This window comes from Variovorax sp. GW821-FHT10D07 (assembly GCF_059415325.1).
The window spans coordinates 1-55,898 of record NZ_JBWKMZ010000028.1 but is presented as its reverse complement, the minus strand read 5'-3'; the positions used below and the strand labels follow the sequence as shown (position 1 = coordinate 55,898).

The following is a 55,898-nucleotide window of genomic DNA, read 5'->3' as shown; positions in this document are numbered from 1 at the left end:
CGAGAGGAACCAGCCGTCGATGCGCGAGCGGATGGCGCCGACGGCGTTCACGGCAGCGGCACCGCCGCGATCATCGCCCGCACCTGCTCGACCGCGCCGCGGCCGGCATCGCCGACCGGCGTGAGGCGGTGCGCCACGGTCTGCGGCAGCACGGCCTGCACGTCGTCGGGCGCGACGTAGTGGCGGTTGGCGAGCAGGGCCTGGGCCTTGGCGGCGCGCAGCACGGCGATGCCGGCGCGCGGCGACAGGCCCTGCAGGAACCAGCGGCCCGAACGGGTGGCGGCGATCAGGTCCTGCACGTAGTTCAAAAGCGGCTCGGCCGCATGCACCTGCTGCACGCGCTGCTGCAGCGCGGTCAGCTCGCCGGGCGTGAGCAGCGCGGGCAGGGTGGCCAGCATCTCGCGGCGGTCGATGCCGGACAGCAGCAGGCGCTCGGCGGCGCGGTCGGGGTAGCCGAGCGAGATGCGCATCAGGAAGCGGTCGAGCTGCGACTCGGGCAGCGCGAAGGTGCCGAGCTGGTCCTGCGGGTTCTGCGTGGCGATCACGAAGAAGGGGGTGGGCAGGGGGCGGGTCTCGCCCTCGATCGTGACCTGCTTCTCCTCCATCGCCTCGAGCAGCGCGCTCTGGGTCTTGGGGCTGGCGCGGTTGATCTCGTCGGCCAGCAGCACCTGCGAGAAGATCGGGCCCGGATGGAACACGAAGGCCTGCTGGCCGCGGTCGTAGATCGCCACGCCCGAGAGGTCGCCCGGCATCAGGTCGGCCGTGAACTGCACGCGCGAGAACTGCAGGCCGAAGGTGTGCGAGAGCGCATGGGCCAGGGTGGTCTTGCCGACCCCGGGCACGTCCTCGATCAACAGGTGGCCGCCGGCCAGCAGGCAGGCCACGCAGTCGCGCACCTGGGCCTCCTTGCCCACGATCACCGTGTTAAGCTGGCTCAGCAAAGTGGCAAGCTTCGCGGCAACGTCCATATTTGTATCCATATGCAAACGATACCGTAAGACCCGGCAGCCCCGCGCCGCGTGAGGTCTAGACGCGACACCGAGACATGGGCAAGACCGGTTACTTCACTCATCGCGACTGCTGGAAGCACGACATGGGCCGGGGTCATCCCGAATGCCCCGAGCGCCTGGATGCCATCGAGGACCGGCTGCTCGCCACCGGCGTCGGCGATGCGCTCGAGCGGCGCGACGTCCCGCTGGCCACGCTGCCGCAGATCACCCGGGCGCACAGCACCGAACACGTCGAATACCTCGAGGCGCTGCACCAGCGGCTGGTGGCCGACGAGCCGGTCGGCGGCCCCGACCATGCGCACATCGACCCCGACACCGCGCTCAACCGCTTCACGCTGCTGGCGGCCCGGCGCGCCGCCGGGGCGGCCATCGCCGCCACCGACGCGGTGATCGCCGGCGAGGTCGAGAACGCCTTCTGCGCCGTGCGTCCGCCCGGCCACCATGCCTGCCGCGAGCAGGCGATGGGCTTCTGCTTCCTCAACAACGTCGCGATCGCGGCGCGCCATGCGCTCGAGGTGCACGGCTTCGACCGCGTGGCCGTGGTCGACTTCGACGTGCACCACGGCAACGGCACCGAGAACATCCTGTCGGACGATCCGCGCGTGCTGATGGTCGGCTTCTTCCAGCACCCGTTCTATCCCTACAGCGGCACCGAGCATCCGGCATCGAACATGCTCAACCTGCCGATCCCGGCCTACACCAAGGGCATGGACGTGCGCGAGATGATCGAGGCGATCTGGATGCCCCGGCTCGAGGCGTTCCGGCCGCAGATGGTGTTCGTGAGCGCCGGTTTCGATGCGCACCGGGAAGACGATCTCGGGCAGCTCGGTCTCAACGAGAACGACTTCGCCTGGATCACCGACCGCATCCGCGACGTGGCGCGCCGCCATTCGCGCGGACGCATCGTCTCGATGCTCGAGGGCGGCTACAACCTCGACGCGCTCGCGCGCAGCGTGGAAGCGCACATCCGGGTGCTGGCCGACCTCTGATCCGAAGGGCGCGGGCGCACCCCGGTGGTGCGCCGAGCGCGCCGTGTGTGGGCCCGGCCCCTTTTGCTGCAAGAGATGAACTTCAACGACTTCACCCAACGACTCGCGCAGGTCGATGCGCGCGGCATCGCCATCGAGCTGGCCGCGCTCGCCGCCTGCATCGCCCTGGCCTGGGGCATCTGCCGCTGGTTCGGGCGCGACCAGCCCAAGGACTCGATCTGGTTCGGCGAGCGCACCTTCGACGGCGTGCTGTTCCCGCTCATGGCGCTGGTGTTCGCCGAGCTCGCGCGGCGGCTGGTGGCCGAGTACCAGACCATCCTGGTGCTGCGCATCGGCGTCTCGGTGTTCCTGTCGCTGGCCGTCATCCGGCTGTTCGCGCGCGTGCTGCGCGCCGTATTCCCGGCCTCCAATCTCGTGCGGCTGCTCGAGCGCACCATCTCGTGGCTGGCCTGGCTCGCGGCCGTGCTCTGGATCATCGGCCTGCTGCCGCCGGTGCTGGCCGAGCTCGACGACATCACGCTGGCCTTCGGCAAGACCAAGGTGAGCCTGCAGACCATCATCCAGGGCGCGCTGTCGGCCGGCCTGGTGCTGGTGATCGCGCTGTGGATCGCCTCGACGATCGAGAAGCGCATCCTGCGCGAGGCCGTCACCGACCTGTCGATGCGCAAGGTGGCGTCGAACGCGGTGCGCGCGCTGCTGCTGCTCGTGGGCCTGCTGTTCGCGCTGTCGGCGGTGGGCGTGGACCTCACGGCGCTGTCGGTGCTCGGCGGCGCGCTCGGCGTCGGCCTGGGTTTCGGCCTGCAGAAGCTGGCGGCCAACTACGTCAGCGGCTTCGTGATCCTGCTCGAGCGCTCGATCCGCATCGGCGACAACGTCAAGGTCGACACCTTCGAGGGCCGCATCACCGACATCAAGACCCGCTACACGCTGATCCGCGCCGGCAACGGCCGCGAGGCGATCGTGCCGAACGAGTCGCTGATCACCTCGCGCGTGGAGAACCTCTCGATCGCGGACCGCAAGTTCAACATCACGACCAGCATCGTGGTCGGCTACGAGAGCGACGTGGCGCAGGTGCAGGCCATCCTCTGCGATGCCGCCAAGGCCCAGTCGCGCGTGATGACCGACCCGGCGCCGGTGGCCTTCCTGATGAACTTCGCGCCCGACGGGCTGGAGTTCACGCTGAACTTCTGGGTCGCCGATCCCGACAAGGGCAAGGACAACCTGCGCTCGGCGATCAACGTCGCGATCCTCGAAGGCCTGCGCGCCGCGAAGATCGACATTCCCTATCCGCAGCGCGTGCTGCGTGTGGAGTCGCTGCCACCCGGGATTTCGCCGCCGGCGGACGCTGCTCTATAATCGAGGAAAAGCACGACCGTTCTTTTTTCGCCCCGCGGCGTGAATCGGAATCAGATCAGAGACGGCAAAGGTCGCGTCCTAGAATGACCGGTTGCTCTCGAAGCCCCCTTTTTGCAATCCCAATGGAGTCAAGTCAATGAAGGTTCTTGTGCCTGTCAAACGGGTCGTCGACTACAACGTGAAGGTGCGCGTCAAGAGCGACGGCACGGGCGTGGACATCGCCAACGTCAAGATGAGCATGAACCCCTTCGACGAGATCGCCGTCGAAGAGGCCGTGCGCCTGAAGGAGAAGGGCGTGGTGACCGAGGTCATCGCCGTCTCGTGCGGCGATGCCAAGTCGCAGGAAACCCTGCGCACCGCGATGGCCATCGGCGCCGACCGCGGCATCCTGGTCGAGACCTCGGAAGAGCTGCAGCCCCTGGCCGTGGCCAAGCTGCTCAAGGCGCTGGTCGACAAGGAGCAGCCGCAGCTGATCATTCTCGGCAAGCAGGCCATCGACGACGATGCCAACCAGACTGGCCAGATGCTGGCTGCCTTGGCCGACCTGCCGCAAGCCACTTTCGCTTCGAAGGTCGAAGTCGCCGGTGACAAAGCCAACGTGACCCGTGAAGTCGACGGTGGCCTCGAGACCGTCTCGCTCACGCTGCCGGCCGTCATCACGACCGACCTGCGCCTCAACGAGCCGCGCTACGTCACGCTGCCCAACATCATGAAGGCCAAGAAGAAGCAGCTCGATACCTTCAAGCCCGAGGACCTCGGCGTGGACGTCAAGCCGCGCCTGAAGACCCTGAAGGTCTCGGAACCGCCGAAGCGCGGCGCCGGCATCAAGGTGCCCGATGTGGCGACCCTGGTGGACAAGCTGAAGAACGAAGCCAAAGTGATCTGAGGAAGACAACGAACATGACCGCACTCGTCATTGCCGAACACGACCAGGCCAGCATCAAGCCGGCCACCCTCAACACCGTGACCGCTGCACTCGCCTGCGGTGGCGACGTCCACGTGCTCGTGGCCGGCGCCAACGCGGCAGAAGCCGCCAAGGCCGCTGCCCAGATCGCCGGTGTCACCAAGGTCATCGCAGCCGACAGCCCGAGCCTCGCCGAGAACCTGGCCGAGAACGTCGCGGCGCAAGTCCTCGCGATCGCTTCCAACTACAGCCACATCCTGTTCCCCTCGACCGCCAACGGCAAGAACGTCGCGCCGCGCGTGGCGGCCAAGCTCGACGTCGCGCAGATCAGCGACATCACCAAGGTCGACAGCCCCGACACCTTCGAGCGTCCGATCTACGCCGGCAACGCCATCGCCACCGTGCAGAGCAGCGATGCGACCAAGGTCATCACCGTTCGCACCACCGGCTTCGATGCGGCCGCCGCCACCGGTGGCAGCGCAACGGTCGAAACGGCCGAAGGCGTGACCGACAGCGGCAAGAGCAGCTTCGTCGGCCGTGAAGTCACGAAGAGCGAGCGCCCCGAACTGACGGCCGCCAAGATCATCGTCTCGGGCGGCCGCGCCTTGGGCAGCGCCGAGAAGTTCACCGAAGTGATGGCGCCGCTGGCCGACAAGCTCAACGCGGGCCTGGGTGCCAGCCGCGCCGCCGTCGACGCGGGCTACGCGCCGAACGACTGGCAAGTGGGCCAGACCGGCAAGATCGTCGCGCCGCAGCTGTACATCGCAGCGGGCATCTCGGGTGCGATCCAGCATCTGGCCGGCATGAAGGACTCCAAGGTGATCGTGGCGATCAACAAGGACGAGGAAGCGCCGATCTTCTCGGTGGCCGACTACGGCCTCGTGGCCGACCTGTTCACGGCCGTGCCGGAACTGGTCAAGGCGCTCTGATCGCGCCATTGCATTGAGCCAGAGGGCATCGTTCGCGATGCCCTTTTCACATCCGCAGTATCGGGAGACATGAGATGAGCTACACCGCCCCCCTCAAGGACATGCTGTTCGACATCGAGCACCTGGCCAACATCGGCGAGATCGCCAAGCTGCCCGGCTTCGAGGACGCCGGCCTCGAGACCGCGCAGGCCGTGCTCGAGGAATGCGCGCGCTTCAACCAGGACGTGATCGCGCCGCTCAACGTCGCGGGCGACCGCAATCCCTCGTCGTTCAAGGACGGCGAGGTCACGACCACGGCCGGCTTCAAGGAAGCCTTCGCGCAGTACGTGTCGGGCGGCTGGCAGGGCCTGCAGCATCCGGCCGACTTCGGCGGCCAGGGCCTGCCCAAGACCATCGGCGCCGCCTGCGGCGAGATGCTGAACTCGGCCAACATGAGCTTCGCGTTGTGCCCGCTGCTCAGCGACGGTGCCATCGAGGCGCTGCTGACCGCGGGCTCCGACGAGCTCAAGGCCACCTACCTCGAGAAGCTCGTGAGCGGCCAGTGGACCGGCACGATGAACCTCACCGAGCCGCAGGCCGGCAGCGACCTCGCGCTGGTGCGCAGCCGCGCCGAGCCGCAGCCCGACGGCAGCTACAAGGTCTTCGGCACCAAGATCTTCATCACCTACGGCGAGCACGACATGGCCGAGAACATCGTGCACCTCGTGCTGGCGCGCGTGAGCGGCGCGCCCGAGGGCGTGAAGGGCATCAGCCTGTTCGTGGTGCCGAAGTTCCTGCTGAACGCCGACGGTTCGCCGGGCGCGCGCAACGACGTGCACTGCGTGAGCATCGAGCACAAGATGGGCATCAAGGCCTCGCCGACCGCGGTGCTGCAGTACGGCGACCATGGCGGTGCCGTCGGCTATCTCGTGGGCCAGGAGAACCGCGGCCTCGAGTACATGTTCATCATGATGAACTCGGCCCGCTACGCGGTGGGCATGCAGGGCATCGCGATCGCCGAGCGCGCCTACCAGCATGCCGTGGCCTATGCCAGGGAGCGCGTGCAGAGCCGTCCGGTCGACGGCTCGATCAACGCCAGCGCGGCGATCATCCATCACCCCGACGTGAAGCGCATGCTGATGACCATGCGTGCCTACACCGAAGGCTGCCGCGCGATGGCCAGCGTGGCCGCCGCGGCCTACGACGCCGCGCACCACCATCCCGATGCCGACGCGCGCAAGCAGAACCAGGCCTTCTACGAATTCATGGTGCCGCTGGTCAAGGGCTACAGCACCGAGATGAGCCTCGAGGTGACCTCGCTGGGCGTGCAGGTGCATGGCGGCATGGGCTTCATCGAGGAGACCGGCGCGGCGCAGTACTACCGCGACGCGAAGATCCTCACGATCTACGAAGGCACGACCGCGATCCAGGCCAACGACCTCGTGGGCCGCAAGACCGCGCGCGACGGCGGCCAGACCGCCAAGGCCATCGCCGCGCAGATCGAGAAGACCGAGGCCGAGCTCGCGAAGAACGACAGCGCCGCCGCCAAGGCCGTGCTCAAGCGCCTGAAAGCCGCGCGCGAGGCCTTCGTCGAGGTGGTGGATTTCGTCGCGGGCCATACCAAGGCTTCGCCCAACGCGGTGTTCGCGGGCAGCGTGCCCTACCTGATGCTCGCGGGCAACCTGGTGGCCGGCTGGCAGCTCGCGCGTTCGTTGATCGTGGCGCAGGACCAGGCCTCGCACAACGTCGACGTCGACTTCATGCAGGCCAAGATCACGACCGCGCGCTTCTATGCCGAGCACATCCTCGCGAAGGCGCCGGGCCTGCGCGACAGCATCGTCGACGGCGCCGAGAGCGTGAACGCGCTGGCGCTCGAGGCCTTCTGACATCCGGACTTCCGTACGCGAAGGTCGCAAAGGTTACGCAAAGGACGCGAAAGAGAAATCAAAATTTGGTTTTGCTTTTGCACACTTCGCGGAATCTTCGCGTCCTCCGCGTCCGGCTGTCCGCTTCCGAATTCAACAACCCCTGAGACAACGACCATGTCGAAACTGCCCCCCGTGCTCGCGAACCTGCCGCTGCCGATCATCGGCTCGCCGCTGTTCATCATCAGCAACCCCAAGCTCGTGATCGCGCAATGCAAGGCCGGCGTGGTCGGCTCGATGCCGGCGCTCAACGCGCGGCCCGCGGCGCAGCTCGAGGAGTGGCTGATCGAGATCACCGAGGAGCTCGCGGCCTACAACAAGGCCAACCCCGACAAACCCGCCGCGCCCTTCGCCATCAACCAGATCGTGCACAAGAGCAACGACCGCCTCGAGCACGACATGGAGATGGTCGTGAAGTACAAGGTGCCGATCGTCATCACCTCGCTGGGCGCGCGCACCGACGTCAACGACGCGGTCCACAGCTACGGCGGCGTGACCTTGCACGACGTGATCAACAACAAGTTCGCGCAGAAGGCGATCGAGAAGGGCGCCGACGGCATCGTCGCGGTGGCGGCCGGTGCCGGCGGCCATGCGGGCATCAAGAGCCCGTTCGCGCTGATCCAGGAAATCCGCCAGTGGTTCGACGGCCCGATCGCGCTGTCGGGCGCTATCGCCACCGGCGGCGCGGTGCTCGCGGCGCAGGCCATGGGCGCGGACTTCGCCTACATCGGCACCGCCTTCATCGCGACCGAGGAAGCGCGCGCGAGCGACGCCTACAAGCAGGCCATCGTCGAGGGCACTTCGGACGACATCGTCTACTCGAGCCTGTTCACCGGCGTGCACGGCAACTACCTCGCGCCCAGCATCGTCAACGCCGGCATGGACCCGGCGAACCTGCCCGAGGGCGACGTGAAGACCATGAGCTTCTCGGGCGGCGATGGCAGCAAGGCCAAGGCCTGGAAGGACATCTGGGGCTCGGGCCAGGGCATCGGCGCGATCAGCGAGGTGTCGAGCGCCGGCGTCTTCATCGAGAAGCTCAAGCGCGAATACCAGGAGGCTCGCCAGCGGCTCGCGCTTTGAGAACGCGTTCCTAGCGTGAACGACCTGCCGGCCCCGGCGGCGAGTGCCGCGCCTGCTCCCGCCGCGCGGCGGGAGCGCATGCCGCTGCTCGACGCGGCCAAGGGCCTCGCCTGCGCGGTGATCGTCGGGCATCACTTGTCGCGCTACGGACCGATGCCCGCGGGCGCGTTGTCGCTCGCGCCCGATTTCCTCGGCTGGCTGGCCAGCGACGGGCGGCTCGCGGTCCAGATCTTCCTGGTGATCGCCGGCTTCCTCGCCGCGGCCAGCCTCGCGCCCGACGGGCTGCTGCGCATCGATCGCCCGCTGGTGCGCATCGTGCAGCGCTACGGCCGGCTGGTGATGCCCTACCTCGCCGCGCTCACCGTCTGCGTGCTGGTGGCGGCCGCGGTGCGGCCCTGGCTCGACGCCGACCTCGTACCGGCCTCGCCGAGCATCGGCCAGTTGCTCGCGCACGGGCTGCTGCTGCAGGACCTGCTGGGCTACGAGGCGCTGTCCACCGGCGTCTGGTACGTGGCGATCGACTTCCAGCTGTTCGCGCTGGCGCTCACGTTGATCGGCCTGCCGGCGCTGCTCGCGCCCTCGGCCGACCAGGCACGCCGGCCCGGCGAAGCCGCGCGCCGGCGCTGGCTCGCGGTGCTGCTGGTGCTCGGCGTGGCCGTCGCGTCGCTGGCGCTGTTCAACCGCGATGCCGAACTCGACGACACCGCCTTCTATTTCTTCGGCGCCTACGGCCTCGGCATGCTGGTGTTCTGGATCGGACGCGCCACGCGCGCGAGCACCTGGCAGAGCGCGGTCGCCTTGCTGCTGCTGGTGGGCACGGGCGCGCTGGCGCTCGAATGGCGCAGCCGCATCGCGACCGCGCTGGTCACGGCGCTGCTGATCGCGGTGGCGCAGCGGCGGCAGTGGCTGTCACCGCCGCGCTGGCCGCTGGCGGCGGTCGCGCTGCAGCGGCTGGGGCGCATGTCCTATTCGCTGTTCCTGATCCACTTCCCGGTGCTGCTCGCGGTGAATGCCGCCGTGGTGCGGCTCGGGCCGCACGCGCCCTGGGTCGACGGGCTCGGCATGCTCGCGACCTTCGGCCTGTCGATCGCCGCGGCCGCGCTGCTGTACCGCTGGGTCGAGACCCGGCCGGCCTCGTGGCGCGCCGTCGCCGCGCTGTTCGCGGGGCTGCTGATCAGCGGCATCGTCGTCTCGCACTGAGATCCCGCCGGCCATTGCGGCCGCACGCGTTCCTTCGTTGACTTGCGCCCGCCCGGCGAAGCGGGCAGGCTTCGCCGTGCTCGCTGTCCGGTCAGGTTTTCGGTATCATTGTGGAAATTTCAGTAAATACTGAAAATTCACGAAATCAAAAACAGATGAACCCTTCCGCCCACCGTCGACCCCTGCGTGCCCTGGCCCGGCCGGAGATCGGCGGCGTGGTGCAGGGCGCGGCCGCGCTGTTGTGGCTGCCGCAGGCGGCGCTGCTGGCCTGGGCGGTGCAGGCGCTGGCCGATGGCGGCGGGCTGGCCGCGGTGCTGTGGCCCGCGCTCGGCATCCTCTTGTTCGGCTGGCTGCGTGCCGCCTGCGAAGCCTGGGGCGCGCGGCGCACCTTCGGTCGGGCCCGCGCTCGGCTCTCGGACTTGCGCGCCCAGGCCGCGGAGGCACTGGCCGGTGCCTCGCCGCTCGACCGCGGCCGCGTGCCCTCGGGCCTGGCCGCGAGCGCGCTGGCCGAGCAGGCCGAGGCGCTGGTGCCGTACCTGGTGCGCTACCAGCCCGCGCGCTGGCGCGCCACCGTGGTGCCGCTCGCGATCCTCGCCGCGGTCGCGAGCCAGACCTGGGTGGCGGCGCTGGTGCTGCTGTTCGCGGCGCCGCTGATCCCGCTGTTCATGGCCATCGTCGGCTGGCGCGCCAAGGCGGCCAGCGAGGCGCAGATGGTGCAGATGGGCGGCATGAACGCCTTCCTGCTCGATCGCCTGCGCGGCCTCGCGACCCTGCGCGCGCTCGGCGCGGTCGATGCCACCGCGGCGCGGCTCGCCGACTCGGCGCAGTCGCTGCGCGAACGCACCATGGCCGTGCTGCGCATCGCCTTCCTGTCCTCGGCCGTGCTCGAGCTGTTCTCGGCGCTGGGCGTGGCGATGGTGGCGGTCTACGTCGGCTTCCATCTGCTGGGCACGCTGGGCTTCGGCACCTGGAACGGGCCGCTGAGCCTGGGCCAGGGCCTGTTCGTGCTGCTGCTCGCGCCGGCCTTCTTCGAACCGCTGCGCGAACTCTCGGCCGTGTGGCACGACCGCGCGGCGGGCGAGGCCGCGCTCGAGGCGCTCGAGGGCCTGCAGCGCGAGGCGCTGCCGCTGCCGGGCGCCCACGCGCCGGACGTGCACGTGGTCTCGATGCAGCCCTCGAACGCCGCGCCCTCGGTGGTCGTGCACGACCTGCACTTCGCATGGCCCGGCGAATCGCGCCACGTGTTCGAAGGCCGTGAGCTGCGCGTCGCCGCGGGCGAGCACATCGCGCTGGCCGGTGCCAGCGGTGCCGGCAAGACCGCGCTGCTGTCGCTGCTCGCGGGCCTGGTGCCGGCGCAGCAGGGCGAGATCCTGATCGGTGGCGTGCCGATGAACGACCACACCGCCGCCGCGCTGCGCGCGCGCATCGGCTGGATGGGCCAGAAGCCGCACGTGTTCGCGGGCCCTGTCGCCGCCAATGTCGCACTGGGCCGCGCGCTCGACGCGGGCAGCGTCGAGGCCGCGATGCGCTTCGCGCAGCTCGAGCCTGTCGCGCAGGCGCACCCGGGCGCGGCGCTGGGCGAGGGCGGCCTGGGCCTGTCGGGCGGCGAGGCCGTGCGCCTCGCGCTGGCGCGCATCGCGGTCCATCCGCAGGCCGACCTGCTGCTGGTCGACGAGCCCACCGCCCACCTCGACACCGAGACCGCGCGCCGCGTGGCCGATGCGCTGCTCGCGCTCGCGCGCGGCCGTACCCTGATCGTCGCGACGCACGACCCTGCGCTGGCCGCGCGCCTGGACCGCGTCGTGCAGCTCGGCGCCGATGCCGCGGAGAAGGCCGCATGAAGCCGAACACGCATCGTCACGCCGGCGAGCTGCGCCTGGTGCTGCGCCCCTTCTTCGCGGCCCAGTCGCGCGCCTTGCGCTGGGGCGCGCTGCTGGCCGCGGTGACCGTGCTCACGGGCATGGCGTTGCTCGGCCTCTCGGGCTGGTTCATCACCGCCACCGCGCTCGCGGGCCTGCATGCGGCCACGGCCTTCACCTTCGACGTGTTCGCGCCCTCGGCCGGCATCCGGCTGCTGGCGCTGGGCCGCACCGCCTCGCGCTACGGCGAGCGGCTGGTCACGCACGACGCCACCTTCGGCGCGCTGGCCGCGCTGCGCGTGCGGCTGTTCCGCGGCTGGGCGCGGGCCGAGGCGGCGCGCGCGCTGGCGCTGCGACCCGCGCGCCTGCTGTTCCGGCTCACGAGCGACATCGATGCGCTCGAATCGCTCTACCTGCGCCTGCTGGTGCCCGCCGCCGCCGCACTCGGCGCCGCATTGCTGGCCGGCGTGGTGCTCGGCACGATGCATGCCGCGATGGGCGCGGCGCTCGCGGCCTGGCTCGTGGCCGTGGGCTGGGGCCTGGCCTTCGCGGTGTCGCGCCGCGCGCGCCGTCCCGCCCTGCGGCGCGCGCGCGCCATCGAGACGCTGCGCGAGCGCGCGGCCGACCTGGTGGCCGGCCAGACCGAGCTCGCGATGGCCGGCCGCCTCGACGCACAGCGCGAGGCGCTGGCCGCGGCCGACCGCCGGCTGGCGCGCGCCGACCTCGCGCTCAACCGTCTCGAGAGCACGGCCGGCCTGGCCTATGGCGGCGCGGGCACGCTCACGCTGGTGGCCGTGCTGCTCGCGGTGGCGGCGCTGGTGGGCGAGGGCGCGATCGGCGCACCCGCCGCCGCGCTCGCGCTGCTCGTGGCGCTTACCGCGCTCGAACCCTTCGCCGCGCTGCGCCGCGGCGCGCTCGACGCGGGCCGCACCTGGCTCGCGGTGCGTCGCCTGGCACCGCGCATGGCGCAGGACGATGCGCCCGTCGCGCCAAGGCTCCCGGAAGACGCATCGCTCGCGCTGCGCCTCACGGCCATCGAGGCCTTCCATCGCGCCAGCGCCGTGCCCGCGCTCGAAGACCTCTCGCTGGCCATCGCCGAAGGCGAGCGCGTTGCCATCGTCGGCCCCAGCGGCAGCGGCAAGTCCACGCTGCTCTCGGTGATCGCGGGCGAACTCGCGCCGCGCCGGGGCGAGGTGGCCGCGCTGCCCTGCTGCCTGCTGACCCAGCGCACCGAACTGTTCGAGGACACGCTGCGCGACAACCTGCGGCTGGCCGATCCCACCGCCGACGACGAACAGCTGTGGGCCGTGCTGCAGGCCGCGGGCCTGGCCGACGACGTGCGCGACCTGTCGGCCGGCCTGTCCACGCGCCTCGGCGAGGGCGGCCTCGGCCTCTCGGGCGGCCAGTCGCGCCGCCTCGCGCTCGCGCGCCTCATCCTGCGCCCGGTGCCGCTGTGGCTGCTCGACGAGCCCACCGAGGCGCTCGATGCCGCGGTCGCGCACGACGTGCTGCAGCGCCTCGCGCGCCATGCCGAGGGCCGCACGCTCGTGATCGCCACCCACCTGCGCCGCGAGGCCGCGCTCGCCGACCGGCTGCTGCGCATCGAGGACGGCCGCATCGCCGCCGACCTGCGGCGCGGCAGCGAGGCCTTCGAGCACGCGCTGCGGCAACTGCGCGCCGATTGAACGACACCGAAGCAACGCCAACCACCCCACCACGAAGAACACAGGGAACACAAAGGAAGCCATCATGGATCTCGACATCGTCGCCTTGTCGCGACTTCAATTCGCCGTCACGGCGCTCTACCACTTCCTCTTCGTCCCGTTGACGCTGGGCCTCTCGGTCGTCATCGCGATCATGGAGACCGTCTACGTCATGACGGGCCGCGTGATCTGGCGCGACATGACGAAATTCTGGGGCGTGCTGTTCGGCATCAACTTCGCGATGGGCGTCGCCACCGGCGTGGTGATGGAGTTCCAGTTCGGCATGAACTGGAGCTACTACAGCCACTACGTGGGCGATATCTTCGGCGCGCCGCTGGCCATCGAAGGCCTGATGGCCTTCTTCATGGAGGCGACCTTCGTCGGCCTGTTCTTCTTCGGCTGGGACCGGCTCTCCAAGGTCGGCCACCTCGCCACCACCTGGGCCGTGGCCATCGGTTCCAACTTCTCGGCGCTGTGGATCCTGATCGCCAACGGCTGGATGCAGAACCCGGTGGGCGCGGCCTTCAATCCGCAGACCATGCGCATGGAGGTCACCGATTTCGCCGCCGTGCTGACCAACCCGGTGGCGCAGGCCAAGTTCGTGCACACGGTGTCGGCCGGCTATGTCTGCGCGGCGGTGTTCGTGCTGGGCATCTCGGCCTGGTACCTGCTCAAGGGCCGCCACATCGAGCTCGCCAAGCGCTCGATGACGGTGGCCGCCTCCTTCGGCCTCGCGGCCTCGCTGTCGGTGGTGGTGCTGGGCGACGAGAGCGGCTACCTCTCGACCGAGCACCAGAAGATGAAGCTCGCTGCCATCGAGGCCATGTGGGAAACCCAGCCCGCGCCCGCGGCCTTCACCGCCTTCGGCTTCCCCGACCAGGCCGCGCGCGAGACCCACTACGCGATCCACATCCCGGGCGTGATGGGGCTGATCGGCACGCGCTCGCTCACCACCGTGATCCCGGGCATCGACGAGCTCGTGAAGCGCGCCGAGGCGCGCATCCGCGAGGGCATCAAGGCCTACGACGCGCTGCAGAAGATCCGCGAGGCCGGCGGCAAGCCGGTCACGCAGGGCGTGCGCGACGCCTTCGAGAACAACGGCGTCGACATGGGCTATGCGCTGCTGCTCAAGCGCTACGTGGACGATCCGCGCCAGGCCACCGACGAGCAGATCGCGAAGGCGGCCTGGGACACGGTGCCGCAGGTGGCGCCGCTGTTCTGGCTGTTCCGCATCATGGTGGGCATCGGCATGCTGCTGATCCTTTTGACCGGCACTTTCTTCGTGCTGTCGGCGCGCCGTACGCTGGACCGCCATCGCTGGCTGCTCAAGGCCGCGGTGCTCGCGATCCCGCTGCCGTGGATCGCGGCCGAGGCCGGCTGGCTGGTGGCCGAGTTCGGCCGCCAGCCCTGGGTGATCGAGGGCGTGCTGCCGACCGCGGTGGCGGTTTCGAACATCGGCATCAAGTCGGTGCTGTTCACGCTCGCGGGCTTCGTCGCCATCTACACCGTGCTGCTGGTCATCGAGCTCAAGCTGATGGTCAAGGCGATCCGCAAGGGGCCGGTCGCCGAGCACTCGCCCGACGAGGGCGATGCGCGTTCGCACGCTCCGCCCGCCCACGCCGTTTCGACCACCGGGAGCGCCGCATGATCCTCCACACACTCCTCGACTACGACACCCTGCGCTTCATCTGGTGGGCGCTGATCGGCGTGCTGCTGGTCGGCTTCGCCGTCACCGATGGCTTCGATCTCGGCAGCGGCATGCTGCTGCCGTTCGCGGCGCGCAACGACGTCGAGCGCCGGCTCGTCATCAACAGCGTGGGCCCGGTCTGGGAAGGCAACCAGGTCTGGCTGATCCTCGGCGGCGGCGCCGTGTTCGCCGCCTGGCCGCAGCTCTACGCCGTCTCGTTCTCGGGCTTCTACCTCGCGATGTTCGTCGTGCTCTCGGCGCTGATCCTGCGGCCGGTGGCCTTCAAGTTCCGCAGCAAGCGCGAGTCGCCGCAATGGCGCGCGCGCTGGGACGGCGTGCTGTTCTTCAGCGGCCTGGTGCCCGCGCTGATCTTCGGCGTGGCGGTGGGCAACGTGCTGCAGGGCGTGCCGTTCCGCTTCGCGACCGACATGCACATCCACTACGACGGCAGCTTCTTCGGCCTGCTGAATCCGTTCGCGCTGCTGTGCGGGCTGGTGTCGGTGGCGATGATGGCGATGCACGGCGCAGCCTGGCTGCAGCTGAAGACCGCCGGCCCCGTGGCCGAGCGCTCGCGCCGCTACGGCATGGTCGCGGCCGCCGCCACCATCGTGCTCTACGCCGCGGCGGGCTTCTGGATGGCCTCGGCCATCGGCGGCTACCGCATCACCAGCGTGGTCGATACCGTGGGACCATCGAATCCGCTGCTCAAGTCGGTCGAGCTGCAGGCCGGTGCCTGGTTCGCGAACTACGCGGCCCACCCCTGGACCCTGGCCGCGCCGGTGGCCGGCTTCGCGGGCGCGCTGCTGGCGCTGGCCGGGCTCGCGCTGCGGCGCGAACTGCTCGCGCTGCTGGCCGGCGCGCTCGGCATCGCCGGCATCATCCTGAGCGTGGGCGCCTCGATGTTCCCGTTCATCCTGCCGTCCTCGATCGATCCGCGCGCCAGCCTCACCGTGTGGGACTCGTCCTCGAGCCACCTCACGCTGTTCATCATGCTGGTGGTCACGGCCATCTTCATCCCGCTGATCGTGGCCTACACGACCTGGGTCTACCACGTGTTGTGGGGCAAGGTCGACGAGAAGGCGATCCGCGAGGAACGCGGTCACGCGTACTGATTGCAAGGAAGGAAAAGAACGATGTGGTACTTCGCCTGGATCCTCGGCCTGCCGCTGGCGGCCGCCTTCGCGGTGCTCAATGCGATGTGGTTCGAGCTGATGGCCGACGACGCCGTCCGCAAGGAGAAATTCGAGACGCGCGAAACGCCCGAAGGGCAGGAGCGGCTCTAGCCCTTCGCGCGCCGGCGCGCGGCCGCGCCGGCGACGCCGAGCAGCTCGCGCCGGAAGTGCTGGCCGAAGATGTTCGCGAGCTCGTTCTGCGAGGCATGCGGCGGGCGCAGCTCCGCGAACGAGAACTCGATCTTCTGCGCGAGCTTGCGCACCTGGCAGCCCGCGCGCCGCGCGAGCTCGGCCGAGAAGGGCTCCACGATCGCCACGCCCAGCCCCTCGGCCACCAGGCCGCTGACCGAGGCCGACCAGCTCGCATCGAGCACCATCTCGCGCTCGACGTTCTCGTTCTTGAACAGGGCGTCGGTCTTCAGCCGCGTGGTGTTGCCGTTGGCCAATGAGACGAAGCGCTCGCCCTCGAAGTCCTTCGCGCGCACCACGCGCTTGCCGGCCAGCCGGTGGCCTGCGGGCAGCAGGCAGACGCAATCGAGGTGCATCACCTCGCTGGTCACCACCTGGTGGGTGTCGATCGGCGTCATCGCATAGCCGATGTCGAACAGGCCCGTCGCCACCAGGCCCACGACCTCCGCGGAGTTGTAGGTCTCGAGCGAGATGCTGACCTCGGGGCACTGTTCGTTGAAGCAGCGGATCACGCGCGGCAGGAACACCGTCGTGAGCGCGGCCATCGCGACGATGCGCAACTGGCCGTGCCGCCGCGAGCGGATGCGCTCCGCCGTGCGGCTGATGCGGTCGAGTCCCACGAAGGCGCGTTCCACCTCGGCATAGAGGGCCACGGCTTCCGGCGTGGGATTGGCGCCGCCCTTGCCGCGCGTGAACAGCGGGAAGCCCAGTTCGTCCTCGAACTCGCGAACGATCTTGCTCACGGCGGACTGGCTCACGAAGAGCATGTCGGCCGCGCCCGTCATGCTGCGCGTGAGCATCACGGCCCGGAAGACTTCGATGTGACGCATCGAATTCATGTATGAGATCCTGGAATGGATAGGTGAAAAATGGTTCGTTGACCGAATTCTAGGGTTCTCTTGTAATCGTTCGCACCCCTTGGCACTCGAACGAAAGACATGAAATCACTCGTCAGCGGACTGCTGCATGAACCCCTGGCCGACGCCGCGCAGCAGGCCATCTTCCGACCCTGGATCACCGACGCATTCGCGGCCGTGCTGCCGCATCTCACGCAGGTCAACCAGGCGCACCTGGTGATGCTGGTCGACCGCGGCCTGATGGACGCGCCCTCGGCCGCCATGCTGTTGCGCGCGATCGCTCGGCTGCAGGGCGAAGGCCCCGCGGCCTTTGCCATCGACGCGAGTCTGGAGGACGTCTATTTCAATTACGAGGCTGAGCTGATCCGCCGCGTCGGGCAGGGCATCGGCGGGCGTGTGCACATGGCGCGCAGCCGCAACGACCTGCAGTCCACGCTCGACCGCATGCGTGCGCGCCGCAATGCGATGTTGCTGCTCGAAGAGGTCTGCAGCCTGCGGGCCGCGCTGCTCGCGAAGGCCGAGCGTTTCAGCGACTGCGTGATGCCGGGCTATACCCATCTGCAGCATGCGCAGCCGATCACCTTCGGCTTCTACTTGCTGGGCATCGAGCAGTCGCTGCAGCGCGACACGCGGCGCCTGTTCGAGGCCCACGAGACGATCAACCGCTGTCCGCTGGGGGCCGGTGCCCTGGCGGGCACGACCTTCGCGATCGACCGCGAACAGACGGCGCGGTTGCTGGGCTTCGATGGCGCGGTGCCGCATGCGCTCGATGCGATCGCCTCGAAGGATGCGATCCAGCAGTTGCTGGTGGCCGGCATGTTCCTGAGCATCAGCTTCGGGCGCATGGCGCAGGACTTCTACCAGATGTCGACCTACGAGTCCGGCATGCTCGAGCTGCCGGACAGCCTCGCGATCACCTCGAGCATCATGCCGCAGAAGAAGAACCAGGCCGTGCTCGAGTTCGTGAAGGGTCGGCAGTCGCATGTGCTCGGAGCCGTCGTCACCGCATTCGGTGCGTTCCGCGGCACGCCGTTCTCGCATGTGCTCGACGGCAACGCGGACAGCCTGCGATGGGCCTGGCCCACGCTCGATGGCCTGGCGAGCCTGCTGCCCGTGGTGCGGCTCGTGGTCGAAGATGCCGAGCCGCAGCCCGAGCGCATGCGGCACCTGGCCGCAGCCAATTTCTCGACCGCGACCGATCTCGCGGATTTCCTGGTCGGCACGCTGGGCCTGGCCTTCAAGGAAGCGCATCACGTGACCGGCCGCATCGTCCGGCTCGCGCTGGAGCGCGGCCTGCTGCCGGGTCAGGTCGACGCGGCGCTGGTCGCCGAAGCCTCGATGCAGGCGCTGGGCCGCGAGATCGCGATCCCCGATGCGACGCTGGCCACCGTGCTCGATCCCGCGCGCGCGGTCGAGCGCCGCGTCGGTTGCGGCGGGCCGTCCCCATCGGACACGGCCGCGTTGGCGCGGGCCGCTGGCGAATGCCTGTCGTGCGATCGGCGGCGCGTGTCGGAACTCGAGCAGGCCGCGCGCCACGCCACGCGCGAACTCGACGAGCGCGTGCAGGGCCTGATCGCCAGCGCTGCGAACTGAAGCCTTTCCCACCATCGAACAAGGAGACAGACAATGACTTTCCCCCTCTCGCGCCGCGCGCTGCACGCGCTCGCCGCCTGCCTTGCGCTGTGCGCTTCGGCCCCCGCGTTCGCCGACGACACGGTGAAGGTGGTCGTTCCCTTCGCGGCCGGCGGCACGCAGGACCTCGTGGCGCGCGTGATCGCACCGGCCCTGTCGAAGGCGCTCGATGCCAGCGTCATCGTCGAGAACCGCGCCGGTGCCGGCGGCACCATCGGCATGGCCTATGTCGCGAACAGCGCGGGCGACGGCCGCACCATGGCGCTGGTGTCCTCGAGCCATCACATCAATGCAGCGCTCTATCCGAAGGTCTCCTACGACGCCGTCAAGAGCTTCGCGCCGGCCGCGCATATCGGCAAGACCGGCTTCGCGCTGATGGTGTCGGCCGCGGTGCCGGCGCGCAATGTGGCGGAGTTCGTCGCCTATGCCAAGGCCAATCCCGGCAAGCTCAACTACGCCTCGGCGGGCAACGGCAGCGCCACGCACCTGGGCATGGCCTACCTCTGCGCGGTCGCCGGCCTGCAGATGCAGCACATCCCGTTCAAGGCCACGGGCGAGGCGCTCAACGAGGTCCTGTCTGGGCGCGTGCAGGCCATCATGCCGGCCTCGATCGGCGCGCTGGCCTACCTCGACGATCCGCGCATCCGGGTGCTGGGCCTGACATCGCCGGTCGGGCGCGAAGGCGCGCTGGCCAGGCTCAAGACGCTGTCGGAGAGCGGCGTGCCGCAGTTCAACTACGACTCCTGGTACGGGCTGCTGCTGCCGGCCACCACGCCCGCGGCGACGGTCGAGAAGATCAACCAGGCCGTGGCCCGGGTGCTGGCCGATCCCGCGGTGGTCGCGGCGCTCGACAAGGCGGGGATCGTGCCGATGAAGATGAGCACGGCCGAGTTCAAGGCCTTCGCGGCGAAGGACGCGGCCGAGATGCGGCAGCTGGTGCAGGTGTCGGGCGCGAAGGTCGAGTAGGCCCGCCGGGCCGGCCCGGCTACTCGGCAGCCTTCTTCTTCGCGGCCCGTCCGCCCGTGATGCGGTCCTTGAGCGTCAGCACCCGCGTCACCGTCGCGCCCATGCCCATGAGCTGCATCGCGGTCTCGGGCGACAGCCGCTGCACGTCGTCGAACCACTTCATCAGCCGGTCGATCAGGTCGTGCATCTCGCGCATGCGCTCCTGGGCATGGCGCTCGGCCTCGCTGTGGGGCGACTCGAGCAGGGCATTGCGCAGCATCGAGAGCGTGGGCTCGATCTCGCGGCGGCGGCGTTCCTCGGCCAGCACGCGGAAGATCTCCCACACGTCCGACGGGGCCTCGAAGTATTCGCGCCGGTCGCCGGGCTGGTGGCGCAGGCGCACCAGGCGCCAGGCCTGCAGCTCCTTCAGGCCCATGCTCACGTTGGAGCGCGAGAACTCCAGCAGCTCGGCGATCTCGTCGGCATTGAGCGGACGTTCCGAGAGGAAGATCAGCGCGTAGATCTGGCCGACGGTGCGGTTGATGCCCCACTTGCTGCCCATCTCGCCGAAATGGGCGACGAACTGGCGGTTGAGCGGGGGCAGGTCGGAGGTGGGAGGCATGGGGCGATTGTCGCCCGGGCGTTGCGGCCGTTCCGGAACCTTCTGAAAACTCAGGGCGTCGGCGGGGAATCGCCGCCGCCCGCCGCGGCCACGCGGCGCCGGTACGAACCCGGCGCGCCGCCGGTCCAGGTCTTGAAGGCGCGCTGGAAGGCCGCGCTGTCGGCAAAGCCCAGCTCCGCGGCCAGCGCCGCTAGCGGCACCGCGCTGGTGGCCAGCCGCACGATCGCCACGTCGCGCCGCAACTGGTCCTTGAGCGCCTGGAACGAGGTGCTCTCGGTCGCCAGGTGGCGCTGCAGGGTGCTAACCGACATGTGCAGGCAGGCGGCCACGGTCGCGAGGTCGGCCCAGGCCGGGCGCTTCTGCTGCAGGATCTCGCGCACCTTGGCGCTGATGGGCTGCTCGGCCAGCCGCGGCAGGATCACGTTGCCGGGCGAGGCCGCGAGGAAGTCGCGGATCGCATGCGCGTCGCGGTGCATCGGCGTGCGCAGCGCCTCGGCGTCGAACCACACGGCCGAGCAGGGCTGGCCGAAGCGCAGGGTGCCCGGGAACACCTTGGCATAGCCGGCCGCGTAGGGCGGCAGCGCGAAGCCGAAGTCGAAGCGCCGCGCCGCCAGCCGCCCGCCGTGCAGCCAGGCCAGCAGGCGCCAGTACACGCGCAGCATCAGCTCGTGCAGGAAGTTCTGGTGGCCGATCGCGGGATTCTCGATCGCGATGCCGAAGCCCGCGAGCTCGCCCTCGCGCAGCAGCACCAGCCGCAGGTCGTCCTGCAGCAGGCTGAAGGTGTGGGCCACGCGGCGCAGCGCATGGCCGAAATCGGGGGCGCCGAGCGTGGAGCGCGCGATCAGCGCCAGGCTGCCGCGGCGCATCCGGCGCGTGAGGAAGCACAGCGACTCGTCGTCGAGCCGGTCCATCAGCAGCGCGAACAGCGCCACGTACTGCTCGGCCGTGACGCGCGCGCCCGGCTCGGCCAGCAGCGGCGGCGGCACGCCCGCGTCTTCCAGCGCCCGGTCGATGTCGATGGGGGCGGCGGCGCCGCGGGCACGGATGCCGGAGAGCATGCCTTCGACGAAGGCGATCGGGATGGTGACGGGCGGTTGCAGCATGGGAGAGGGCGATTCGACCGTACACGGGACGCGGCGGGCCGTCGATTGACGTTTTCTGCAATGCGAACGACGCGAAGCGCAATCGCCGGCCCGGGCCCGGATTTCTACCATGCGCTCACGCCAGAAACAGACCTACAAAGGCGTGACGACAAGACCAACGATTAGGAGACGAGCCACCATGTACCTGACCCAGGCGCTGCACCGCGCGATGCAGCAGAAACCGGACAAGACCGCGGTGCGCTTCGGCAGCCGCAGCAAGAGCTTCCGCGAATTCGGCGAACGCGTGGCCCGGCTCGCCGGCGCGCTGCAGAAGCTCGGCATGAAGAACGGCGACCGGGTCGCGATGCTGTCGCTCAATTCCGACCGCTACCTCGAATACCAGATGGCCGTGCCCTGGGGCGGCGGCGTGCTCAATCCCTGCAACATCCGCTGGTCGCCGGCCGAGATCCTCTATTCGCTCGAGGACTCGGGCTCGCAGATCCTGCTGGTCGACGACGCCTTCCGCGCCGCCGCCGAGCAGCTGCGCGGCCAGTCCACCACCCTGCGCGAGCTGATCTACTGCGGCGACGGCGCGGTGCCCGCCGGCATGCTCGGCTACGAGGCGCTGCTCGACAGCGCGGCGCCCGTGCCCGACGCCTACCGCCATGGCGACGACCTCGCCGGCATCTTCTACACCGGCGGCACCACGGGTTTTCCTAAGGGCGTGATGCTGAGCCACGCCAACCTCTGCGCCTCGGCGCTGGCCGCCCAGGCCGAGGGCATGGCGCCGGCCGAGGGCTGCTACCTGCATGCGGCGCCGATGTTCCACCTGGCCGACATGGGCATCTCGGGGCCGCACTGGTTCCAGGGCAACACGCATGTGGTGATCCCGATGTTCAACCCCGAGTCGGTGCTCGATGCGATCGAGCGCGAGCGCGTGACCCATACGCTGCTGGTGCCGACCATGATCCAGATGCTGGTCGACCATCCCGCCATGCGCGACAGGCCGCGCGAGCTCGGCAGCCTGCGCGGCATCGCCTACGGCGCCTCGCCAATCTCCGAGGCCGTGCTCAACCGCGCGATGGCGGCGCTGCCGGGCGTGGACTTCGTGCAGGCCTACGGCATGACCGAGCTGTCGCCGGTCGCCACCATCAACCCCGCCTGGTACCACACGGTCGAGGGCCGCAAGGCCGGCAAGCTGCGCTCGGCCGGCCGCGCGAGCTTCTGCATGGAAGTGCGCATCGTCGATGCCGAGGGCGCCGAGGTGCCGCGCGGCACGGTGGGCGAGGTGGCGGTGCGCGGGCCGAACGTGATGCTCGGCTACTGGAACAAGCCCGAGCAGACGGCCGCCGCGGTGCGCGAGGGCTGGATGCACACCGGCGACGGCGCCTACATGGACGACGACGGCTTCATCTTCGTGGTCGACCGCATGAAGGACATGATCATCAGCGGCGGCGAGAACATCTACTCGGCCGAGGTCGAGAATGCCATTGCCCAGCATCCGGCGGTCGCGGCCTGCGCGGTCATCGGCATCCCGAGCGAGGAGTGGGGCGAGGCCGTGCATGCGGTGCTGGTCGCCAAGCCGGGGCAGCCGGTCACGGCCGACGAGCTGATCGCGCATTGCAAGACCCTGATCGCGGGCTACAAGTGCCCGCGCAGCGTGGCGCTGGTCGAGGCGCTGCCGCTCTCGGGCGCCGGCAAGGTGCTCAAGACCAAGCTGCGCGAGCCGTTCTGGAAAGACCGCCAGCGCGCGATCGCCTGATCTTTCGTTTCGCTTCCATTCATTACACAGAGAGGAATTCCCATGACCCAGGATGTGCATGTCGTCGGTGTCGGCATGATCCCCTTCACCAAGCCCGGCGCGAACCTGCCCTATCCGCAGATGGCGGCGCAGGCCCTCAACGCGGCGCTGGCCGATGCCGGCATCGGCTACGAGCAGGTGCAGCAGGCCTACGTGGGCTATGTCTACGGCGACTCCACGGCCGGCCAGCGCGCGCTCTACGAGGTCGGCATGACCGGCATCCCGGTGGTCAACGTCAACAACAACTGCTCGACCGGCTCGACCGCGCTGTTCCTCGCGCGCCAGGCCGTGGCCAGCGGCGCGGCCGACTGCGTGCTCGCGCTCGGCTTCGAGCACATGAGCCCGGGCGCGCTGGGCGCGGTGTTCAACGACCGGCCCAGCCCCTTCGACCGCTTCGAGGCCATCACCGACGAGCTGGTGGGCAACGAGCAGGTGCCGCTCGCGCTGCGCTACTTCGGCGGCGCGGGCCTGGCCCACATGCAGCAGTACGGCACGCAGCTGTCGACCTTCGCGAAGATCCGCGCCAAGGCCAGCCGGCATGCATCGAACAACCCGGTGGCGCTGTTCCGCACCGTCGTGACCGAGGACGAGGTGCTCGCCACGCCCGTGATGTGGCCCGGCGTGATGACACGGCTCATGGCCTGCCCGCCGACCTGCGGCGCGGCCGCCGCCATCGTCTGCTCGGCCGAGTTCGCGCAGCGCCACGGCCTGGACCGCAGCGTGCGCATCAAGGCCCAGGCCATGACCACCGACCGTCCGGTGAGCTTCGAGGCACGCGACATGCGCGAAGTGGTCGGCTTCAGCATGGCGCGCGAGGCGGCGCAGAAGGTCTACGAGGCGGCGGGCGTCGGCCCGCAGGACATCGACGTGGTCGAGCTGCACGACTGCTTCGCGCACAACGAACTGATCAGCTACGAGGCGCTGGGCCTGTGCCCCGAGGGCGGTGCCGAGAAGTTCGTGGTCGATGGCGACAACACCTACGGCGGCAAGGTCGTGACCAACCCCTCGGGCGGGCTGCTGTCCAAGGGCCACCCGCTGGGCGCCACCGGGCTCGCGCAATGCACCGAGCTGGTCCAGCAGCTGCGCGGCACGGCCGACAAGCGCCAGGTCGAGGGCGCGCGGCTCGCGCTGCAGCACAACCTGGGCCTGGGCGGCGCCTGCGTGGTCACGCTCTACGAACGCGTCTGAAGAAAGGCCCGGCGATGATCGACAGGAAATGGATCGGCCACGAGCTGCCCGCCTCGGTGCTGCCGCTGGAGCGCACGCGGCTGCAGTTCTTCGCCAAGGCGATCGGCGAGACCGATCCGGTCTACACCGACCCCGCCGCGGCGCGCGATGCCGGCTATGCCGACCTGCCGGCGCCGCCCACCTTCCTGTTCGCGGCCGAGCTCGACTCGGGCGCGTCCAACCAGCTGCTGGCCGACCTGGGCATACCGCTGGCCAAGCTGCTGCACGGCGAGCAGGGCTTCAGCTACCACCGTGCGGCCTGCGCGGGCGACACCGTGACGGTGCGCTCGACCATCACCGACATCTACGACAAGAAGAACGGCGCGCTCGAGTTCGTGGTGAAGAGCTCGCGCGCCACCAACCAGCGCGACGAACTGGTGGCCGAGCTGCGCACCGTGATCGTCTGCCGGCATTGAGCCCGAGGAACCCCATGACCGCACCGAACCACGACACCGTGCAGGTCGGCGACGAACTGCCGCCGCTGCAACTGCCGCCGGTCGACCGCACCACGCTCGCGCTGTTCGCGGGCGCCTCGGGCGACCACAACCCGATCCACATCGACATCGACTTCGCGCGCCGCGCCGGCATGCCCGACGTGTTCGCGCAGGGGATGCTGGGCATGGCCTGGCTCGGCCGGCTGCTCACGCAGTGGGCACCGCAGTCGCAACTGCGCCGCTTCGACGTGCGCTTCCAGGGCCTGACCCACCTGGGCCATGCGGTGCGCTGCACGGGCCGCGTGGTCGAGAAGCTCGAGCGCGACGGCGAGCGCTGCGTGCGCGTCGAAGTCAGCAGCACCAACCAGCACGGGCAAGTGCGCATCGCGGGCGAAGCGCTGGTGGCGCTGGCCTAGGGATCGGCAACGAAGAAAGACATCCAGACATGACATCCAGACTCGAAGGCAAGGTCGCCCTCATCACCGGCTCGGGCCGCGGCATCGGCCGCTCGATCGCGCTGAAGCTCGCCTCGGAAGGCGCGCGCGTGGTGGTCAACGACCTCGACGCCGGCCCCGCGGACGAGACCGTGCAGGCGATCCGCGCCGCCGGCGGCCAGGCCGTGGCCTGCAACGGCAGCGTGGCCGCGCCCGACTTCGCCGAGCGCTTCGTCGGCACCGCGGTCAGCGAGTTCCAGGGCCTCGACATCATCGTCAACAACGCCGGCTACACCTGGGACAGCGTGGTGCAGAAGATGACCGACGAGCAGTGGTACGCCATGCTCGACGTGCACCTCACGGCGCCGTTCCGCATCCTGCGCGCGGCGCAGCCGGTGATCCGCCAGCTCTCGAAGACCGAGACCGAGGCCGGCCGGCGCACCGTGCGCAAGGTGGTGAACATCTCCTCGGTGGCCGGGCTGTTCGGCAACGCGGGCCAGGCCAACTACGCGACCGCCAAGGCCGGCATCGTCGGCATGACGCAGACGCTGGCCAAGGAATGGGGGCGCATGAACGTCACCGTCAACTGCGTGGCCTTCGGCTTCATCCAGACCCGGCTGACCGCGAGCGCGGCCGATGCGACCACCGCCAACATCGACGGTCGCGAGATCAAGGTCGGCATCAACCCCGGCCTGCTGTCGATGATGGAGCAGACCATTCCGCTGGGCCGCGGCGGCACGCCCGAGGAGGCGGCCGGCGCGGTCTACCTGCTGTGCATTCCCGAGTCGGACTACGTCAGCGGCCAGACGCTGATGTGCACCGGCGGCCTCACGGGCATCTGAGATGCCGCTCGAGCACGGCATCGGCTGGTCGGTGGAGGAGGGCATCGGCCGCATCGTGCTGCGCCGTCCCGAGCGCGCCAACGCGATCGGCGCCGCGAGCAGCCGCGCGCTGGTGCGCGCGATCGACGAGGTGCTGGCGGCCGCGCCGCGCGTGGTGCTGCTGACCGGCGAAGGCCGGGTGTTCTGCGCCGGTGGCGACATCGAGGAGTTCGTCGCGGCCGGGGAGAAGCTGCCCGCGCTGGTCGATGAGATCCTCGATCCCTTGCACCCGGCGCTGCTGCGGCTCGTGAACGGCCCGGCACCGCTCGTGACCGTGCTCAACGGCGCGGTCGGCGGGGCGGGCGTGGGGCTCGCGCTGTCCGGCGACTTCGTGCTCGCGGCCGAGTCGATGAAGCTGCGCACCGGCTACGCGGCCATCGGCCTGTCGCCCGACGCGGGCAGCTCGTGGTTCCTCGTGCGGCGCATCGGGGCGTTGCGCGCGCAGCAGTGGCTGATGCTCAGCGACCCCATCGACAGCCAACGCTGCCTCGCGGCCGGCGCGGTCGATGCGCTGCATCCCGATGCCGAACTGGCCGCGGCCGGCGAGGCGCTGGCGCGGCGGCTGGCCGCGGGCGCGCCCGGGTCCTTCGCCGCGATCAAGGCGCTGTGCGCCGATGCGCCGGGCCGCACGCTCGAGGCGCACCTGGCGCTCGAGCACCGCCTGCTGCGCGAGCGCGCGGGCAGCGCCGATGCGCGCGAGGGCGTCGCGGCCTTCCTGCAGAAGCGCGCGCCGCGTTTCGGCGCCGGCTGAATTCAGGCCGCGGGTGGATTCGTCGGCGGCAATCCGCCGGCCGGCGCGTCGCTGGCCACGGGCGCCTTCTCCTTGCGCCGGAACAGCTTGCCCGCGCCCCACAGCGCGCCGCCCACCGCCACCGCGATGATCTTGGCGAACTTGGCCAGGAAGGCCGCGATCACCGCGAACAGGCCGAGCTTCTTGACCGCCGCGCCCGCCACCAGCGCCGCGAGGCCATAGGCCGCGACCTTGTCGGTGGAGGCATCGAAGTCGGCGTAGCGCTTGCCGTCGTCGTACTGCAGCGCCGCCAGCAACTGGGTCGCGTCGGGCTTGTACTTCTCGAGGTCGTTGGCGTTGGTCACGAGGTTCAGGCTGATGTAGCCCTCGCGGCCCAGCGCATAGGTGTTGTAGTTGACGCCCTGGCCGCCCGAGGCCTCGTCCTTGTGCTTCGAGAGCGCCGACCACACGAGGCGGTGCACCGAGGCGTCGTACTGCGGCTTCTGCGCCCAGCCCGTGACCTCGATCGCCGGGATACCGCGCTTGGCGCGCTCCTCGTTCGCGGCCTCGGTGCCTTCCTTGAGGCTCTTGAGCAGGTCGTCGGCGTTCCAGTCCTTGGCGTCGTCGTCCTTGATGTAGCCCTCCTTCACGAACTTCACCACGGCGAACCAGTCGGCGTCGTTGTTCGGGAAGACCGCGCCGATGAAGCTGTCGTCGACCCGGTTGCCCATGCTGCGCATGAGCTGCGCCGCGGCCGGCGTGGGCACCCAGACATAGCCGGGCGGCAGCTTCAGATGGGCCTGGTCGCGCAGGGCGATGTCGGCCGGGCCGGTCTTCTGCACCGCGCGCGCGGCCTTGAACGCGGCCTCCTGCTCGGCTTTGAGCGAGCGGGCCGGCACGGCGGCCGAACTCGGGGGATTGGACGACGGCGCGGCGGCGGCGGGGCCGGCGGCCAGGACGGCGAACGCGAACAGGACGGCCGCCGACAGGCGGGCCATGGGGATCCTCATGCTCTCTCTCCTCGGTTGTTATCGGTTTTGCGAGACGCCGGGAGTCTATCGGTCGAACCGCACGGCGAAAGGGGTGCCTCGACCGCGAAGAAAGGCACGCCGGAGCCCTCGCGAAGCCCTGTGCGCCCTCGGTGGCGCCCCCTCGTCATGGCTCTGCGGCACACTAGCCGGCTGTTTCGAAGTGCAACGCTTTTTTCAGATGACCGACACATCACTCCAGGCCGCCGCAGAACACGTCCGCCATGCGATCCGATCGGCCACCGACGGCCTCGTCGGCCGCGACCAGCTGGCCGAGCTGATCGTGCTCGCGGCCGTGGCCCAGGAACACCTGCTGGTGATTGGCCCGCCCGGCACGGCCAAGAGCGCGGTGGTGCGGCGCGTGGCGCAGGCGCTGGGCGGCCGCTACTTCGAATACCTGCTCGGGCGCTTCACCGAGCCCTCGGAGCTGTTCGGCCCGGTCGACCTCAACAAGCTGCGCGCCGGCACCGTCGAGACCGACGTGAGCGGCATGCTGCCGGAGGCCGACGTCGCCTTTCTCGACGAGGTCTTCCTGGGCTCCACCGCCATCCTCAACACCCTGCTGGGCGTGCTCAACGAGCGCCGCTTCCGGCGCGGCCACACGCAGCTGCATTGCCCGCTGCGCGTGTGCGTGGGCGCGGCCAACGCGCTGCCCGACGACGAGAGCCTCGCGGCCTTCGGCGACCGCTTCCTGCTGCATGCCTTCATCGAGCCGCTGCCCGACCACCAGCTCGAGGCCATGCTCAGCGGCGGCTGGCGCTCCGACCATGCGCCGGCCGCGGGCGGCGGCGCGCTGGCGGACCTCGACGTCCTCTGCCGCCATCTGCAGCAGGTCGACCTCGGCGGCGTGCAGCCGGCGCTGGCCAATGCCATCCGCCAGTTGCGGCAGGCGGGCGTGACGCTGTCGGACCGGCGCATCGTGAAGTCGCAGCGGCTGCTGGCCGCCGCCGCGGTGCTGGCCGGCCGCCTGCAGACCAGCGAGGCCGACCTCTGGCCGCTGCTGTACGTGCTGCCGACCCACGAGGCGCAGCAGAGCGCGCGCGACGTGCTGCGCGATGTCTTCGCCAACGCCGCCCATCCGCACCTGCTGAGCGCGGTGGAGGAGGCGACCTTGCAGCCGCTGTCGCGCGCCGCGCGGCTGGCGGAAGCGGCGCGCGGCTGCCTGGCCGAGGAGGCCGCGCCCGAGCGCATGCGCATCGAGAGCGTTCTGCGCGAGATCGACGCGAACTTCGGCGGCGAGCACCTGCCCGAGGCGCTGGTCGAATGGCGCGGCCGGCTGGTCGAGCGCCTCGCCGTCGCCGCATGAGCCTGGCCGGTTCGATCGACTGGCGCTGGCGGCCGCGCGGCGAGCCGTTGCCTGCGGGCGCCGCGGTGGCCTGGGGCGCGACGGCGCGCGCGTTGCACCAGCGGCTGCTGAGCCTCGAGCCCGCGCAGTGCGAAGGGCTGTCGGCGACCGCGGGGCGCGACCTGCTGGTCGTGGTCGGCCGGGCCGACGCGCTGCCCTGGGTCGACGGCATCGCCTATGCGGGGCCGAGCGAAGCGGCACCGGGCCTGTGGCTGCCGGTGCTCGAGGCGCCCGACCGCCCGATCGACCTGGTGGCGCGCGCGCTGCAGCGCCGCCATCCGCAGCGCCAGCCGCTGCTGCTGTGGCCGCGGCCCGAGGCCGTGCTGCCGCTCGACCGGCTGCTGCCGCTGTCGGCGGCCCTGCTTTCGCGCATCGAGGGACATTGGGAGGGCGTGTCCGCATGACCGCCGCGCCGGCCGCCACCGAACTGCCCGAGGCGCTGCGGCCATGGCATCCATGGCTGGCCTGGTTCGCGCCCGAGCTGACGGGCGAGCTCGGTGCGCTGCTGCAGCGCATGCAGCCGCTGCTCGGGCGTTTCCGCGGCCAGGTGAAGGCCACGGCGCCTGAATTCGACGGCCTCGACGACCTGCGCCGGCGTGGCCGTTACGAGCGCCTGCTGGCGACCGAATGGCTGCTGGCGGACGAGCTGCCCGACGAGTTCCTGCGCCGCGCGGCCTCGAGCGAGCACCTGTTCCTGGCCCCGCGCCCGCGTGCGCGCGAGGCCGAGAAGGGCATCGTCGCGCTCTTCGACGCCGGGCCGCTGCAATGGGGCGCGCCGCGGCTGGGCCAGCTCGCGCTCTGGATCCTGCTGGCGCGGCGCGCGGCGCAGACCGGCAGCCTGCTGCAGTGGGGCACGCTGCAGCAGCCCGGCGTGCTGCGCGACGCGCAGGACGCGAAGCAGTTGCGGGCATTGCTGCTGGGCCGCAGCTTCGTGCCCGCCGATGTGGCGCAGGCGGCGGCCTGGCGGCTCGCGCTCGAGAAGCTCGAGCGGGCGCCCGGCGAGTGCTGGCTGATTGGCGAGGCGGCGGTCGATCCGCCCGCCGCCGAACGCTGGACCAGCCACCGCGTGCGCCTGCGCCGCGCGGTGCAGGGCGACGTGCTCGAGGTCTCGCTGTCCGACGTGGCGGGGGTGCGGCATGCGCAGCTGCCGCTGCCCGCGACCAAGGCCGCGGTGCGGCTGCTGAAGGGCGAGTTCGCGCCGTCCCCGCCGAAGGACCTGCACCAGCGCCACCGCGCCCGCGTTTCGCTGCAGCGGCCGCCGGTGATCGGCTGGCAGGGCCGGCACGTGGCGGTGCCGCTGCTCGACCAGCCCGGCGCCGCCGTGTACTTCGTGCCGCAGCAGGGCCAGAAGAAGGCCGGCAAGATCGGCCATCAGCACTGGCGCGACCAGGCCGCGCCGCTGGCGCTGGCCTTCGGCGGCAAGCGGCTGGGCGGGGTGCTCAACAGCGAGGCGGCGATGTACTTCTGGCAGGTGCCAGGCCTCGCCGCGATCGTCGAGGCGCAGGAGGAAGACCGGCTCTCGGCACCGCCCGGCCTCGGCGTGTGGCTGCCGATGGCCTGGCTGCGCCACCGTGGCGTGCAGAAGGTCTGCCTGCTCGACCGCGCCGGCCGGCTGGTGAGCTGGACGGCGCGTGCAGCGAGCCGGCCGAAGCCCGAGGAAGCCAGTCCCGCGCTGGTGGAGCGCAGCGTGCTGTGCATCAGCCAGTGGGCCGACGATGCGCTGGTCTACGTGGCGCGCCGCTCGGGTCAGCTGATGCTGTGCCGCCTCAGCGTCGATACCGGCCCGGCGACCGTGCTGCCGATCGGCACCGCTCCCGAGGACACGCGCGTCTTTCTGGCCGGTGGCAGGCACTGGCGGCTCGGCCTGGGCGCCTGCGCGGTGCGGCTCTCGGCCGACGACGGCGGCGAGGGCCGGGAGCGCTGGCGCATCCATGCGCCCAATCCAGACTACCGGGGACCGTACCGCGAGCATCCGCATGCCTGGCATGCGTTCGAGATCGGCGCGCACAAGGCGATCGCGCTGATCTTCGATGCGCACCGGGGCCGCTTCGCGATGACGGGCCTGTCGTCCGACCGCAGCGCGCTGGTGCTGCATTCGAGCGCCGGCGCCGAAACCGTCTACCACGCGCCCGAGCGCATCGAGAAGATCGCCGTCTGCCCCAACACCGGCCTGGCCGCCATGCTGACCCTGCACCGCAAGCTGATCCTGTTCGACCTGTCGCTGCGCGTGCTGCTGGGCTTCTTCCATGCCGAGGGAGGCGCGAATGGCTGACGCCGGATCGTCGCCGCGCATGCCCGCGGCACAGGTGCATCGCCCGCTGCTCAAGGGGCGGCAGCCGGTCGCGGGGCTGTGGTTTCCCGCCGACTGGCTGCACGAGGCCGCGCGCGCGCAACGCATCCTCGATGCCTGGCGGCCCGGCGCGCAACTGAGCCGCTTCGAGGCCGGCGACCTGCTGCGCTTCGCGCAGCCGGTGCTGCTCGATGGCGATGCGGCGGCCGGCTGGCCGCTGCGGCGCGAGGGCGCGACGCTGTGCTCCGCGGAACTCGCGAAGGAAGAGCGGGCCCTGCTGCCCGTGGCCGACGTCTGGCTGGTGCAGGGCGGCGAGGTGCGGCCGCTGCAGTTCGCGCAGGCCGTGGCGGTGGATCCCTCCGAGTGGCTGGCGGGCGGCCCGGCGCTGCTCGACACCTTCGACTGCCGCGAACTCCTGCCCGAGCCCGTGGTGCTCGACACCGAGGGCCGCACGGTGCGCGAACTGCTCGGCGATGCGATCCCGCCCGCGAGCCAGGCGCAGGTGGAGTTCCTGCAAAAGCTGGCGCAGGACGCCAAGGCACGCCGCGCGCCATCCGCGACAGAGGGGGACGCGGAGGGTAAGCCGCCACGGTACTGGCTCGCCTGGGTCGCCTTCGCGCTGGTGCTGCTGGGCTTTCTCATGTTCAACGCGCAGCAGCCAGGCGGTTCCTCGTCCGCGACCGCGAGCACCTCGCCGTTCGCCGATGGCTCGGCCGGGGCTTTCCTCGGCATGATGCTGCTCGTGGCGCTCGCGGTATGGGGGCTGCGCGTCTTCCATCGCCGTGCGTCGAGGCAGCCGCGCCCGCGGGTGCCGCTGGTGCCCACGCCGCCGCCGCCCGCGCAACGCGCCGAGCGCACCGCCCCGATGGCGGGGCCGGCCGGTCGGCCCTCGCGCCAGGGCTGGGTGTGGGTGCTGGTGGCGTTCGCGCTGCTGGGGCTCTACCTCGCGGGCGAGGACAGCCGCTCGCCCACGCGCGCCACCACACCGCCGGCTTCTGCTGCGTCGCAGGGCGTGGTGGCGCCCGACGGCACGCTGGCCCTGGTGCTGCTGGCCTCGCTGGTCCTGATCGTGCTCGCGTCCTGGGCCCTCTGGCGCAGGCAGGAGCGGGCCCGCGCGCGCCGGGAGATCGACGTCGCCACCCGCAAGGGCGCGCCGGCACCGGCGCCCGCCACGCTGCCGCCGCGCGGCGAGGGGCAGCCACAGCGCTCGCGCTGGCGCGACTGGCTGGCGCGCATGGCGGTCGCGTCGCGGCTGTCGAAGCTGATCGGCCGCCAGCAGGCGGCCTACATGCAGCGCATGCTCAAGATGTTCGACGACGGCGACCTGATGGAGGCGCTGCGCCATGCCATCCCGTTGGGCGGCGAGGGCCACGATGCCTTCGACGGCGGCCAGGCCTTCAGCACGCCGGGCCGGCGCGACAGCCTGTCGCTCAGCGGCGCGCTCGGGCCGCGCTCGAGCATCTACCTGGGCCACGACTTCGAGGCGCACCTGCGCCAGCTCTACCGCCGCAGCTTCGAGAAGCTCGACCGCGAGGGCCGCATCGACGAGGCCGTGTTCGTGCTGGCCGAGCTGCTGCAGTCGCGCCAGGAGGCGCTCGACTACCTCGAGAAGCACGGGCGCGCGCTGCAGGCGGCCGAACTCGCGCTGGCCTGGGACCGGCCGTCCGTGGTGATCGTGCGGCTGCTGTGCCTGGCCGGCGACTGGCGCCGCGCGGTCGCGGTGGCGCGGCGCGACAACGCCTTCGCGCAGGCCGTGCTGCAGTTGCAGGACAAGTGGCCCGATGCCGCGAACCGGCTGCGCCTGGAGTGGGGCGAGGCGCTGGCGCAGCGCGGCGAATGGCTGCGCGCGGTCGACGCGGTCTGGCCGCTGCCGGCGGCGCGCGAGCAGGCCATCGCCTGGCTGCTCGCCGCGGAAGCGGCCGAAGGGCAGCTGGCGGCACGCGCGCTGGTGCAGCGCGCCGTGCTGCTGCCCGACACGCTCGCGGCCTGCGCGCCGCGGCTGCGGGCGCTGCGCGACGACTCGAGGCTGCACCGCGAGCGCGCCGCGCTGGCGACCGAGCTGCTCGCGGTCACGCAGCACAACGACGGCTCGCGTGGCCTCGCGGCCGCGGTGATTCCCGCGCTGGTGGCCGACCACGCGCATGGCGAGGGGCGCCTCGGGGCCAAGGAGATGCAGGGCCTGCTGCGGCTGCATGCCGACCCGCTGTTGCAGGCGGACATGCCTGGCGGGGAGATGCCGGGGTTGCGGGGCGTGCCGCTGCTGAACCGGCCCTCGGTGCTGGCGCTCGAGGCGCCCGCGGCCGGCGCGCATCCGGTGCACGACGCGACGCTGCTCGAGCCGGGCCGCTACCTGCTCGCGCTCGGCGAGGCGGGCGTGCTGGTCTGCGATGCCGCGGGCCGGACCCTGGCGCGCTTTCCGGTGCCGGCCGACCGGCTCGTCGCGGCGTACAGCGGGCAGGTCGCGCTGGCGCTGGCCCGGCGCGACGGGCTGTGGCGCGTGAGCCGTATCGACCTCGTGCAGCGCCGGGTCGTCGATCTCGGGATGGTCGCCGTCGACGGCTTCGGCACGGAGTTCGACGGCATCGGCTGGACCGTGACCCGGGTCAACCGCATCCAGGTGCTCGATACCGCGCGTTCGCTGCAGGAGGTGCTGTGGCAGGTCGCCGACCTGCCGGGGTCGGTGCTCGACCTGCGCGTGTCGAATGAGCGCGAGCAGTTCGTGGTTGCCGATCCGTCGGGCACGCCGACGCTCTGGCGCTACGGCGCGGGGCAGCGGCGCCTGCAGGGCCGCGAAGCGATCGCGAAGCCCGAGGGCGTGACGTCGATGCGCCTGCTGCATCCGGGTTTCGGCGCCTTCCACCTCGTTGCCGAGGACGATGCCGAGGATGACGTCGATGGCGAGGCGAAGCTGCGCCTGCACTGGCACATCACGGCGAACCACGCGGGCGAGCTGCGGGTCTCGGGCCGGGAGGCGCGCACGCTGCGCGCGCAGGTCGACATGGCGTGGCTGGTGACGGCGGTGCAGGCGTCCGGGTCGGCGTGCCGGGTGCAGTGGCTGCGGGTGCACGACGGCGGGCTCGGCGCCACGCTGCACTGGCCCGGCGAGTTCGGGCCGCGCATGCGGCCGGTCGCCGATGGCTGGCTGCTGTTCGACGGCGAGGGCCGCGTGCTGCACCTCGACACCGAGTGCAGCACGAGCGTGGGCTTCGGCCTGCGCTGAGTGCCCGCGATTCCTACTTCCAGGGCGTAGGCGCCGGAATCTCGCACACCGGCTCCACATCCACGCTCTTGAAGTCGGCCGGCGAGACGATCTCCAGGTACTCCATGTCGGGCGAGTAGTCGAACAGGTAGTGCCGGATGCCGGGGCGCTGGTGCACCACGTCGCCGGCCTCGACCAGGGTTTCCTTGTCCTCGTACATGAAGCGGGCCCAGCCCTTGACCATGATCACGATCTGGAAGTCGGCCTCGTGGCGATGCCAGCCGGTGCCCGCTTCCGGTGCCATGTTGGCCTTGACGAGGTGCGCGATCACCTTGCCGTTGGTGGCGGCGGCCACGCCGAGGTCGCGGTAGAGGAAGAAGTCGCGCAGTCCGCCCGAGACGAATTCGGTGTCGCCCGGTTTGACGTGGGAGAACTGGGTGGCGGTACGGTCCAGCATGGAAGCTCCTTTGCGGCGAGTGGGGATGCTGCGCCGCAGCACGCATAAAGCGTTCCCGGCGCCGACCGCGATATCCCCACGCCTTGACGCTGGCGCGCGGGCTCCAGATACTCAACCGCATGGTTCACTCAGATGCCGCCGCACCGCCCGCGCCCGCCGCCCTCGATGCCGTGTTCGCCGCGCTCGCCGACTCGACGCGCCGCGCGGTGCTCGAGACCCTGGGCGAGCGCAGCCTCAGCGTGACCGAGCTGGCCGCGCCGCATGCGATGTCGCTCACGGGCTTCATGAAGCACCTGCGCGTGCTCGAGGACGCGGGGCTGATCTCGCGCACGAAGGAAGGCCGCGTCGTGCGCTGCGAGCTCTCGCCGCGGCCGATGCAGGAGGCCGCCGTGTGGCTGTCGCGCTACGAAAAGTTCTGGACCGGGCGCCTCGATGCCTTGGCGCGCTTTCTCTACCACCAGGAGCAAACCGAATGGCGGAACCTGCCAGCCCAGACACCGGGCGTCCCTCCCTCACCCTCCGCCGCCACTACGCCGTCGCGCCCGACAAGGTCTGGCGCGCGTGGACCGACCCGCAAGCGCTGAGGCACTGGTTCGGCCCCGAGGAGATCGTCGCGGTGCCGCATGCCGAGGTCGACCTGCGTGTGGGCGGGCGCTTCCGCGTGGCGATGCTCGCGGCCGACGGCGAGACGCACGACGTCAGCGGCACCTACCTCGAGATCGTGCCGCGGCGCCGGCTGGTCTTTAGCTGGGCCTGGCGCAGCACGCCCGAGCGCGAATCGCGCGTGACGGTGCGCATCGAGCCCGATGCGGCCGGCACCGGCTGCGAGCTCGAATTGCTGCACGAGCAGTTCTTCGACCAGGCCGCGCGCGAGGGCCACGAACACGGCTGGACCGGTTCGATGGTGCGGCTCGAACGCTGGCTGGGCACGCCGGAACCCGCCGCATGACGGACCCGGTGCACGCCACGCTCGAGGCGGTCTACCGCGGCGAATCGCGCCGCATCTTCGCCACGCTGGTGCGCCTGCTCGGCGATTTCGACCGCGCCGAGGAGGCGCTGCACGAGGCCTTCCGCGCCGCGCTCGAGCAGTGGCCGGCGCAGGGCGTGCCCGCGAACCCGCGCGCGTGGCTGGTGTCGGCGGGGCGCTTCAAGGCGATCGACGCCATCCGGCGCCAGGCGCGCTTCTCGCCCTGGGACGAATCGGTCGAGCGCGCCGAGGCGCTGGCCGACCCCGCGCCGGGCTGGGACGCCGACACCGACGAACTCGAGGACGACCGCCTGCGCCTGGTCTTCACCTGCTGCCATCCGGCCCTTTCGCCCGATGCCCAGGTGGCGCTCACGCTGCGCGAGGTCTGCGGACTCGCGACCGAGGAGATCGCGCGCGCCTTCATGGTGCCCGCGCCGACCATCGCGCAGCGCATCGTGCGTGCCAAGGCCCGCATCCGCGACGCGCGCATTCCCTACCAGGTGCCCACGCGCACCGAGCTGCCCGAGCGGCTCGACGCGGTGCTGCGCGTGGTCTACCTGGTCTTCAACGAAGGCTATGCCGCTTCCTCGGGCGAGAGCCTGACGCGCGCCGATCTCTCGGCCGAGGCGATCCGGCTGGGCCGGCTGCTGGTCGAGCTGCTGCCCGGCGCCGAGGCCGCGCCCGAGGCGCTGGGCCTGCTGGCGCTGATGCTGCTGCACGATGCGCGCCGTGCCGCGCGCACCTCGGCGCAGGGCGAGATCGTGCTGCTCGACCAGCAGGACCGCGGCCTCTGGCACCGCGCGCAGATCGAGGAGGGCGCCGCGCTGGTGGAGCGCGCGCTGCGCTCGCGCCGCTTCGGCCCCTATGCGCTGCAGGCGGCGATCGCCGCGGTCCATGCCGAGGCCGAGCGTGCCGAGGCCACCGACTGGGCGCAGATCGTCGGTCTCTACGACGTGCTGCTGCGGCTCGATCCCTCGCCCGTGGCCGAACTCAACCGCGCGGCCGCGATCGCGATGCGCGACGGTCCGGCCGCGGGCCTGGCGCTGGTCGATGCGCTGTTCGCGCGCGGCGAGCTGACCGACTATCACCTCGCGCATGGCGCGCGGGCCGAGCTGTGCCGCCGCCTCGGCCGGCTCGGCGAGGCGCGCGGCGCCTACGAGCGCGCGCTCGCGCTGGCCCGGCAGCAGCCCGAGCGCCAGTTCCTCGCGCGGCAACTGGCGTCCTTGCCCGGCTAGAAAAATAGTTGCAGTTCGTCGCGCCCGCATGTCGATCCGGCGCCTCGCCGATCGACCAGTGGTGTCCTCATTCCATCCGAAAGGAGATTCCGCATGAAATACCTCTGCCTCGTCCACTGCGACCCGGCCCTGTTCGCCACCCTGTCGCCCGACGAGCGGCGCGCGCTCGACGAAGACTCGATGGCCTACGACCGCGAGCTCGAGAAGAACGGCCATTTCATCGCCGCCGACGTGCTGGCGAGCGCCAGGTCCGCCAAGGTCGTGCGCGTGCGCGACGGCAAGGCCTCGCATGTCGACGGGCCGTTCGCGGAGGTGCGCGAGCAGCTCTGCGGCTTTATCCTGATCGAGGCGCGCGACCTCAACGTCGCGATCCAGCTCGCGGGCCACATCCCGATGGCGCGCCACGGCAGCATCGAAGTCCGCCCGATCCAGAGCATGGACGCCGCCGAGGGGAATGCCGCATGAAGTACCTTTGCCTGATCTACGAAACCGAGGCTCCGCCGCTCGACATGGCGCACTACATCCAGGAACATATCGACTACGACGCGCAATTGCGCGCGCGCGGCCAGCTGGTCGAGGCCGAGGCCCTGCAGCCGGCCGAGACCGCCACCACCGTGCGCATGCGCCGCGGCCGGCTGTCGGTGACCGATGGCCCCTTCGCCGAGACCAGCGAGCAGCTCGGCGGCTTCTACCTGGTCGAGGCCGGCAGCGAGGACGAAGCCCTGCGGATCGCGGCCGGCATCCCGTCCGCGCGCAACGGCTGCATCGAGCTGCGGCCGATCCTCTCGTTCGGCACCGGCCCCGAGGGCCCTCGATGAGCGGCGCCGCGCCGCCGCGCGCCACGGTGCGCGAATGGACCGGCCTGGCCGTCATCGCGCTGCCGTGCATGCTCTATTCCATGGACCTCACGGTGCTGAACCTCGCGATCCCCGCGATCAGCGAGGCGCTCAAGCCGACGGCGGCGCAGCTGCTGTGGATCGTCGACATCTACGGCTTCCTGGTCGCGGGCCTGCTGGTCACCATGGGCACGCTGGGCGACCGCATCGGGCGGCGCCGGCTGCTGCTGATCGGTGCCGTGGCCTTCGGGCTGGCCTCGGTGCTGGCGGCCTTCTCGAACAGCGCCAACATGCTGATCGCCACCCGCGCGCTGCTCGGCGTGGCCGGCGCGACGCTGGCGCCGTCCACGCTCTCGCTGATCCGCAACATGTTCCTCGATCCCGGTCAGCGCACGCTGGCCATCGGCGTCTGGATCTCGAGCTTCTCGGCGGGCGCGGTCATCGGCCCGGTGGTCGGCGGCGTGCTGCTCGAATACTTCTGGTGGGGCTCGGTGTTCCTGGTCGGCGTGCCGGTGATGGTGCTGCTGCTGGTGCTCGGCCCCGTGCTGCTGCCCGAGTATCGTGATCCCGAGGCCGCGCGGCTCGATCTCGCGAGCGTGGCGCTGTCGCTGGGCGCGGTGCTGCCCGCCATCTACGGCGTGAAGCAGACGGCCGAGCACGGCGCGAGCGCGCTGTCGCTCGCCGCCATCGTGGTGGGGCTGGCCATCGGCTGCCTGTTCGTGCGGCGCCAGCGCCGGCTGGCCGATCCGATGATCGACCTGCGGCTGTTCCGCGCGCCGGCCTTCAGCGTGGCGCTGGGCGCCTACATGCTGTCGTGCTTCGTGATGTTCGGGTTGTTCCTCTACGAGGCCCAGTACCTGCAGATGGTGCTCGGGCTGTCGCCGTTGCAGGCCGGCCTGTGGAGCGTGCCCAGCGCGGGCGCCTTCATCGTCGGCTCGATGGCGGCGCCCGCGCTCACGCGGCGCGTGCGGCCGGTGCATGCGATGACGGGCGGACTGGTGGTCGCGGCACTGGGCTTCGCGCTGCTGGTCGCGCTGCCGGTGCAGGGCGGCCTGGCGCTGCTGGTGGGCAGCATGGTCGTGTCCTCGCTCGGGCTGGCGGTGGTGTTCACGCTGTCGACCGACCTGGTGGTCGGCAGCGCGCCGCCCGAGCGCGCGGGCGTGGCCTCGGCGATTTCGGAAACCAGTTCCGAATTCGGCGGCGCGCTGGGCATCGCCATCCTCGGCAGCGTGGGCGCGGCGGTCTACCGCGGCATGATGGTCGACGCCGTGCCCGCCTCGCTCGGCGATGCCGCCGCGGTCGAGGCCGCGCGCAGCACGCTCGGCGGTGCCGTGGCGCTGGCCGGGCAGCTCGGCGGCGCGGCCGGTGCCGAGCTGCTGGCCGATGCGCGCACGGCGCTGCTGCGCGGCTTGCACCTGATGGCCGGCATCGGCGTGGTGGTGCTGCTGGCCATCGCGGCGCTGCTGGCCGTGGTCATGCGCCGCTCGGGACAAACCCGGCCCGCCGCGGCCGATGCGTTGCCCTGAGCCCGGGCCGGGCCCATACTGGCCGCGTCAGTCACCGAACGAACCCCACGGAGCGCCCATGAGCAACGAACTGCGCAAGAAGCTGCACGACCTCGCGGAGCTGGTCGACAACACGCCCGACCCGCAGACCCGCGCGATCGTCGAGGCGATCCGGCTGCAGACCGCGGTGCTCAACGAGCGGCTGTTCTCGATCGAGCTGCAGCTCGGCGCGCTGGCGCGGCGGCTCGAGGGCGCGACCGAATAGGCCGCGCGGGCATTGCCCTCGGGCATTCGGGTGCCGCGCCGCCCGGCCCCGCATTGCGGGGGATAATCCCCACCCATGAGCGGCAACACCTTCGGACATCTCTTCGCGGTCACCAATTTCGGGGAATCCCACGGCCCGGCCATCGGTTGCGTGATCGACGGCTGCCCCCCGGGCATGGCGCTCAGCGAAGCCGACATCCAGGCCGACCTCGATCGCCGCCGTCCCGGCACCAGCCGCCACGTCACCCAGCGCAACGAGCCCGACGCGGTGCAGATCCTCTCGGGCGTGTACGAGGGCAAGACCACCGGCACCCCGATCGCGCTGCTGATCCAGAACACCGACCAGCGCAGCAAGGACTACGGTCAGATCGCCCAGCAGTTCCGCCCGGGCCACGCCGACTTCACGTACCACAAGAAGTACGGCATCCGCGACCCGCGCGGCGGCGGACGCTCCTCGGCCCGGCTCACAGCGCCCACGGTCGCGGCCGGCGCGGTCGCCAAGAAGTGGCTGGCCGAGAAGTACGGCATGGTGTTCCGCGGCTGCATGACGCAGATCGGCGAGATCGCGATCCCCTTCGAGAGCTGGGACCACGTGCCGAACAATCCCTTCTTCGCGCCGATCGCCGACGTGAGCGCGCTCGAGGAGTACATGGACCGGCTGCGCAAGGCCGGCGACTCCTGCGGCGCGCGCGTGCGCGTGACGGCCACCCGCGTGCCCGTCGGCCTCGGCGAGCCGCTCTACGACAAGCTCGATGCCGACATCGCCTACGCGATGATGGGCCTCAATGCCGTGAAGGCGGTCGAGATCGGCGCCGGCTGGGACAGCGTGACGCAGCGCGGCACCACCCATGGCGACTCGATCACGCCGACCGGCTTTCTCAGCAACAACGCGGGCGGCATCCTCGGCGGCATCAGCTCGGGGCAGGACCTCGAGGTCAGCATCGCGATCAAGCCCACCAGCTCGATCATCAGCCCGCGCCAGTCGATCGACGTGAACAACAACCCGGTCGAGGTGGTCACCAAGGGCCGCCACGATCCCTGCGTCGGCATCCGCGCCACGCCGATCGCCGAGGCGCTGCTCGCTCTGGTCGTGATGGACCATGCGCTGCGCCACCGCGCGCAGTGCGGTGACGTGCAGGGCGACAACGAGAAGACCCAGGCCACTTCGCCGCAGGCGTCCTTCCTCTAGTGTCCACGGCGCCACCCGTGGCCGGGCGCGGCCACCTGTTGGCGTTCGCTGGCCTGTCGGCCAGCTATTTCGCGCACATCGGCTTCTTCAATCCCTACCTGCCGCTGTGGCTCAAGGACCTGGGGCTGCCGATCTTCACCATCAGCCTGCTGGCCTCGGTGCAGTCGGTCACGCGCGTGTTCGCGCCCTATGCCTGGGGCGCGCTCAGCGACCACACGGGCCAGCGCGTGCTGCTGCTGCGCATCAGCGCGGCGATCGCGCTGCTCAGTTCCTTCGGCCTGTGGTGGAACGGCGGCGCGTGGTGGCTCGCGCTGGTGCTGCTGCTGATGTTCACCCACACCAGCTCGATGATGTCGCTGACCGAGGCCGCGATGGCGCACCTCGTGGCCGGCGACTGGGGCCGCTACGGGCGCATCCGGCTGTGCGGCTCGGCCGGCTTCCTGGTCACGGTGTTCGTCGCGGGCGAGTGGTTCGACCGCTTCGGCATGAAGCACTTCCCGGCCTGGGCCGCCGGCACCCTGGCCGTGGTGCTGCTCGCCACCCTGCGCCTGCCCGACAGCCGCGAGCCCGTGGCCGCGCACGACGCACCCGGCGAACCCATCGGCCCGGTGCTGCGCAACCGTGTCGTGCAGTGGTTCTTCGCCGCGCTGTTCTTCCAGGTGATGTCGCACTTCTCGGTCTATGCCTTCTTCTCGCTCTACCTCGATTCGCTCGGGTACGGCAAGAGCACCATCGGCCTGCTGTGGGCGCTGTCGGTGGTGGCCGAGATCGTCTGGTTCTTCCTGCAGGGCCGGCTGATCGGCCTGCTGCCGATGCCGCGCTGGATGCTGGTGTGCGGCATCGCGGCCGTCGCGCGGCTGGGCCTGACCGCCGGCCTCGGCGGCTGGATCGCCGCGCTGGTCGTGGCCCAGTGGCTGCACGCGCTGAGCTTCGCGGCCCACCACACCACCTGCATCGCCGTGGTGTCGCGCCGCTTCCCGGGTCGGCTGCGCGGACGCGGCCAGGCGCTGTTCACCGTCATCGGCTACGGCTTCGGCGGCGTGCTCGGCGTGCTGCTGGGCGGCGCGGTGGCGCAGGCCTTCGGCTACCGCACGATGTTCGCGCTGGCGGCGCTGCTCGCGGTGGCGGGGACCTTGTGCGCGTGGAAGGTGATGCGGCTGGAGGCCGCGGCGCGGCGGGCTGCCAGCCCGGCGTGATGCGCGGTCAAACCAGCAAAGGCCCGAGGTAGATCGCCAGGGCCAGCAGCCACGACAGCGTCAGGCCGAGGAACAGCAGCAGTGTGGCCTGCGTGGCCTGCGGCGGCCAGTGCCTGCCCAGCGGCGAGCGTTCGAACAGGATCTGCAGCAGAAAGGCACCGCTGCTGCCTGGAAACGGCAGCAGATTGAAGGCGGCGATCTTCGCCGCGACCAGGGCCAGCAACGGCAGGAAGGCCTGGCCGTCGGCCGCCTCGTGCGCGAGCCGCAATAGCTGCTGCGCGTGCGCGAACGGAGAGAGCGCACCCTCGATGTATTGGACGAAGCCGCTGCCGAAGGACCCGAGGCCATCGAACGGGAACACCAGCAGCGCCAGCATCAGCAGCGCGCAGGGACCGGCGGCGGCGATCAGGACCCGGGTGGCGCGCGGTTGGACGTCGAGGGCATCGCGCTTCGCATCGCCTTCGAGCCACTCGGTCTCGGCGTGCTTGAGCTGAATCCCGCCGCCGAACGGGAGCGGTTTGATCCGCAGCTTGCCGATGCGCAGCAGCGTGGGGCCCAAACCGTAGTCGATCTTGCGGATCGGGATGCCGAAGCGCATGGCTGCCAGCGCGATGGCGCCGAGGTGAAGGGCCAGGCAGAGTGCGACGGCGAGAGGGATCCAGGCCATGCGGTCTATGGAAGGCGCGCGTGCCCGGCGGTGCGGCGCTTCACTGCAGCTTCGGCCGCAGCACCAGCACCATCGTCGATGGCACGGTGCCGTCGTCGGTCAGCGGCATGCGGTCGGTCCTGAGGATCGCGCGCAGCGCGGCGGCATCCCATTCGGGAACGCCGCTGGCCTTCGACAGCCTGGCGTCCATGATCCGGCCGTCGGGTCGCAGCGCCAGCGTGTATTCGACCGCCGGATTGCCCGGCACGTCGTTGGAGAACGCGATGTTCGGGCGGACCGCCGCCGTGACCCTTTCGCCATAGCTGCGGCGCGGTGCCGGGGGCGTTGCCGTGCCCGCAGGCCGGTCGGCATCGTTCAGTGTGAACTGGATCGAGGCCTTGTACCAGGCGCCCACGCTGCGGCTGTCCGTGCCCTTCCTCGGAACGACCCGGGCCTCGCGCACCGCATCGATGGCGGCGTTGTCCAGGCGCGCGTAACCCGAGCCCTGCAGCACCACGGCATCGCTCACCGCGCCTTGGGCATCGGCCCTGACCTTGAGCGTGACGGTCCCTTGTTCGCCGAGCCGCTTCGACAGGGCGGGGTAGATCGGGCGCGGGGCGGTCGTGTACCTGGCGGCCGGCGGATCGGGTTCGATCGACGGGCGCTGGGGTGCCGACATGGCAGGGGCGTTCGGGGCTCGCGTCAGCACGTCGAGCGACGGATCCGAGGGCAGTTGGGTTCGGCTGTTGCGCAGCGCGTCGGCCATGGCGGCCGCTCCCGCTCGCCCGGCGAGCTCGCGGGCCGTCGGGGGCGTCTTCCGGGTCTCCCACGTGGGCGCCGCCTTCAGCAGCACGATCAGCAGCACGACCCCGCAGAAAGCCAGGAACCAGGTCACCATCTGCGAGGTGCTGACCGAGTCGTCGTATACGGGCGCCTTCGGGTTGGCGCGCGGCGCGGAGGCGCGGGTAAGGTCCGCGTTGCGTTCGTTCCAGGCTTCGATGTTCGCGGTGTTCGAGGTCAGCCGCAGCCAGGTCGGGTAGTGGGCCGCCGCGTGCATGACCGGGCCAAGCCCCAGCGCCAGCGCCCGCGGCTCGGGTCGCGCCGTGCGCCGCAGCAGCTCCAGGTACTCCAGTTGGCTGTCGCGTGCGAGCGGCGCCTGCTGCCCCTGCGCATCCTGCTCGACGATCGCGCGGTCCACCACCTGCCCGGCCTGTCCCAGCCGCAGCAGCCGCGCCGAGTCGGTGCGCCAATCGAAGAAAACGAGCGCGGCCTCGAACAGGTGCTCGTGGCCGGGCCGCCAGCCGCAGGCCAGCAGGTGGGCGATGTTGGCCTCGAACAGGAAGCGCGCATCCATGTCGAGCAGGCGCGGGTCCTCGAGCGTGTGTTCGAGCAGCGCGGTGGCTTCGGGGACGCTGCGCAGCGGCTCCTGCTGCAGCCGGGTGTCGAGCGCGACGAGGATGTCGCGCACGGGGTCGGCGCGCGGTTCGGCGGGGGCCGGGGGCGGCGCCGGTTCGGGGGCGGTCTCGACCACGGCTTCGGGCGGGGCGGGCGGCGGGGGCGGCGCTTGCGCCGCCTCGGCCTCCTGCACGTCCCGCGCCTGCCGCGCCCAGTGCAACGCGGCCTCGTAAGCCTCTCGCAACTGCTGGAACTGCAGCGGTTGCGCCGCCTGGTCGAGCTGCTTGAGCTGCACCGCATAGGCGCGCCGCACGGCGCGCTCGTCGGCATCGGCGCGCAGGCCGAGCTCGAGCAGGAAACCGGGGACCTCGGTCATGGTCGTCGCCCCCGCTTCAATCGGCCAGCGGGCCGTCGCGCTCGATCTGCTCCAACTGCTCCTGGAACTGGCGCTGCATCGCCGCGATCTGCCGCTTGTCCTGCAGCGCCAGCACGCGTTCGAATTCGGCGATGCGGATGCCCAGCCACTCGCGCACGTCGCCGCGCAGCTGCTGGTAGATGCGCTCGGCGCGCGCCAGCAGGGTGCGGTTCTCGATGCGGTCGCGCGGATGGATCTTGAGCGCGCTCAGCGCCGCCAGCCGCTCCTTGATCTCGGCCTCGCTCAGCAGGCCCGGGTTGCCCTCGATCAGCAGGCTGAAGGTCTCCTGCGTCTTCTGCACCGTGGCCTCGACCTGCAGCAGGCCGTTGACGTCGTAGGTGAAGCGCACCTCGACCGCGGCATCGCCCGGGGACGCCCCCGCGCCCAGGCTCGGCAGCGGCACGTGCAGGGTGCCCAGATGCACGTTGTCGCGCACCATGCGCGACTCGCCCTGGAACACATGCAGGTCGACCGAGGTCTGGCTGCCCGAGTTGGGCACATAGCTCTTCGAGCGGCTCACGGGCACCGTGCTGTTGCGCTCGATGATCGGGTCGAAGTGGCCGTGCGTCACCGTGGTGTCGCTGAGCCAGCGGCTGACCGCCACGCCCAGCGAGTAGGGCGCCACGTCGGTCATCACCACTTCCTTGAGCGCCGCGTCGCGCGCCTTCAGGCCGGCCTGTACCGCCGCGCCGAGTGCCACCACCTCGTCGGGGTTGAAGTCGATCGAGGGGAAGCGGCCGAACATGGTGGTGGCCAGGCGCCGCACCACCGGCATGCGGGTGGCGCCACCGGCCAGCACCACCGCGTCGAGCTCGCCGGCGCGCAGGTTGGCGTCGCGCAGCGCGCGCTCGACGGGCGCACGCAGCCGCTTGAGCAACGTGGCGCAGGCCTGCTCGAGCGTGCCTTCGTCGAGCGCCAGCCGGTGCTGCGCCGCCGCGTGCGCGACCACGATCTCGGCCGTCGGCTGGGTGCTCAGCGCGCGCTTGGCGGCCTCGGTCTGCGCGGCCAGGCGCTGCATGAAGTGGGCATCGGTGCGCAGGCTGGCCGGCAGCTTGTTGCGCTCGAAGAAGAGCGCGATCAGCGCCTCGACGAAGTCCTCGCCGCCCAGAAAGTTGTCGCCCGCCGAGGCGCGCACCTCCATCACGCCCTCGAACATCTCGAGGATCGACACGTCGAAGGTGCCGCCGCCGAGGTCGAACACCAGGAAGCGGGTTTCGGCGCGCATGTCGTGCATGCCGTAGGCCAGCGCGGCGGCCGTCGGCTCGTTGAGCAGCCGCTCGACCTTCAGGCCCGCGAGCTCGCCCGCGGCGCGCGTGGCCTTGCGCTGGGCATCGGAGAAGTAGGCCGGCACGGTGATCACCGCCTCGGTGACCGGCTCGCCGAGCATCGCCTCGGCATCGGCCTTGAGCGAGCGCAGCACCAGCGCCGAGAGTTCCTCGGGCCGGAACTCGCGCTTGCCCAGCCGCATCGTCTTGTTGCTGCCCATGTAGCGCTTGAACACCGCCGCCGTGCGCTCGGGATGCGTCTGCAGCCGCTCGCGCGCCGCCTTGCCGACCAGCACCGAATCGTCCTCGTCGATGCTGACGCACGAGGGCGTCAGGTACTCGCCGAGCCCGTTGGGCACCAGCACGGAAGCGCCATCCCGCCACACCGCCGCCAGGCTGTTGGTGGTGCCCAGGTCAATTCCAACGATCATTCTTCTCGCCCCTTCGCGGGTCCCTCTTTTGTTGCCCTCCATCGTATGCGAAGGGCGTGTGGGCCGGGTGTCCGCGAAGGGGCGCGGGCCGCGCGAGCGGCCCGCCGGGGGCTACTTCTTCTTGCCGCCCTTGGCCGCCTTCTGCGGCTTGACCACCACCGCCGACACCGCCGGATCGCTGCTGCGCCTGGCCTTGCCCGACTGCTTCTCGAAGCGCGCGAAGTACTCCGACGCCAGCTTGCGCAGCGAGCGCCCGATGTTGGCGTAGTCGTACTCGTTGAGGTTGGCCAGCGAGACCCGGCCCGAGGCGTGCTTGCCGCCGAAGCCGCGGCCCGGCAGCAGCACGATGCCGGTCTCCTCGGCGATGCGGAACAGCGCCTCGTTGGGCTGCAGCTGGGTCACGATCCAGTCGCCGAAGCGCTCGCCGTGCATCTGGGTGGCGATCTCCTGCAGGTCGAGCAGGTGGTAGTAGCTCACCGAGTTCGGGTCGGCCGACAGCGGCAGTCCCAGCTCGCGGTAGAGCGCCTCCTTGCGCCGCTTCACGATGCGCTTCATCGCGTGCTTGTAGGCCTCGGGTTCGTCCATCAGGCAGAACAGCGAGAACATCACCATCTGCGCCTGCACCGGCGTCGACAGGCCGGCCGTGTGGTTGAGCGCCACGGTGCGGCTGTCGGCCACCAGCCGGTCGATGAACTTGAGCCGGCGCGGCTCGGTGGTGATCGAGCTGTAGCGCGCGTCGAGTTCCTTCAGCGCCGCCTCGGGCAGGGCCGCGATCTGGTGGTCGAGCACGTTGTCCTCGTGCGTGGCCACCACGCCCATGCGCCAGCCGGTGGCACCGAAGTACTTCGAGAACGAATACACGAGGATGGTGTTGCGCGGGCAGATCGCGAACAGCGAGCGGAAGTCGTCGGCGAAGGTGCCGTAGACGTCGTCGGTGAGGATGATCAGGTCGGGCCGCTGCTTGACGATGTCGGCGATGTAGCCGAGCACCTCGTCGCTGATCTTCACCGAGGGCGGGTTGCTCGGGTTGCACAGGAAGAAGGCCTTGACCTTCGGGTCGAGCAGCTTCTGCAGCTCCTTCTTCGTGTACTGCCAGCCGTTCTCGGACGGCGCGTCGATCAGCGCCTCGATCAGCTGGTAGTCGTTGAGGTGCGGGATCTCGATGTAGGGCGTGAAGATCGGCATGCCCAGCGCGATGGTGTCGCCGGGCTTGAGCAGGTTGTTCTCGCGCAGGCTGTTGAACAGGTAGGTCATGGCGGCGGTGCCGCCTTCCACCGCGTACATGTCGAACCTGCCCACGAAGGGATGGGTGCCGATCATCTCCTTGTGGATGTACTGGCCCACGATGATCTCGCTCAGCCGCAGCATGCGGTCGGGCACCGGGTAGTTGCAGCCCAGGATCGCCTCGCACATCTCGTAGATGAAGTCGCCGGCCGACAGGCCGAGCTGGTCGCGCACGTACGACACCGCCGCCTCGATGAAGCGCACGCCGGGCCGGCCCGCGTTGGCCTTGGTGAAGATCTCGAAGCGCGCCTCGATGCCCTCGCGCTGCGGGAAGCCGCCCACGCCCTCCATGTAGACGAAGGAGCGCTCGCTCTCGGTCATGGCGAATTCGCCGAACGCGAAGAAGCCGTGGCGCGGCGTGGTCGCGAGGAAGTTCGGATTGCCGCGCCCCGCGTTGAGCATCAGGCGGTCGCCCTGGCTGGCCACCTGGATCAGCGCGTCCTTGAGTTCGAAGGGGCTCAGGCCGCTGAGTTTTTTCACGTCGCCGAAATCCATGGAAAGGCTCCTTGGTTGTGAGTAAGGCAGGAAAGGAAGAAGAGGGAGGGCGTGCTCAGACCAGCGCGACGATCAGCGGCCCGAGCAGCGTGAGGAACACGTTGGCCAGCGCGTAGGTGATCGCGAAGGGCACGGTGGGGATCGAGTTCTCGGCCTTGTCGAGCACCTCGCCGAAGGCCGGGTTGGCGCTGCGCGAGCCGCTGAGCGCGCCCGCGAAGATCGCGGTGTTGGCATAGCGCAGCACGTAGCGGCCGAACAGCATCGTGAGGATCATCGGCACGATGGTCACGACCACGCCCACGCCGAAGATCGTGAGCCCGTGCTGCTTGACGGTCTGCACCGCCTGCAAGCCCGACGACAGCCCCACCACCACCACGAAGCCGGCCAGGCCCAGGTCCTTGAGCAGTTGCACCGCGCTGGGCGGCAGCGCGCCGAAGGTCTGGCGCCGCGCGCGGTACCAGCCGAACAGCAGGCCCGAGAGCAGGGCGCCGCCGCCGGCACCGAGCGTGAGCGGAATGCTGCCGATCTTCGCGCTCAGCAGGCCCACCAGCAGGCCGACCACCAGGCCCGCGCCGAGGTAGACGAAGTCGGTCTTGGCGCTCGGCACGATCACGTCGCCGACGATCGCGGCCACGCGCTTGACGTCCTGCTCGGCGCCGAAGATCGTGACCACGTCGCCGGCCTGCACCACGGTGTCGGGCTGCATCGGCAGCACCTGGCCCATGCGGCTCAGCTGCACCACGAAGATGCCGTGCCGCACGCCACCCGCGGTGGCCTCGCGGATCTGTGCCACGGTCTTGCGCTCGAAGTCCTTGTTGGTCAGCACGATGTCGCGCTTGTGCATGGTGAGTTCCATGCCCTCGACCGCGTAGACCTCCTTGCCCAGCAGCGGCGCGCTCGCCACCACCGCGTCGCGCCGGCCCACGGCCAGCACGATGTCGCCGCGGCGCAGCGCGAGCGTGGGGCTGACCTCGACGAAGCGGCCGTCGCGCTTGACGCGCTCGATGGTGATGGTGGTGGCCGGGTCGGCGTTCTCGATGTCGGCCACGGTGCGCTGCGGGTCGGCCGTGAGCTCGTAGATGCGGCCCACCAGCGAGGGCGCGGCTTCCTCCTGGTCGGCGCCCAGCACCTTCACGCCGGCCTGCATCGCGGTCTCGGCCGCGATCGCGTCGTCGCGGATGGTGCGGCCCATGAACTTGGGCAGCAGGTTGACGCAGACGATGATCGCGCCGAAGGAGCCGAAGACGTAGGTCACGGCATAGCCGATCGCCACGTTGGCCTGCAGCCGCGCGGTCTCGGCCGCGTCGAGGCCGAGCTTGGCGATCGCGTCGCCGGCCGTGCCGATGATGGCCGACTGCGTGAGGCCGCCGGCCGCCACGCCGGCCGCCAGGCCCTTGTCGAGCCCGAACCACTTGGCCATGACCACCACCGTGGCCAGGCCGGTGGCCGCCATCACCGCGGCCAGGATGATCTCCTTGATCGACTGCCGCCCCAGCGAGCTGAAGAACTGCGGCCCGCTCTCGAAGCCCACCGCGTAGATGAAGAGCGCGAACAGCACGGCCTTCACGCCGGCGTCGACCTGCACGCCGACCTGGCTCACGATCACCGCCACCAGCAGCGAGCCGGCCACGCCGCCGAGCTGGAACTTGCCGAACTTGATCTTGCCGATCCAGTAGCCGACCGCCAGCGAGAGAAAGAGCGCCATCTCGGGCGACTTCTTGAATGTTTCGTGCAGCCATTCCATGGATCAGCTCCTTCGAGGTTTCGAATTCATTTCGCCGCGTGGTGCACCAGCCCGGCCAGCGCGACGATCAGCGGTCCCATCAGCGGCAGCACCACATTCGAGATCGCATAGGTGATGGTGTAGCCCAGCAGCGGCGTGGCATTGCCGGCCGCGTTCTGCACCGCGCTGAGGGCCGGCGTGCTGCACTGCTGGCCCGCGATCGCGCCCAGCAGCACCGGCGCCTCGAGCTTGAGCAGCCGGTGGCCGATGAACAGCGACAGGCTCGCCGGCACCACCGCCACGGCCACGCCGACCAGCGGCAGCGCCACGCCGAACTTCTTGATCAATGCCAGCGCCTGCGGCCCCGAGGCCAGGCCGACGCAGGCGATGAAGGTGGCGAGACCCAGGTCCTTCATCAGCGCCAGCGCATCGGGCGGCACGCTGAGCCGGTGCGGGTTCTTCGCCTGGTACCAGCCGAAGGCCAGGCCGGTGAGCAGCGCGCCGCCGCCGGTGCCGAGCGAGAACGGGATGCCGCCGAGCTTGACGCTGAAGCCGCCGATGAAGACGCCGAGCAGGATGCCCGCGGCCGCGAAGCTGATGTTGCTGCGCGTCGATGCCAGCACCCGGTCGCCGGCCAGCGGCAGCGCGCGCGCCACCTCGTCGACCGGGCCGTAGAGCTGGAGCACGTCGCCGCGCGCGAGCCGCAAGTCGCCCAGCAGCGGCATCGCATGGCGGTCGCGCGCCAGGCCCGTGACCTGCACCGAGGGCGGCAGCGCCGCGGCCAGTTCGCGCAGCTCGCGGCCGAACCACTCGCGCCGGTTCAGCACCGCCTCGGTGGTCTCGACCACCGCGTCGAAGGCCGTGGTGTCGGCGAACTCGCGGCCCAGCAGCTCGGCCACGTTGACCAGGGCCGCGCGCCGGCCGATGGCCAGCACCCGGTCATGGGCGCGCAGCCGCAGCGCGGGTTCCACCGCCAGGCTCTGGCCGGCGCGCAGCACGCGCTCGATGTGGGCCTGGCCGCCGAGGATCGCCGCCAGCTCGCCGATCGAGCGGCCGCGTCCCGTCGTCACCTCGAACACGCGGCCGACCATCTCGGGCACCGCGCTCGCGGCGCCGGGATCGTCGCCGCCGCCACCCATGGTCTTCCACAGGCGATCGGCCTCGGCACGCAGGTCCACGCGCAGCAGCAGCGGAAACACCTGGCTCGTGAAGACCACGATCGCGATCAGCCCGAACACGTAGGTGATGGAGTAGGCCGTGACCACGTTGGCCTGCAGCTGCTGCATGTCCGCCGCGGGCAGGCCGAGCTTGGAGATCGCGTCGGTGGCCGTGCCCACCACCGCCGATTCGGTGGCCGCGCCGGCCATCAGCCCGGCGGCCGTGCCTTGGTCGAGCGACAGCAGCACGGTGGCACCCAGCACCAGCGCGAGCACCGCCACCACCTCGACCAGACACAAGAGGCCCAGGCGCAGGCCCTTGGCGTCGAGGTTGGCGAAGAACTGCGGGCCGCCCGCATAGCCGAGCGCGAAGATGAAGAGCATGAAGAACACGTTCTTCACGCTGTCGTCGACCCGGATGCCGAGCTGGCCGACCACCAGCGCGGCGATCAGGGTGCCGCAGATGCCGCCGAGCTGGATCGGTCCGAAGCGGATGGCGCCGACGGCATGGCCGATGGCGAGCACGAGGAACAGCGCGATTTCGGGCTGGGTTCTCAGCAGTTCGACGACCTCGCCACTCACGCGTGCTTGACCTCCAGATGCTGAGTCATTCTGTCGGTAATGCGAGTAAATGCAAGTAACTGTTTCGTTTGACAGGCGTCCAAATCCTGGGCTGCGCGCCGAATCCTTGACGTTTCCTGTGCGGGTTTTCGATAACTAAATCATCTTGATTTAGTCCTTTCCTTCGCCGATAGTCCGCTGGCGCCCGGCCCGGCGACGCCCTCCGCATGGCGACCCGGCCGGATTCCAGAACCAACAGGGCGGTCCGATCCAGCCGCCCGCCCAAGGAGAGACAACCCATGCCCCGCATCCGCTGCATCCTGGCCCTGGCGGCCGCGTCCGTCGCCGCATCCACCGCCTTCGCCGCCGGCGAACCCGTGATCGGCTTGGTCACCAAGACCGAGACCAACCCCTTCTTCGTGAAGATGAAGGAAGGCGCGCAGGAAGAGGCCAAGAAGCTCGGCGCCAAGCTGCTGTCGGGCGCGGGCAAGGCCGACGGCGACAACGCGGGCCAGATCACGGCGATGGAGAACATGATCGCGGCCGGCGCCAAGACCATCCTGATCACGCCGAGCGACGCCAAGGCCATCGTGCCGGCGATCAAGAAGGCGCGCGACAAGGGGATCATGGTGATCGCGCTCGACAGCCCGGCCGATCCGCCCGAGGCCACCGACGCGCTGTTCGCCACCAACAACTACACGGCCGGCGTGCTGATCGGCGAATACGCCAAGGCCGCGATGGCCGGCAAGACGCCGAAGATCGTCGCGCTCGACCTGCTGCCGGGCCACCCGGTGGGCGCGCAGCGCCACAACGGCTTCATGAAGGGCTTCGGGCTGGCTGCGAACGACGCCAAGTCGAACGAGCTCTCGAAGGCGCCCGAGATCGTCTGCATGGCCGACAGCTTCGGCGACCAGGCCAAGGCCCAGACCGTGATGGAGAACTGCCTGCAGAAGGCGCCCGACGTGAACCTGGTCTACACCATCAACGAGCCCGCCGCGGCCGGTGCGTACAACGCGCTCAAGCGCGCGGGCAAGGAGAAGGGCGTGCTGATCGTCTCGGTCGACGGCGGCTGCCAGGGCATCAAGGACACCAACGCCGGCATCATCGCCGCGACCTCGCAGCAGTACCCGCTGAAGATGGCCGCGATGGGCGTGGCCGCGGGCGTGGAGTTCGCGAAGACCGGCAAGAAGGCCTCGGGCTACGTCGACACCGGCGTGACCCTGATCGCGGGCAAGAGCGTGGCCGGCGTCGAGAGCAAGGACACCAAGACCGGCGCCGAGCTGTGCTGGGGCAAGAAGTAAGCAGACAGCCCCAGGGAGGCACATCGATGGCGAAATCCGCAACGCACCACATCCCGTGGGGCGCCCTCGGGCCGTGGCTGGCCCTGCTGGGTGCCTGCATCTTCTTCGCGACCCAGTCCGACCGCTTTCTCACCGGCGGCAACCTCTCGCTGATCCTGCAGCAGGTGATGGTGGTCGGCGTGATCGCGATCGGCCAGACGCTGATCATCCTCACGGCCGGCATCGACCTGTCGTGCGGCATGGTGATGGCGCTGGGCGGCATCATCATGACCAAGTTCGCCACCGAGCTCGGCCTGCCGGTGCCGGTGGCCATCCTCTGCGGCATCGGCGTGACCACGCTGTTCGGCCTGCTCAACGGCCTGCTGGTCACGCGCATCAAGCTGCCGCCCTTCATCGTGACGCTGGGCACGCTGAACATCGCGTTCGCGATCACGCAGCTGTATTCGTCCTCGCAGACCATCACCGACCTGCCGGCCGGCCTCACGGGCCTGGGCACCACCTTCACCATCGGCAGCGCCGAGGTGGCGTGGGGCTCGGTGCTGATGGTGGCGCTCTACGGCCTCGCCTGGTTCGTGCTGCGCGAGACCGGCGCCGGCCGCCACATCTACGCGGTGGGCAATAACGCCGAGGCCACGCGGCTGGTCGGCATCCCGACGCAGCGCGTGCTGCTGGGCGTGTACGTGGCCGCGGGCGTGCTCTACGGCATCGCCTCGCTGCTGTCGGTGGCGCGCACCGGCGTGGGCGACCCGAACGCGGGCCAGACCGAGAACCTCGACGCCATCACGGCCGTGGTGCTGGGCGGCACCAGCCTGTTCGGCGGGCGCGGCATCGTGCTCGGCTCGCTGATCGGCGTGCTGATCGTGGGCGTGTTCCGCAACGGGCTCACGCTGATGGGCGTGTCGTCGATCTACCAGGTGCTGGTGACGGGCGTGCTCGTGATCCTCGCGGTGGCGGCCGACCAGCTTTCGCGCAAGGGGGCCCGCTGATGAACGCCGTGACGAACCCGAAGGTGGTGATGCAGGCCCGGGGGCTGGTGAAGCGCTACGGCCAGGTCACCGCGCTCGACGGCGTCGACTTCGAGCTGCGCGAGGGCGAGATCCTCGCGGTGATCGGCGACAACGGCGCGGGCAAGTCCTCGCTGATCAAGGCGCTGTCGGGCGCGATCGTGCCCGACGAGGGCCAGATCCTGCTCGATGGCCAGCCGGTGCAGTTCCGCAATCCGCTCGATGCGCGGCGGGCCGGCATCGAGACCGTCTACCAGGACCTGGCCGTCGCGCCTGCGATGACCATCTACGAGAACCTGTTCCTCGGCCGCGAGCTGCGCCGCCCCGGCTTCCTCGGCAACGTGCTGCGCATGCTCGACAAGAAGAAGATGCTGCTGGAGAGCGCGGCCCGCATGGCGGACCTCAAGGTCGGCATCCAGTCGATGACGCAGGCGGTCGAGACCCTCTCGGGCGGCCAGCGCCAATGCGTGGCGGTGGCGCGCAGCGCGGCCTTCGCGCGCCACGTGGTCATCATGGACGAGCCCACCGCCGCGCTCGGCGTGAAGGAGGGCAACATGGTGCTCGAGCTGATCCGCCGCGTGCGCGACCGCGGCCTGCCCGTGGTGCTGATCAGCCACAACATGCCGCACGTGTTCGAGGTCGCCGACCGCATCCACGTCGCGCGCCTGGGCAAGCGCGCCGCCGTGCTCGATCCGAAGAAGATCAGCATGAGCGACACCGTGGCCGTGATGACCGGCGCCATGCCGCCGAGCGCCTTGCCCGCGGAGGCGCATGCCTGATGCCGCGCCCGCCGCGCGCATGCCCGACCTGCTGCGCCCGCGCGGCTCGAACCAGGTCGGCATGCGCCAGTTCAACGAGCGCACCGTGCTGCAGGCGCTGCGCGTGCACGGCAGCCTGCCCAAGGCCGACCTCGCGCGCCTCACCGGCCTGAGCGCGCAGACCATCGGGCTGATCACCGCGCGGCTCGAGGAGGACGGGCTGATCGTCAAGCAGAGCCGCGTGCGCGGCCGCATCGGCCAGCCCTCGGTGCCGCTCGCGCTCAACCCCGACGGCGCCTTCGCGATCGGCGTCAAGGTCGGCCGGCGCGGCGCCGAGTGGCTGCTGATCGACTTCACGGCCCAGGTGCGCGAGCGCCATGCGATGGCCTACGACTTTCCCGATGCCGAAGCGCTGCTGCCCGCGATCGCGCAGCACACCCACCGGTTGCGCGATGGCCTCGGACCCTTGGCCGCGCGCACCGTCGGCGTGGGGCTCGCCGCGCCGTTCCTGCTCGGCGGCTGGCACCGCACGCTCGGCCTGTCGAAGGCGCAGTCCGACCTCTGGAACGGCATGGACCTGGGCGCCGAGGTGCGCCAGCGCACCGACCTGCCGGTGATCTTCGCGCGCGACACGGTCGCGGCCTGCGTGGCCGAGCTGGTGAGCGGGCGCGGCCACGACCTGAAGAGCTTTCTCTATGTGTTCGTCGACACCTTCGTCGGCGGCGGCCTGGTGCTCAACTCGCACCTGCACGGCGGCGCGCACGGCAATGCCGGCGCGCTCGCCTCGCTGCCGATGCAGCGCGTGCGCGGCGCCAAGCGCGATGGCGATACGGCGCCGCCGCAACTGATCGCCGAGGCCTCGCTGTGGGAGCTCGAGCAGCGGCTGCAGCGCGAGGGCGTCGACCCCGACGCGGCCTACGACGAGCGCGCGCTGCAGCCGCCGTTCGCCGATGCCACCGCGGCCTGGCTCGCCTCGGCTGCCGAGGCGCTGGCCCATGCGATCGCGAGCGGCACCGCGATGCTCGACCTGGCCGACGTGGTGATGGACGGCTCGATGTCGCGCCCGCTGCAGCAGGCGCTGCTCGAGGCCACGCGCGCCGCGCTCGACGGCTGCAACTGGGAGGGCCTGTGGCGCCCGCAGCTGCATGGCGGCCGCGTCGGCGCGCAGGCCTGCGCGCTGGGCGGCGCGATGCTGCCGCTGCACGCCAACTTCGCGCCCGATCACGACGTGTTCCTCAAGGCCGGCTGAGAGGGTGTATTTGAAATGATCTACGCGGCCAGCCTAGTAGCGAGGATACGTGCTTCAGCGAGCCAGACCCAAGCGA

The 55,898-nt window shown here is 70.6% G+C and carries 50 protein-coding genes (1 of these 50 running past the window's edge); 37 read left to right on the top strand and 13 right to left on the bottom strand.

All coding sequences use genetic code 11. The features are described from left to right. Together AC07PU_RS41330 and AC07PU_RS41325 are read right to left on the bottom strand one after the other, a co-directional pair. Positions 1-51, bottom strand: partial view of a DUF58 domain-containing protein gene (locus tag AC07PU_RS41330; RefSeq protein ID WP_093356149.1) — the 5' end (the start) only. 927 nt of this gene lie to the left of the window's left edge; only the first 51 of its 978 coding nucleotides appear in the window; the start codon lies at positions 49-51; the stop codon falls past the left edge of the window. After that, the gene (locus AC07PU_RS41325) at positions 48-968 is read right to left on the bottom strand and encodes an AAA family ATPase (RefSeq protein ID WP_495323558.1); all 921 of its coding nucleotides are present in this window, start codon (positions 966-968) and stop codon (positions 48-50) included. The genes AC07PU_RS41330 and AC07PU_RS41325 overlap by 4 nt, the downstream gene beginning before the upstream one ends. A 77-nt stretch (positions 969-1,045) precedes the next feature. Here AC07PU_RS41325 and AC07PU_RS41320 point away from each other — a divergent pair, with 77 nt between their 5' ends. The 12 genes from AC07PU_RS41320 (at position 1,046) to cydX (ending at position 15,904) form a co-directional block, all read left to right on the top strand. After that, the gene (locus tag AC07PU_RS41320) at positions 1,046-1,999 is read left to right on the top strand and encodes a histone deacetylase family protein (protein WP_093356145.1); all 954 of its coding nucleotides are present in this window, start codon (positions 1,046-1,048) and stop codon (positions 1,997-1,999) included. A 75-nt stretch (positions 2,000-2,074) separates the two neighbouring features. Continuing rightward, a complete protein-coding gene (locus AC07PU_RS41315; RefSeq protein ID WP_093356142.1) occupies positions 2,075-3,355 on the top strand; it encodes a mechanosensitive ion channel family protein in 1,281 nt (426 codons plus the stop codon). A gap of 136 nt (positions 3,356-3,491) precedes the next feature. Then, positions 3,492-4,241, top strand: a complete 750-nt coding sequence (locus AC07PU_RS41310; protein WP_203201717.1) for an electron transfer flavoprotein subunit beta/FixA family protein — start codon at positions 3,492-3,494, stop codon at positions 4,239-4,241. Between the two features lie 14 nt (positions 4,242-4,255). Continuing rightward, the gene (locus AC07PU_RS41305) at positions 4,256-5,188 is read left to right on the top strand and encodes an electron transfer flavoprotein subunit alpha/FixB family protein (protein ID WP_495323557.1); all 933 of its coding nucleotides are present in this window, start codon (positions 4,256-4,258) and stop codon (positions 5,186-5,188) included. A gap of 74 nt (positions 5,189-5,262) precedes the next feature. Continuing rightward, positions 5,263-7,053 (top strand): acyl-CoA dehydrogenase, encoded by a 1,791-nt coding sequence (locus AC07PU_RS41300; protein ID WP_495323556.1) that lies wholly within the window; start codon positions 5,263-5,265, stop codon positions 7,051-7,053. Positions 7,054-7,209: 156 nt separating this feature from the next. Beyond that, complete coding sequence (locus AC07PU_RS41295; protein ID WP_093355778.1) at positions 7,210-8,172, top strand: NAD(P)H-dependent flavin oxidoreductase; 963 nt, start codon at positions 7,210-7,212, stop codon at positions 8,170-8,172. Between the two features lie 78 nt (positions 8,173-8,250). After that, positions 8,251-9,372, top strand: coding sequence for an acyltransferase family protein (locus AC07PU_RS41290; protein ID WP_296789385.1), 1,122 nt, complete (start codon positions 8,251-8,253; stop codon positions 9,370-9,372). Positions 9,373-9,527: 155 nt separating this feature from the next. Continuing rightward, positions 9,528-11,213, top strand: a complete 1,686-nt coding sequence (cydD, locus tag AC07PU_RS41285) for a thiol reductant ABC exporter subunit CydD (protein WP_495323555.1) — start codon at positions 9,528-9,530, stop codon at positions 11,211-11,213. After that, positions 11,210-12,916, top strand: coding sequence for an amino acid ABC transporter ATP-binding/permease protein (locus AC07PU_RS41280; RefSeq protein ID WP_495323554.1), 1,707 nt, complete (start codon positions 11,210-11,212; stop codon positions 12,914-12,916). The genes cydD and AC07PU_RS41280 overlap by 4 nt, the downstream gene beginning before the upstream one ends. A gap of 64 nt (positions 12,917-12,980) precedes the next feature. Continuing rightward, positions 12,981-14,582 (top strand): cytochrome ubiquinol oxidase subunit I, encoded by a 1,602-nt coding sequence (locus tag AC07PU_RS41275; protein ID WP_495323553.1) that lies wholly within the window; start codon positions 12,981-12,983, stop codon positions 14,580-14,582. Then, a complete protein-coding gene (cydB, locus tag AC07PU_RS41270) occupies positions 14,579-15,733 on the top strand; it encodes a cytochrome d ubiquinol oxidase subunit II (RefSeq protein ID WP_495323552.1) in 1,155 nt (384 codons plus the stop codon). Before AC07PU_RS41275 ends, cydB begins: the two co-directional genes overlap by 4 nt. A gap of 21 nt (positions 15,734-15,754) precedes the next feature. Next, positions 15,755-15,904 (top strand): cytochrome bd-I oxidase subunit CydX, encoded by a 150-nt coding sequence (gene cydX / locus AC07PU_RS41265; protein WP_296799786.1) that lies wholly within the window; start codon positions 15,755-15,757, stop codon positions 15,902-15,904. Here the strand turns inward: cydX and AC07PU_RS41260 are convergent. Next, positions 15,901-16,821 carry a LysR substrate-binding domain-containing protein gene (locus AC07PU_RS41260; RefSeq protein ID WP_296799787.1) on the bottom strand — a complete coding sequence of 307 codons (921 nt, stop codon included), beginning with the start codon at positions 16,819-16,821 and terminating at the stop codon, positions 15,901-15,903. The two genes, cydX and AC07PU_RS41260, sit on opposite strands and share 4 nt — an antisense overlap. Positions 16,822-16,920: 99 nt before the next feature. Between AC07PU_RS41260 and argH the strand changes: the two genes are divergently transcribed. Further along, on the top strand, positions 16,921-18,432 hold the full coding sequence (argH, locus tag AC07PU_RS41255; RefSeq protein ID WP_495323551.1) for an argininosuccinate lyase: 1,512 nt from the start codon (positions 16,921-16,923) through the stop codon (positions 18,430-18,432). Positions 18,433-18,465: 33 nt separating this feature from the next. Further along, complete coding sequence (locus AC07PU_RS41250) at positions 18,466-19,437, top strand: tripartite tricarboxylate transporter substrate-binding protein (protein WP_495323550.1); 972 nt, start codon at positions 18,466-18,468, stop codon at positions 19,435-19,437. 19 nt (positions 19,438-19,456) lie between these two features. On the opposite strand, the gene AC07PU_RS41245 is transcribed toward AC07PU_RS41250, so the two are convergent. Then, positions 19,457-20,038, bottom strand: a complete 582-nt coding sequence (locus AC07PU_RS41245; protein ID WP_495323549.1) for a GbsR/MarR family transcriptional regulator — start codon at positions 20,036-20,038, stop codon at positions 19,457-19,459. A 50-nt stretch (positions 20,039-20,088) separates the two neighbouring features. Beyond that, on the bottom strand, positions 20,089-21,141 hold the full coding sequence (locus tag AC07PU_RS41240; protein WP_495323548.1) for an AraC family transcriptional regulator: 1,053 nt from the start codon (positions 21,139-21,141) through the stop codon (positions 20,089-20,091). Between the two features lie 178 nt (positions 21,142-21,319). Between AC07PU_RS41240 and AC07PU_RS41235 the strand changes: the two genes are divergently transcribed. Genes AC07PU_RS41235 through AC07PU_RS41210 form a run of 6 tightly spaced genes read left to right on the top strand, consistent with a single transcriptional unit; the run spans position 21,320 to position 26,648 of the window. Beyond that, positions 21,320-22,882 carry a long-chain-fatty-acid--CoA ligase gene (locus AC07PU_RS41235; protein ID WP_495323547.1) on the top strand — a complete coding sequence of 521 codons (1,563 nt, stop codon included), beginning with the start codon at positions 21,320-21,322 and terminating at the stop codon, positions 22,880-22,882. A 42-nt stretch (positions 22,883-22,924) separates the two neighbouring features. Next, the gene (locus AC07PU_RS41230; RefSeq protein ID WP_495323546.1) at positions 22,925-24,109 is read left to right on the top strand and encodes a lipid-transfer protein; all 1,185 of its coding nucleotides are present in this window, start codon (positions 22,925-22,927) and stop codon (positions 24,107-24,109) included. 14 nt (positions 24,110-24,123) lie between these two features. After that, positions 24,124-24,564 (top strand): MaoC family dehydratase N-terminal domain-containing protein, encoded by a 441-nt coding sequence (locus AC07PU_RS41225; RefSeq protein WP_093355806.1) that lies wholly within the window; start codon positions 24,124-24,126, stop codon positions 24,562-24,564. Positions 24,565-24,578: 14 nt separating this feature from the next. Further along, on the top strand, positions 24,579-24,998 hold the full coding sequence (locus AC07PU_RS41220; protein WP_203201704.1) for a MaoC family dehydratase: 420 nt from the start codon (positions 24,579-24,581) through the stop codon (positions 24,996-24,998). A gap of 29 nt (positions 24,999-25,027) precedes the next feature. Then, on the top strand, positions 25,028-25,858 hold the full coding sequence (locus AC07PU_RS41215) for an SDR family NAD(P)-dependent oxidoreductase (RefSeq protein WP_093355812.1): 831 nt from the start codon (positions 25,028-25,030) through the stop codon (positions 25,856-25,858). Position 25,859: 1 nt separating this feature from the next. Continuing rightward, on the top strand, positions 25,860-26,648 hold the full coding sequence (locus AC07PU_RS41210) for an enoyl-CoA hydratase-related protein (RefSeq protein ID WP_495323545.1): 789 nt from the start codon (positions 25,860-25,862) through the stop codon (positions 26,646-26,648). A gap of 2 nt (positions 26,649-26,650) precedes the next feature. On the opposite strand, the gene AC07PU_RS41205 is transcribed toward AC07PU_RS41210, so the two are convergent. Continuing rightward, entirely contained in the window at positions 26,651-27,637 is a 987-nt protein-coding gene (locus tag AC07PU_RS41205; protein WP_495323544.1) for a DUF2167 domain-containing protein, read from the bottom strand. A gap of 199 nt (positions 27,638-27,836) precedes the next feature. Here AC07PU_RS41205 and AC07PU_RS41200 point away from each other — a divergent pair, with 199 nt between their 5' ends. Genes AC07PU_RS41200 through AC07PU_RS41185 form a run of 4 tightly spaced genes read left to right on the top strand, consistent with a single transcriptional unit; the run spans position 27,837 to position 34,510 of the window. After that, positions 27,837-28,961, top strand: a complete 1,125-nt coding sequence (locus AC07PU_RS41200; RefSeq protein WP_093355816.1) for an AAA family ATPase — start codon at positions 27,837-27,839, stop codon at positions 28,959-28,961. Next, entirely contained in the window at positions 28,958-29,404 is a 447-nt protein-coding gene (locus AC07PU_RS41195; protein WP_495323543.1) for a bpX5 domain-containing protein, read from the top strand. Before AC07PU_RS41200 ends, AC07PU_RS41195 begins: the two co-directional genes overlap by 4 nt. Continuing rightward, on the top strand, positions 29,401-31,272 hold the full coding sequence (locus AC07PU_RS41190; protein WP_495323542.1) for a hypothetical protein: 1,872 nt from the start codon (positions 29,401-29,403) through the stop codon (positions 31,270-31,272). Before AC07PU_RS41195 ends, AC07PU_RS41190 begins: the two co-directional genes overlap by 4 nt. Continuing rightward, positions 31,265-34,510, top strand: a complete 3,246-nt coding sequence (locus AC07PU_RS41185; protein ID WP_495323541.1) for a bpX6 domain-containing protein — start codon at positions 31,265-31,267, stop codon at positions 34,508-34,510. Before AC07PU_RS41190 ends, AC07PU_RS41185 begins: the two co-directional genes overlap by 8 nt. Before the next feature lie 13 nt (positions 34,511-34,523). Here AC07PU_RS41185 and AC07PU_RS41180 read toward each other — a convergent pair whose 3' ends face one another. After that, positions 34,524-34,946 (bottom strand): cupin domain-containing protein, encoded by a 423-nt coding sequence (locus tag AC07PU_RS41180; protein ID WP_208511284.1) that lies wholly within the window; start codon positions 34,944-34,946, stop codon positions 34,524-34,526. A 119-nt stretch (positions 34,947-35,065) separates the two neighbouring features. Between AC07PU_RS41180 and AC07PU_RS41175 the strand changes: the two genes are divergently transcribed. From AC07PU_RS41175 to AC07PU_RS41135, 9 genes are all read left to right on the top strand, one after another. Beyond that, positions 35,066-35,530, top strand: coding sequence for an ArsR/SmtB family transcription factor (locus tag AC07PU_RS41175; protein ID WP_495323540.1), 465 nt, complete (start codon positions 35,066-35,068; stop codon positions 35,528-35,530). Next, complete coding sequence (locus tag AC07PU_RS41170) at positions 35,419-35,895, top strand: SRPBCC family protein (protein ID WP_495323539.1); 477 nt, start codon at positions 35,419-35,421, stop codon at positions 35,893-35,895. The genes AC07PU_RS41175 and AC07PU_RS41170 overlap by 112 nt, the downstream gene beginning before the upstream one ends. Then, complete coding sequence (locus tag AC07PU_RS41165; RefSeq protein WP_495323538.1) at positions 35,892-37,148, top strand: RNA polymerase sigma factor; 1,257 nt, start codon at positions 35,892-35,894, stop codon at positions 37,146-37,148. The genes AC07PU_RS41170 and AC07PU_RS41165 overlap by 4 nt, the downstream gene beginning before the upstream one ends. 93 nt (positions 37,149-37,241) lie before the next feature. Further along, positions 37,242-37,613 carry a YciI family protein gene (locus tag AC07PU_RS41160; RefSeq protein WP_093355834.1) on the top strand — a complete coding sequence of 124 codons (372 nt, stop codon included), beginning with the start codon at positions 37,242-37,244 and terminating at the stop codon, positions 37,611-37,613. Then, positions 37,610-37,966, top strand: a complete 357-nt coding sequence (locus tag AC07PU_RS41155; RefSeq protein WP_495323537.1) for a YciI family protein — start codon at positions 37,610-37,612, stop codon at positions 37,964-37,966. The genes AC07PU_RS41160 and AC07PU_RS41155 overlap by 4 nt, the downstream gene beginning before the upstream one ends. Next, positions 37,963-39,510, top strand: a complete 1,548-nt coding sequence (locus AC07PU_RS41150; RefSeq protein WP_495323536.1) for an MFS transporter — start codon at positions 37,963-37,965, stop codon at positions 39,508-39,510. The genes AC07PU_RS41155 and AC07PU_RS41150 overlap by 4 nt, the downstream gene beginning before the upstream one ends. Before the next feature lie 58 nt (positions 39,511-39,568). Then, positions 39,569-39,754 (top strand): hypothetical protein, encoded by a 186-nt coding sequence (locus tag AC07PU_RS41145; RefSeq protein ID WP_203201696.1) that lies wholly within the window; start codon positions 39,569-39,571, stop codon positions 39,752-39,754. Positions 39,755-39,829: 75 nt separating this feature from the next. Next, complete coding sequence (aroC, locus tag AC07PU_RS41140; protein ID WP_495323535.1) at positions 39,830-40,942, top strand: chorismate synthase; 1,113 nt, start codon at positions 39,830-39,832, stop codon at positions 40,940-40,942. Beyond that, positions 40,942-42,138 carry an MFS transporter gene (locus tag AC07PU_RS41135; RefSeq protein ID WP_398498529.1) on the top strand — a complete coding sequence of 399 codons (1,197 nt, stop codon included), beginning with the start codon at positions 40,942-40,944 and terminating at the stop codon, positions 42,136-42,138. The genes aroC and AC07PU_RS41135 overlap by 1 nt, the downstream gene beginning before the upstream one ends. A gap of 7 nt (positions 42,139-42,145) precedes the next feature. On the opposite strand, the gene AC07PU_RS41130 is transcribed toward AC07PU_RS41135, so the two are convergent. From AC07PU_RS41130 to aspT (AC07PU_RS41105), 6 genes are all read right to left on the bottom strand, one after another. After that, positions 42,146-42,805: a site-2 protease family protein gene (locus AC07PU_RS41130; protein WP_495323534.1), complete on the bottom strand. Its 660-nt coding sequence runs from the start codon at positions 42,803-42,805 to the stop codon at positions 42,146-42,148. A 40-nt stretch (positions 42,806-42,845) separates the two neighbouring features. Next, entirely contained in the window at positions 42,846-44,555 is a 1,710-nt protein-coding gene (locus AC07PU_RS41125; protein WP_495323533.1) for a TonB family protein, read from the bottom strand. 16 nt (positions 44,556-44,571) lie between these two features. After that, positions 44,572-46,290, bottom strand: a complete 1,719-nt coding sequence (locus tag AC07PU_RS41120) for an Hsp70 family protein (protein ID WP_495323532.1) — start codon at positions 46,288-46,290, stop codon at positions 44,572-44,574. A 111-nt stretch (positions 46,291-46,401) separates the two neighbouring features. Beyond that, positions 46,402-48,069 (bottom strand): bifunctional aspartate transaminase/aspartate 4-decarboxylase, encoded by a 1,668-nt coding sequence (locus tag AC07PU_RS41115; RefSeq protein WP_296789345.1) that lies wholly within the window; start codon positions 48,067-48,069, stop codon positions 46,402-46,404. Positions 48,070-48,124: 55 nt separating this feature from the next. After that, complete coding sequence (aspT, locus tag AC07PU_RS41110) at positions 48,125-49,813, bottom strand: aspartate-alanine antiporter (protein WP_093355865.1); 1,689 nt, start codon at positions 49,811-49,813, stop codon at positions 48,125-48,127. Between the two features lie 26 nt (positions 49,814-49,839). Further along, positions 49,840-51,531, bottom strand: coding sequence for an aspartate-alanine antiporter (gene aspT / locus AC07PU_RS41105; protein ID WP_495323531.1), 1,692 nt, complete (start codon positions 51,529-51,531; stop codon positions 49,840-49,842). A 278-nt stretch (positions 51,532-51,809) separates the two neighbouring features. Here aspT (AC07PU_RS41105) and AC07PU_RS41100 point away from each other — a divergent pair, with 278 nt between their 5' ends. The 4 genes from AC07PU_RS41100 to AC07PU_RS41085 are packed head-to-tail and all read left to right on the top strand — an operon-like array spanning position 51,810 to position 55,822. Then, entirely contained in the window at positions 51,810-52,811 is a 1,002-nt protein-coding gene (locus AC07PU_RS41100) for a sugar ABC transporter substrate-binding protein (RefSeq protein WP_203201689.1), read from the top strand. 26 nt (positions 52,812-52,837) lie between these two features. Beyond that, positions 52,838-53,797: an ABC transporter permease gene (locus AC07PU_RS41095; RefSeq protein WP_208508560.1), complete on the top strand. Its 960-nt coding sequence runs from the start codon at positions 52,838-52,840 to the stop codon at positions 53,795-53,797. Beyond that, positions 53,797-54,594 (top strand): ATP-binding cassette domain-containing protein, encoded by a 798-nt coding sequence (locus AC07PU_RS41090; protein WP_490879264.1) that lies wholly within the window; start codon positions 53,797-53,799, stop codon positions 54,592-54,594. Before AC07PU_RS41095 ends, AC07PU_RS41090 begins: the two co-directional genes overlap by 1 nt. Beyond that, positions 54,587-55,822, top strand: a complete 1,236-nt coding sequence (locus AC07PU_RS41085) for an ROK family transcriptional regulator (RefSeq protein WP_495323530.1) — start codon at positions 54,587-54,589, stop codon at positions 55,820-55,822. The genes AC07PU_RS41090 and AC07PU_RS41085 overlap by 8 nt, the downstream gene beginning before the upstream one ends. Positions 55,823-55,898: the final 76 nt, after the last annotated feature.

Excerpts from the sequence above, each read along its gene's own strand:
- AC07PU_RS41215 (WP_093355812.1), top strand. The coding sequence starts at position 25,028 with ATGACATCCAGACTCGAAGGCAAGGTCGCCCTCATCACCGGCTCGGGC.
- AC07PU_RS41230 (WP_495323546.1), top strand. The coding sequence starts at position 22,925 with ATGACCCAGGATGTGCATGTCGTCGGTGTCGGCATGATCCCCTTCACC.
- AC07PU_RS41290 (WP_296789385.1), top strand. The coding sequence starts at position 8,251 with ATGCCGCTGCTCGACGCGGCCAAGGGCCTCGCCTGCGCGGTGATCGTC.
- AC07PU_RS41235 (WP_495323547.1), top strand. The coding sequence starts at position 21,320 with ATGTACCTGACCCAGGCGCTGCACCGCGCGATGCAGCAGAAACCGGAC.
- AC07PU_RS41305 (WP_495323557.1), top strand. The coding sequence starts at position 4,256 with ATGACCGCACTCGTCATTGCCGAACACGACCAGGCCAGCATCAAGCCG.
- AC07PU_RS41115 (WP_296789345.1), bottom strand. The coding sequence starts at position 48,069 with ATGGATTTCGGCGACGTGAAAAAACTCAGCGGCCTGAGCCCCTTCGAA.
- AC07PU_RS41250 (WP_495323550.1), top strand. The coding sequence starts at position 18,466 with ATGACTTTCCCCCTCTCGCGCCGCGCGCTGCACGCGCTCGCCGCCTGC.
- AC07PU_RS41090 (WP_490879264.1), top strand. The coding sequence starts at position 53,797 with ATGAACGCCGTGACGAACCCGAAGGTGGTGATGCAGGCCCGGGGGCTG.
- AC07PU_RS41120 (WP_495323532.1), bottom strand. The coding sequence starts at position 46,290 with ATGATCGTTGGAATTGACCTGGGCACCACCAACAGCCTGGCGGCGGTG.
- AC07PU_RS41095 (WP_208508560.1), top strand. The coding sequence starts at position 52,838 with ATGGCGAAATCCGCAACGCACCACATCCCGTGGGGCGCCCTCGGGCCG.
- AC07PU_RS41315 (WP_093356142.1), top strand. The coding sequence starts at position 2,075 with ATGAACTTCAACGACTTCACCCAACGACTCGCGCAGGTCGATGCGCGC.
- AC07PU_RS41205 (WP_495323544.1), bottom strand. The coding sequence starts at position 27,637 with ATGAGGATCCCCATGGCCCGCCTGTCGGCGGCCGTCCTGTTCGCGTTC.
- AC07PU_RS41220 (WP_203201704.1), top strand. The coding sequence starts at position 24,579 with ATGACCGCACCGAACCACGACACCGTGCAGGTCGGCGACGAACTGCCG.
- AC07PU_RS41200 (WP_093355816.1), top strand. The coding sequence starts at position 27,837 with ATGACCGACACATCACTCCAGGCCGCCGCAGAACACGTCCGCCATGCG.
- AC07PU_RS41085 (WP_495323530.1), top strand. The coding sequence starts at position 54,587 with ATGCCTGATGCCGCGCCCGCCGCGCGCATGCCCGACCTGCTGCGCCCG.
- aspT (WP_093355865.1), bottom strand. The coding sequence starts at position 49,813 with ATGGAATGGCTGCACGAAACATTCAAGAAGTCGCCCGAGATGGCGCTC.
- AC07PU_RS41295 (WP_093355778.1), top strand. The coding sequence starts at position 7,210 with ATGTCGAAACTGCCCCCCGTGCTCGCGAACCTGCCGCTGCCGATCATC.
- cydX (WP_296799786.1), top strand. The coding sequence starts at position 15,755 with ATGTGGTACTTCGCCTGGATCCTCGGCCTGCCGCTGGCGGCCGCCTTC.
- AC07PU_RS41165 (WP_495323538.1), top strand. The coding sequence starts at position 35,892 with ATGACGGACCCGGTGCACGCCACGCTCGAGGCGGTCTACCGCGGCGAA.
- AC07PU_RS41100 (WP_203201689.1), top strand. The coding sequence starts at position 51,810 with ATGCCCCGCATCCGCTGCATCCTGGCCCTGGCGGCCGCGTCCGTCGCC.
- AC07PU_RS41300 (WP_495323556.1), top strand. The coding sequence starts at position 5,263 with ATGAGCTACACCGCCCCCCTCAAGGACATGCTGTTCGACATCGAGCAC.
- AC07PU_RS41175 (WP_495323540.1), top strand. The coding sequence starts at position 35,066 with ATGGTTCACTCAGATGCCGCCGCACCGCCCGCGCCCGCCGCCCTCGAT.
- AC07PU_RS41185 (WP_495323541.1), top strand. The coding sequence starts at position 31,265 with ATGGCTGACGCCGGATCGTCGCCGCGCATGCCCGCGGCACAGGTGCAT.
- AC07PU_RS41325 (WP_495323558.1), bottom strand. The coding sequence starts at position 968 with ATGGACGTTGCCGCGAAGCTTGCCACTTTGCTGAGCCAGCTTAACACG.
- AC07PU_RS41180 (WP_208511284.1), bottom strand. The coding sequence starts at position 34,946 with ATGCTGGACCGTACCGCCACCCAGTTCTCCCACGTCAAACCGGGCGAC.
- AC07PU_RS41190 (WP_495323542.1), top strand. The coding sequence starts at position 29,401 with ATGACCGCCGCGCCGGCCGCCACCGAACTGCCCGAGGCGCTGCGGCCA.
- AC07PU_RS41240 (WP_495323548.1), bottom strand. The coding sequence starts at position 21,141 with ATGCTGCAACCGCCCGTCACCATCCCGATCGCCTTCGTCGAAGGCATG.
- AC07PU_RS41320 (WP_093356145.1), top strand. The coding sequence starts at position 1,046 with ATGGGCAAGACCGGTTACTTCACTCATCGCGACTGCTGGAAGCACGAC.
- AC07PU_RS41245 (WP_495323549.1), bottom strand. The coding sequence starts at position 20,038 with ATGCCTCCCACCTCCGACCTGCCCCCGCTCAACCGCCAGTTCGTCGCC.
- AC07PU_RS41280 (WP_495323554.1), top strand. The coding sequence starts at position 11,210 with ATGAAGCCGAACACGCATCGTCACGCCGGCGAGCTGCGCCTGGTGCTG.
- AC07PU_RS41225 (WP_093355806.1), top strand. The coding sequence starts at position 24,124 with ATGATCGACAGGAAATGGATCGGCCACGAGCTGCCCGCCTCGGTGCTG.
- cydD (WP_495323555.1), top strand. The coding sequence starts at position 9,528 with ATGAACCCTTCCGCCCACCGTCGACCCCTGCGTGCCCTGGCCCGGCCG.
- AC07PU_RS41195 (WP_495323543.1), top strand. The coding sequence starts at position 28,958 with ATGAGCCTGGCCGGTTCGATCGACTGGCGCTGGCGGCCGCGCGGCGAG.
- aroC (WP_495323535.1), top strand. The coding sequence starts at position 39,830 with ATGAGCGGCAACACCTTCGGACATCTCTTCGCGGTCACCAATTTCGGG.
- AC07PU_RS41210 (WP_495323545.1), top strand. The coding sequence starts at position 25,860 with ATGCCGCTCGAGCACGGCATCGGCTGGTCGGTGGAGGAGGGCATCGGC.
- AC07PU_RS41150 (WP_495323536.1), top strand. The coding sequence starts at position 37,963 with ATGAGCGGCGCCGCGCCGCCGCGCGCCACGGTGCGCGAATGGACCGGC.
- AC07PU_RS41170 (WP_495323539.1), top strand. The coding sequence starts at position 35,419 with ATGGCGGAACCTGCCAGCCCAGACACCGGGCGTCCCTCCCTCACCCTC.
- argH (WP_495323551.1), top strand. The coding sequence starts at position 16,921 with ATGAAATCACTCGTCAGCGGACTGCTGCATGAACCCCTGGCCGACGCC.
- AC07PU_RS41160 (WP_093355834.1), top strand. The coding sequence starts at position 37,242 with ATGAAATACCTCTGCCTCGTCCACTGCGACCCGGCCCTGTTCGCCACC.
- AC07PU_RS41260 (WP_296799787.1), bottom strand. The coding sequence starts at position 16,821 with ATGAATTCGATGCGTCACATCGAAGTCTTCCGGGCCGTGATGCTCACG.
- cydB (WP_495323552.1), top strand. The coding sequence starts at position 14,579 with ATGATCCTCCACACACTCCTCGACTACGACACCCTGCGCTTCATCTGG.
- AC07PU_RS41310 (WP_203201717.1), top strand. The coding sequence starts at position 3,492 with ATGAAGGTTCTTGTGCCTGTCAAACGGGTCGTCGACTACAACGTGAAG.
- AC07PU_RS41145 (WP_203201696.1), top strand. The coding sequence starts at position 39,569 with ATGAGCAACGAACTGCGCAAGAAGCTGCACGACCTCGCGGAGCTGGTC.
- AC07PU_RS41155 (WP_495323537.1), top strand. The coding sequence starts at position 37,610 with ATGAAGTACCTTTGCCTGATCTACGAAACCGAGGCTCCGCCGCTCGAC.
- AC07PU_RS41125 (WP_495323533.1), bottom strand. The coding sequence starts at position 44,555 with ATGACCGAGGTCCCCGGTTTCCTGCTCGAGCTCGGCCTGCGCGCCGAT.
- AC07PU_RS41130 (WP_495323534.1), bottom strand. The coding sequence starts at position 42,805 with ATGGCCTGGATCCCTCTCGCCGTCGCACTCTGCCTGGCCCTTCACCTC.
- AC07PU_RS41275 (WP_495323553.1), top strand. The coding sequence starts at position 12,981 with ATGGATCTCGACATCGTCGCCTTGTCGCGACTTCAATTCGCCGTCACG.